Raw genomic sequence first — 57,671 nt, 5'->3', positions numbered from 1 at the left:
TTCGGATCAAAATGAAATTCATTCTTTTTATTCAATTGCATGAAAAGCTCCGGATATCCCGGATACATACAGGTTTTTATACCATTCTCCACCAATTGATACTCACGACTTGCCTGTGCATTTTCGTGTGTATACTCCCTTACACTTCTGAAAGCCAAAAAAGGACGGAAACGTAAAGTAGTTGCCGAGTGGGCATCCAATAAAGTATAACGAATCAATATCCTGTTTTCGTGATGTACAAAAATTTTCTCCTTTCGAAGGATAACTCCTCCAACACGGTAAGTTGTAGCCGGAATATGTTCACAATCAAACTCGCGGATATATTTATGCCCGTTAGGACTATAATTATTACCCTGATATTTGTGCAATCCCAAGTTAAACTCCGCGCCGTGTTGAATTACCGTTTCATCAAGAGAAGATAGCAGCACATGGTTCTCATCGTCCAGGTTGGGGACAGGGATCACCAGCAAACCGTGGTATTTGCGTGTGTTACAATCCACAATCGTTGTACAATGATAAGCTCCCGAACGGTTTGTCCGAAGAATCTCTCTCGGCAAAGATTCCTCAAGATTGACCATAAGAGTCTTGTCAAAATGTAAATAACTCATAGTTGTGCATTATTTAAAGGTTAATTATATTTCTGTTATCATAACATATATAATAGTATGATTTCCAAAAATACGAATTATAGGTAAAAACAAAAATAAAAACGGTTTTTATTTTCCATTTTCCTTAAAATATTCGTAGCATTGCGAAGAATTAACGAAAAAGAAGAGATATGAAACAGGATTTACGAAAAATCATTCTGTCCATGATGCTCCCCTTGTTCCTAATTTTTATCCTCTACATAATAAAAATATTAGAGGTTGGCATGGACTGGGACTTCACACGCCTGGGAGTATATCCTATGGAGAAGAGAGGATTGTTTGGCATTTTCGCACATCCACTGATACACAGCAACTTCCCTCATCTATTAGCCAACACACTTCCACTTTTTTTTCTATCCTGGTGCTTGTTTTACTTTTATCGTGGCATTGCTCCATATATATTCTTTATAATCTGGGTGGGTTGCGGGGCCATCACATACCTCATCGGGAAACCCGGATGGCATATCGGGGCAAGTGGTATTATCTATGGACTGGCATTTTTCCTTTTTTTTAGTGGGTTACTGAGAAAGTATACCCCCCTAATTGCAATTTCACTGTTGGTGACTTTTCTATATGGTGGCCTGGTATGGCAAATGATTCCCTACTTCACACCTGCCAACACTTCATGGGAAGGGCATCTGAGTGGAGCGATAATGGGAACACTTTGCGCATTTGCTTTCGTAGGTTATGGGCCACAACGCCCGGAACCACTTGAAGAAGAAGAAGAGAATGACGATGATGAAGAAGAGATGAAAGTTGAAAATTGAAAGCTTATTTAGTTGAAAATTGAAAGTTACTATGCAGCGTGATAGCGCAGCTAACTTTCAATTTTCAACTTTCAATTTTCAACTAAATTAAGACTTTCCGCCTCTTATATTCATTCGGAGTACACTGCATCTGTTCTTTGAATACGCGACTAAAATACTGAGGTGAAGAGAATCCACTTTGATAAGCGACCTCTGATAAACTGTATGAACTGGTATCTAGTAATTCCAAAGCACGCTTTAAACGCATTTCTTTAACCAAATCAATGGGAGAAGCTCCTGTAAAGGTTTTAATCTTCCTATAAAATACAGCACGACTCATATTCATTGTTTCTGCCAGATCATCAATTTTAAAATCGGGATTTTGCAAATTATCATCAACCAGCCGGAGGACTTCCTGAATAAATGAATTATTGAAAGCAGGCAATGTCTTTAATATTTGTTCAAGTTGTGTATCAGGTTGTTTATCGACTGTTTTCCCTAATCTTTTCAAGGGCTTCCGGAGATAATAAGCAGCCAGAGAATTACGTTGTTGTATCAATGATTCAATTCGTGCCTTCAGATAAGCAGAATTAAAAGGCTTAGCAATATAATCATCCGCACCATATTGTAATCCTTTGACACGATCGTCAACAGAAGCCTTTGCAGAAAGTAAAATTACAGGGATATGGCTAGTATCACGATTCGCCTTTACTGCCTCCAACAGTTCAATGCCATCCATTTCGGGCATCATCACATCACTAACAATCAGATCCGGCAGTTCTTTTGATATAATTTCCAGCCCTTGTTTTCCGTTAGCAGCCTCCAACACACTGTAACGATCTCTCAAAATAGTAATCAGAAAACGACGAAGCTCATCATTGTCCTCTATTATTAATATACTTCTCTCCTTCTCTCCCTCATTAGACGAATGTACTTCCGGGTGATAGTCAAACTGTATTTCATCATTCAGAATAAACTCAGCCTTCGGATCATTGGCATAGGTTTCATATGTACAAGGCAAAGTTATAGTAAAAGCTGTACCTTGTTCTGGTATACTTTCAACTTGTACTGTACCATGTAGTAAATCTGCATATTCTTTCACCAGTGAAAGTCCTATACCGGAGGAACGATTCGGATCGGCCTTACCAAAGGTAGCAAAACGTTCGAACAAGTTATCAATCTTCCGAAGATCCATCCCCTTACCTTCATCACGAACACAAATAGAGAAACTACCGGACCTCATACAGATTGTCATAGTAATGGCCTTACCATTAGCTGTATACTTAAAAGCGTTGGATAATAAATTAAAAAGTATCTTTTCCAATTTATCCATATCCGTATAACAACGTATTTCCTGCATTTCATGAATTAGGTTGAAATGAATAGAACGTTCGTGAGACAACTGTGCAAAATTCTCACAGACCTGCCGGCATAAAGCAATCACATCGCCTTGCACTATACTTAGTTTCATCTTTCTCCCTTGTATCTTTCTGAAGTCCAGAATTTGATTAACAAGCCTTAGCATACGGTTCACATTCCTCCTGACCACCTGAATGTTCTCCGTTCCACTTTCCTGTATTTGTCTCCGTTCTACAATCTCCTCAACTGAACCAGAAATCAAAGTTAACGGAGTACGAAGTTCGTGCGAAATATCTGTAAAGAATCGTAGCTTCAAGTCACTCAGTTGTTCTTCAAAGCCTACTTTCCGTTTCAGATTAGTAATATAGATTATAATACCGGACACCGTCAGAATAAGTATTATAACTATAAACACATAAAGTACCCACGCCCAGATTGTCTCTGTAAAATGAGGCTGGATATGTATATGAAGAGGAGCGATATTATCATGCCACACTCCATCTCCATTGGTAGACTTTACTTCCAATACAAAATCACCAGCGGGCAGATTAGCAAAACCTATGGAATGATTCTCTCCGATATATCCCCACTGATCATTGATACCCTTCAAACGATAAGCATACTGAAGCGCCTCCGAGTTTGTATAATCCAGTGCCGAAAAAGTAATCGTCACATTACGCTCCTTCTTACTCAATACCAGAGAATCTGCCACAAGAATAGAAGTATAGGCAGTACCGTCGCTATTTTGAATATTTACTCCGGTATAGACTATTCGGGGAATAAAATTACTCTTTTTCAAATCATACAATCGAAGACGTAAAACACCTTGGTTCGTACCGATATACATCGCTCCCTGCTCGTCAATAGCCGGATGTGCCTCACTTACCTGCAAATCTGTATGCAGATTTGTACTATCATACGTTTCGAACTCTCCCCGCTCCGGACAGTATTTACCAATATAATTCTCAAAACATATCCAGATATTCCCATCTTTGTCTTCCAGTATGGCTTGTGGCAAGTCGGATGGAAGCCCGTTCTTTTTATTGAGATAGCTGAAATGAATTCGTGTATTCAACAATGAATCTGTATTTGCCAAACAAATCCCTCCACTGTAGGCTGCAATATATAATTTACCATCCCTACTTTCCAACACGTCCATAATATCATTATTACTGAGTCCGTCAGTACAGTCATTGTGATAAAATACAATATCCTCCGGTTTCTGAAAATCATCCGAAAAACTCAATAAACCTTCTGTTGTACCGGCAAGCATAACACCTTCCCGTGTACAATGCAAACTACGTACTTTATGACATAATCCATCGGGATATCCTTTCAACAGATTCCCCGGATGAATAAAACGGGAATTATCCGGAAATCCGGTGAATAGATTAATTCCTCCTCCCAATGTCCCGATCCATATACGGTTTCGAGTATCCTGGCAAATCGTATAAATTGCATCATTACTGAGGCTATAAGAATTTCGCGCATCATGCCGGAAATTCTGAAGAGTAAAAGATCCCTCTTTTTCTGTCGCTACTACAATTCCGTGATTACGGGTTCCCAACCAGATACGTTGTTCGTTATCCTCAAAAAAAGTATAAACCTTTTTACCGAACGATACATTCTGATCTTTCAGCAATCTACCTCCGGAATCCATATTACCTATATAGTTACCCTGTGCATCATACACCTCTACCCGATTCTCTTTGGAAGCAATCCACAGACGTTTTTTTGAATCGATAAATACGCCCCGCACTTCCTGTCCACCGGTAGTAGCAAGATAATCATAATTACGATTTGTAAAATAAATCTTATCAAAGCCATACTTACGGCTTACCCACAGATTCTTATGAGAGTCCCGCAAAAAAGCTCTGCCTTCCGTCCGGTAAGGTTCCTTTTGTCCTGTTGTATAACAGTAGGCCGGTTCTAATCGGTTACTTCCGGAATTATAAGTATAAAAACTCCCGTCACGGGTCATCAACCAGATTCCTCCGAATTCATCTTCATGTATATGGCGAAATGTATCTTCACCTGATAGGTTCTCCCGAAAAACAGTCATTTTTCTATCAGTAAATGAATAACATAACACTCTTTGTCCATCCAACATCCAAATCTGATCCTGTTTTGAATGAAAGGCTCCCGTTATATGCAAAGGTACGGTAGTTGCCTGCTTGTATAATTGTTCAAAGCTCTTTTTCCGGGTATCGTAAACAATAATTTTTTCCTGGTCCGGAATCAGCAACCTGCCTGTTTTTATAGTAACAAGTCCACTGACTTCCTTCATGAGGAAAGGGTTAGAGACACTCTGAATACCGATCTGCGGTGTAAATGCGTATAATTCTCCTTTCTGAGTGATAAAAAAAGTATTCTTATCAACTTCCTTTATATACCTCAATTCTACCTTTGTACGTATTTCCGGATGACCGTAAACGAAAGTTCCCCGGTCGGTCAATATCCACTCATATCCTTTCTTATCCTTGTGAACAGAATATATTTTCTTTCCGTGTTCCGCGCAAGAATGACAAGGCAAGTGTACAATTCCATCCGTTTCTCCTAATCGGTCTTCATCAAGCCTGAATAAATCTCCGGCCTGATTACTGAACCAAAGTAAGCCACCCTCCTGCTTATATAATCGCGCTACCCGTCCATAATCAGCAAGATGCGAATATCCGGAAAAGATATTCTGGAAAGTTTCAGTCTGGGTATTAAACAAATAAAGTAAATTATTATAAGTAACACACCATATATTCCCTTTTTTGCCCTCTGCAATCTGTTGAATACGATTGTATTCCAGGCGGGTATTATCTGTAGGATAAGATTTATAATTCTGAAATGTATAACCGTCAAACTTTTCTAACCCGTTCCAGGTAGATATCCAGATGTATCCTTTATCATCTTGCAAAAAATCCGTCACAGTATTCTGAGATAATCCATCTTTAGCCGAATAGTAACGTATATGCATCAAGCTCTGAGCAGAAAGCATAAACGGATAAATAAAAGATATAAGTATAAGAGGCAATCTAAACATAACGAATCTTTGAGATAGACAAAGATAACGTATTTCCTGTAATAATGATAAAATTATTGTTGGATAAGCACTTATAATTCGTGATAGAGTTATACTATATGAAGAAAAACAAAAAGGGTAAAACTGTTTGTTTTGCCACCTTGTTGGCAATACTTTGCCATCCCATTGGCAACACCTTGCCATTCTGTTGGCAACACCTTGCCAATAGGATGGCAGTACAGAGAAATACAGGGCTTAATCTAAAAAGTATGGCTACAGTATAAAGAGAGAGGAAACATCTTTTTCAATGCCCCCTCTCTCCCTCAAGATGACCTATACTATTCATCAGTAAACCAACACCTTGAATACCGAATTATTTGTCTTCAAGATATATTGTCCGGCCGGAACAGAGAGTGATACATTACGATAAACCTCCAGACTTCGTACCAAAGTACCGTTTATACCGTATATATTGATATCTGTTGCTGTTTCAATACCACGTACAGAGATGATTCCCTTACCCCCTATGACACTAATATTGTTTTCCAAAGTAGTATTTTCAACACCAGTACCAATGCTTCCTACTATAAATTCATCAGAAGCCTCACTCAATGCACCGTATTCATTAACGGACTGCACAGTGACTACATCATTCAAATTAGCCTCATAGTGGGTTTCAGTAGTAAATCCGGCTACTTTACCATTAATGTTTACTACATAGCAGATAGCATATTCATCAGCAATCCAACCGAATGTAGCAGTTCCTTCTATCCCACTAATAACAGGTTTGGCAGTTTGTTCTACCATTGGTAACGGATTCCAGATACCGGTAGCAGCACCACTTCCGTCACCGCTCAATACATTTTCTATTGTATACGAAGCAGCTTCTTCATCTGTAAGGAAGTTTTTGGCTTTACCACGAATCGTCTCACCATTGCTTTCGTACCAATAGTCTTCGATAGATGTTTCGCTCATTTTATATCCGTTCTTGTCCCATATATTGTACACAGCCCAAAGAGCAGGCACAGCACCCATTGTAGGATACCAATAACCATCATACGGTTTCACACGGCATTCCGTATCAATAAATACAGTTTTTGGCTCATTGTGCCAGGGACGTCCAAAATATACCTGTGTTTTATCTTCCTTACCATCGGGAGCAGTAATCTTTGTATTTTTGAATACATATCCCCAACGCGTACTTACTTGTGTAATATTACCCTGATTGTCTTTAAGATCAGTATAATGCGACGGAGCAACAATGTAACCTCCCGATTCACGTACAATATTCAGCGTACAATTATCAAAGTAAACATCACCTCCTCCATAAATAAAATCGACTGCACCTTCAATCATCGTATTACGGAAATAGTTACGGTCATAATAGTGAGGTCGATTATTACCCGTATTCGTATTTCCTGTTTTCGGACTCAGATATGTATCCTGATAAGAACGGATACGGCAGTTGTTGAAAGCTACACGATCTGCTTCTACATACAGAGACAATGCTTGCGGACCACGTGTTTCATTCCCTTCATATTTAGTCCACCACTCATTATCAATCGTCAGATTCTCTGCATAGAAGTCATTTGACTTAATTACCAGTGTGGCACCTTCTGCCACATTATACCAAGGTTGACTCTTATCAGTAGCATTACTTCCTGCAATACGGTCTTGTGCGATCGTTACTTTATTTACATCTTCACCAATGAGATGCACAAACGGACGATCTACCACTATAATACGGCTGTCTTCCGAAGCAGATAGTTTGCCACTCTGATCTTCCCAGGTATATTTCCCGGTAGAGAATGTACGGTTATTCAAATCATTATAATATCCGGCTTTTATAAAAATAAGCCAGGGTTTGTTATTAGTCACCGGCACAGCATCAATAGCTTCCTGAATCGTTTTGTATTGACCTATTGCAGTTGAGGTCGGCATAACACTAACTTCCAGACTTTGATCTACTATCGCATTAAAAAGACGGGCTTCCGGTTTAATACGCTCCATCACAGTGAAACTACTGCTGACAGCTGGTGCATTATTGCCGGAACGATCAGTCACGTACCCTTCCGGAAGCTCCAAAGTATATGTGCTCGTATAAGCCAAATTTACATAGCGGAAAGAGACAGAAAAACTTCCATATTCCGGTTCGAGTGTAATCGTTTTACCGTTTCCAGTCAATGTAGCCTCTCCTGTACCAGCCTGGATACGTTCATTATAAGAAATCATAATCTTACCACTGGCTGATACACCAGTAGCTTTATCTGCCGGAGCAATAGCTTTGATAGCAGGTGCCTCATGATCTTCCTCAACAACCGGAGTGCCAAATACATAAATATTACCCAAACCGGTTTCACTATGGTCGGTATAATTCAAACCACTTTCCGAATCGACTTTATCGAAGTTATATTCACCATTGTTATCATTAAGAACCTCATCACCTGTACCGGTAAAGCGAATGTATACCATTTCTTTATCAGCAAACTCCTCACCCGACAATTCAAAATCAACACTTGTAGCCAGTCCGTTGACCAATTTATAAATCAACTCTTCGTTATTATTCGTAACAGGTTTATAAATAGTACCATCTGTGGAATAAAGCACCTTCCAGTTTACAGCTGCGGCATTCTTTGCAACCAAAGCTGCAGTGAAACGAACGGTTGTAAAGTTCCTGGTTGAAAACTGAATCTGCATTGCCACATCCGTACTGCGATATCCGTTCATATACAAACCATTGACCGAACTTATGACAGCTCCCTTGCGCATACGTACTACCGGAGTACCACTCGAATTACCGTTCAATGCACTTCCGTCATTCACTTTCACAACAGAAGCAGTAGCATTACGTTCTGAATCCCAGGTATAATCGGCAGCAAACGGATAATTCCCTTTGTTTGCCCAAATCTCTGCTTTATCGGAATTATAAGCGGCAATGAAATCCTGAATCTCATAATTTGCAATAAGTTCCGTATTTTGTTTTACCGTCACACTGCGCTCGGCAGTTGTAACACTGGAATTTTCAAAATCATCTTCCCAATTCAAAAATCGTGCAATTGGAAGTTCGTTTGCTGTAGCAGTTACTATCACACCTTCTTCATACTTCCCTTCAGTTGGTTCCGGATTCAATGTAACAGAACCAATCTGCATTTCCAGATCATTGATGCAACGGGTAGAAAATGTATAAGTATTCACTTCCCGGAAAACAGCTTTCAATGAAGTATTACTTCTTACTGCAAATGAATATGGATTTTCCGCCGACACTTCTTTACCACTATTATCCACCCAATTAACAAAATGAAAACCAAACTTTGGAAAAGCTGTAACAGTTACTTTCGTATCTTCATCCATCAAACTGCCTGCCGGCATCTGATTAACAGTACCTGCACTTTCCGGTTCCATACTTGTTGCTACATTATATTGCGGAACTTCTACGGCTGTACCATTTACTGTACCTGTAACCATCACATTACTAAAACCTATTTCTTTATTATTTGCCAGACTATATACACTGATAATCAATGATAGTTCTTCATCAGTTGCCGACATACTACCCAAATCATATGTACATTCAGTGGCATTTACAGAGGCTCCGGAACGATTGGGTTTGATAGTACCTGCCACCGTTTTTTTAGTCCCATCGGCGTACTTCAAATAAATATCGACCATACCACCTCCTGTGCCAAATACACCCATTTTGAAAGAAATCTGTCCCGGCTGAAAGGTCAATCCTTTAGCTGGTTTTATAGAGTAAATCAGATCATGTCCATCTGTTGCCCCACTCATTTGAGCGCTTGGCTTATAAGTATTCATACTCAGATTTTCGTCAAGCCCTTTATACTCTTGTTGTTTGGAGAAGGTCATCTCTCCACCCAAGACAAAAGCAGTTATACTAAAAGCCTGTTCATTACTGACAATAGCCTGCGATGGTTCATTCGCTCCACCGGACATTCCCCATGTCGCTGTCACTTTTTCGTTATCAAAAGTTTGAGCTATAACCATTTGTGTAGCAAGCCCCAATATTCCAGCCAGACAGCCTTTTAATAAAAAATTCCTATTCATGATATATTATTTTATTATTCATAAAACTCATTTCATTTTTTGACGATACGTATTGTTTGCATCTGAGTTCCCGTAACTAACTTACAAAGATAAACTCCATCAGAAAATCCTCTCAGATCAATTTCGTGTGTGTGAATTCCGGTTTCCTGATTCTTACTATAATTCAGCATAGTACGTCCTTCTATACTGTATAAAGTAATATCTACCAAGCCTGGCTCGGAAAGTTCGTAATACAAAGTAGTCCGGTCAGCAGTTATCGCCGGAGTACAATAAGCTTTCTTCATACTGTCTACAGTTCTTATAGAAGTAATCTCTCCTTCTGTTACAACTCCTTTCACTGTGACGCCATAAAGACAAATTGATTTCCGATTGGATTTACTGCTATACCAGGGATATACACGTAAATAAAGTGTTTCTTCTCCTTGAAGTTCTATAATCTCTTTCAGAGAAATGGGATACATAGTATTGGATACATTAGAGGGACGGTTACTTATCAGTGTATACTCACCAAATCCCGGATCTTTAGAACACATTACCCGGAAACACATACCATTACCACCAGAACCACCGGCATACAACCCGATAGAGTCGATATTGAAAGTAGTTCCTGCATTGGCAGTTACAGAAAATTCAATATAACGACTATAGTTTACATCGATTTCATTCTCCGGCCAGTCATCACCTTCAATAATGTTTCGTTGTGTTTTTGTCTCCGGATCTACCAATCCATCCATCCAGATAGTCGGATTACCCGGTTTAGCATAACGATCAGCGTACATCTGGCTAAAAACCTCTTCTGCAGCCAATATCGGACCGGTAACAACCGCCTTGGTATCCTGATTTAACTGCCAATAAGCCTGAGCTTCTACTCCGCCCTCAAAAGAGACTCCCTCACCAGTCAGAGTTGCAGTTTTAGTACTTGTACCGTTACTCACAGTTAGCGTCCCGCTTTTTACACCTTTCTCTGTTGGCAGGAATTTTACATAAACAGAAGTCATGGGCAGGTTTCCATTTTCATACCCAATCTCTGCTACAGAAGCAAAACCTCTGATAGCATTCAAAGAGATTTCAAATCCCTCTGAAGCAGAGACTGTTACTTTACCGCTACCCGGTGTTAAATCAATGCCACTGATTGAAAAGGCATACACAGAACCTGCATTCAGATAACTCTTTCCAAAATGATGAGTCGTCGGATTAATCAATACATCCGGATTGGCATTAAAATACTCTGTCAATAATCCTTTTGCCACCAGTCCTTGTACAGCCAGACGAGCGTAAAGAGTGGCTCCGTATTCTCCGATATGGGTACCATCTCCTACATTATATATAAGTTCTTTTGCTTTCTCCTCTCCGTATTCATCGCAGATTTCACGTGTCAGAGCAGTATGATCCACCAATGGACAATTCAGTTCCCGGGCAACCTCTTTCATGGCAGCTACATAATCCAGATCTTTGCCGGAAGACATTATTACATCGGCTCCTAAGTTATGAGCTCCTTTATCCGTTATTTTATTTCCACTGAAATAACCACGTACAATAGGAGTAAACAAAATTGGATTAGCCCCCAATTCTCTAACTTCATTTACATACTTTCTCAAATACTCCTGATAGGTAGTCCATGGGTAAGTTCCGACTTCTCCATCCGCTCCTGCATGCTTTTCATCGTTGTGCCCGAATTGGATAATAACATAATCTCCCTCTTTAATCTGTGGTTTTACAGTTGTCCAGAAGCGGCTCTCTTCATAAAATGTTTTAGAACTTGTTCCACTCTTAGCACGGTTATTCAGTGTAGCACCGTTAACCATAAACTGTGGGAGCACCTGAGGCCATCCCCGTTGGCCGTTAGTATTAACAGAAGGGTCAGTTGATTTCTCTTCCATCGTAGAATCGCCGATGGTATGAACTGTCGGGGCTTGCGCAAAAGCAGAAGCAAGCCCAAGGCTGCAAACAGCAGCCAGAAGAAAAGATTTGAATTCGTTTTTCATGATTGATATGAATTGTTTTTCGAAAGACAAAGCTAATGCAAGCCTTTTCTTTTTTATTGCACATTCTATTCAATCTCCCGATTGAACAAATTGTGCAATAAAATCGAATAACAATCGATATCCAACCAATCAATTTTTCCACATTACGATCAAAAAGCACCACACAAAATACTTATATACAATATTTTGTATTGCTTTCAGACAAACTCAAACAGTTTTTATTCTATCACTGAATCATGTTCTTTCAGATAAATACGTAACAGTTCGAAAAACGCAGGAGCATCCAACAATATAATATTCTCATCCTGTGCTTTCACCTCATCCATCACTTCACAATACCAGGTAGGTTGCTTCAGAATATTACGAAACCAATGAAAAGGTAATGCCGAACGCTCTTTCACACGTTCTACGATTCTTTTGGCTGCAACTTTCGGATCATCGTCATTGATGTCCCAATCGGCACGAATCACCGGCATATCTCCATGCATCAATGCCATAGGAGCTTTTTGCGGAACGATACCATTCGGACTGAAAGAAGCATAACAGTCCAACCCTTGCCGGTTCAAACCAGGCGCCTCTCCGTCTATTACAAATCCGGTAATGGTCAATCCCCATTTATCATAATACCGCCTGCAATGTTTTGCCCACACCGATAATCCCGAAGGAAGTCCAGACAATTCACGAGGTTCTTGCAACATGCCCGGCATTATATATCCCGCACCATTATCGGCCGAAGCAAAATAATCATTTGAGGTAGCCGTTGTACGGAAGTTATGCATAATATGCGGTACACGTTCGGCCAATACAGGACTGATACACCACATCAATGGTAATTTTCCCCGGTTAGGATCATCCCAGATAGAAGGTGTGCGTTGTGATATCCATGCGGAAGCATCATAATCGCCGACATAAAAAATAATAAAATTCCTGCCGTCCACATTTACTTTACCATCTGCTGTTAGTAATCCTCTTTTTTGTAGTTCTTTATGAGAAATCCATGGTTGGGAATACTTCTTCTCCGTAGGGAAGTGCTGCCAAAAAGAAGCATTTGCCAAAGCTCCATACCCAATGGCATCTGCATCCTTAAAGGCATTGTAAGCACTGATAACACGGCTGAATTCCCATTCAGTGGGAACATCGTCATGAATACCCGAAGCATGCATTGTATATTTATAAGCCCAGGAAGGGAAACCTCCGATATAACACATCCTTTCATTTTTATTCTGTTGGTAAGCTAACAACAGCATTTCTTTTAATGTATTCAAATCTGCACCTATCGGTTGAGCCGGTTCGTCAGTAGCAGGTTCATCTCCCCAGGGAGATAAATCGAAGAAAAAAGCCTTCTTACTGACAAAAAAATCATGATTACTCAAAGTATGATGATTTCTTACGGTGGCAAAAGGTTTTTGTTTCCAATATTGATCAATATAATAAGCCGCAAATTCCGTATTGCATTTACCGGTTTTCATATATTTTTCTATAAACCATACATAAGGATCATTTTTCAAGGATCCGGTAGACATACGTTCTGTATCTGGAATTTTAGTTCCTTTTTTACCGGTAAACATAGAGGTTCCATCCGGATTCAGTAACCAGATTTTCACTGGAAGTTTAGGACCGTTTAATATTAAACGGCTATATAAACTTCCCGGAGTGACATCATAACGAATAGCTACCAAATTTTCGATACCTGCTACAGATGAAGCAACATTACTGGTAGACGGTACATGTCCATCATATACCACCACTCCATTAATATAAGATGCATATGCAGTGAACAACTCTTCCATCGTTTGGAACTTTTGTGTGTCACGCCCATATAACCACTCTCCTTTCCGAGCATATTTATTCCACCAATAAGCATCAATATCATTTGTACCTTCCATCACAAAATAAACATATAAACGAGGAGTTTCTCTATTTACTATTCCTTGCAGAGTAGATACAGCATGAACATCATCCCAAGCCACGTTAAGTCCTTCCAAAGTTTTCAAATCAGTTTGAAGTGTATAACGCAAATCATAAACACCAATTTTATCTTTGGCAAAACCTGTGTTTACAACTAATAAAAATGCAACTAATATTTTAAAATATTTATTCATTACTATTTGATTTATTATTTATTTTCACACGGTATTCTCAATATAGTTAGCGAATTGGCCTGACAATTCACATTAAATGTACTACCAACTCCTAACAGTTCGGAAACTTTAGGAACAACCTTCAACGGATCACTAAAACTATTCTCTTCAAATCTGTCGTCTGCTCCTAATACGATTTTAGTTCCTTTCGAAGCTATATCCCTCGCATTATCCAGTTGCAATCTAACTTTCCAGTTCTCGGTCTCTGCATTTACCAATTTAACAATAACTTCATTCCGCTCTCTGTCATAACCCGATACAACATAATGTTTCTTCTTAGGAGCATAAGTATATTCATATTGTAGTTCATCATTAAGAAAACATTTCCAATGAGCACCTTCGATTTCGATTCTTACCGTATACCACTGATGCGCCTTGATAGACGTAGTATTACGATAATCAAATAAAGAGATAGAGCCTTCATCATTCACCTCACGAAAAATAACCGACTCATTGGTATGACTTCCCATATCTGCCATAAAATAATTATTAGGATCTGTTCCACCAAACACAATTCTGAATCCTTCCGTTCCGGATATTTTTTTAGCTTTTAATTCAATTGTACAATCTTCAAACTCCCTGTTTTTAAGAATTGCAAAAGCATCTATTCCCTTCTGACTCTGAAGCAAAAGATCTCCCTGTGTTTTCCAATCTCCACGAATAATATTCCATTTATTCACAAAATCGTCCCATCCGGAAGTATACATTTCTTCACCGTTTACAATAATTTTCAGGTCTTTAAATTGAACTTCTGTATTATTTGTTCCCAAACCAATGAATCCTTTCGTCCGGAATGACGATTCAGGAAAAGCAAGTTTCAAATCCGTATGCAGATTCACATCCGGACGATTCTCGGAAAACATTTTCAATACATAATAATTAGTACGGCCATAAACAGAATCATTTTTCAACACCAGCAAATGATCTCTTCCGTGGGCTGCATTCTCAATCAGTGGGGCATAAGACACCATTTGAACTTTATCCGCATTCCTTTCCACTCCTGTCAGATAAGCTGCTTCTGCCAAAGATGAATAGAGAGAAGGCCTACCGATAGCTGCATATTCTCCTACATAGATTTTATACGGAGTATCATCGGGTAATTTATCATAAACATCTGCATTATTATAGAACCAACCGGCCGTTTCATAATAATGTGGATCTAATATCTCTATTTTCTCTGCATCCTGAATATAAGGGCTGAACATGAGTGCGCATATGACCTCTATCTGAGGATATTTTTCTTTGATTGCTTTATAAAAGCGATTATAGTTTTCCACATAACGAAGGCCCATATTTTCGTTTCCTACCTCTACATACTTTAATGGAAAAGGTTTCGCATGTCCATTCTCTGCTCTCTTTTTTCCGTAAACAGTGGTAGTGTCACCTAACGCATACTCAATAGCATCCAAAGCTTCCTGAATCAAATCATTTATCTGCTTCTCTCCCTCCCAGTAATCTCCATTCCGAAACAGACAAGACATACCGGCATTACAGACAAACATACCTTTGGCATTAATATCTTCACAGAACTGCAAAAACTCATGATACCCGAACCCATACGTACTGCGATAGCCCCACAAGTTATATTCTCCCGGGCGCTTGATGATATCTCCTATCGTTTCTTTCCATTTGACGCGGTTGTCCATTGTTAAACCTTCGACTATACATCCACCCGGCCAACGAACAAAATCGGGATGCAATGCTTCAAGCATTTGGGCAACATCTTCTCTCAACCCATTCTTATGCCCACGAAAAGTATTCTCAGGAAACATAGATACAAAATCAATGTATACTTTCCCTCTATGAGGCAACAATAAGGCAAAACGAAGATCGTTTGCTGTTGTATCGACAACAAAAGTTCCTTCATAACGATTCCAGGAACCAACTTTTCCCACCTGAAAATCCTTAGAAGCTACAATTTGTTCCTCACTATCCAGAAGGACAGCTTTCACAACAGCATTTTCCAATTCTTTCGTAAACAAATGAAACTGAAAATTATACTTTTGTCCTTTAGTAACAGCTATCCCCCAATAACCGGTATTAATAACCAGTACATCAGATCCCGATTCATCCAAATTTATAAATAAGGAGTGGGGAGTGGCACTATTCAAAGGTCTATCCTCCGTTATTTTATAAGAAGGAGTAGTTGTACCGGAAACGCACTTCACTTCCCATCCTTCCATAAAAAGTGAATCACCCCATACAATACTAAAATGATTGATGGAATCATTGGAATAACAATGCAAGGGTTTTGCAACGGCTCTCCCCTCTTTCAATATTGTACCAGAAGGTAAAGTACCATCTTCAAAGCCACGATTCCTTATCATTTCCGCATATAAGCCTCCATCGCCAGAATGAGTGATTTCTTCAAAGAAGATGCCATATAATGAAGAAGGGATCGCTGCCTCTTCACGTGACAAATCAATTGTTACTACATCGACAGGCTGATTGCAGGACAGCAAAGTAATCAAGCCTCCAAGCTGTAGTATTTTATTTATCCATGCTTTCATACTTTATTTCCTTTTATTCTTTAGATAATAATCCAGTGATTTCATAAAAACACCTCCGACAACCGAGCGTGCACGAAAATTAATATAATCAGCATTCAACGTTTCATACCAATCGCCTAAAGGGACTCTTGAGGAAGTTTCATTCACATATTTCCAAAGCGGGCGTATCAATTCCTGAAAATCACTTTCCGAATCAGCCATAGTAGCACTCCATACCGTATCGTCTGTTTTTCCCCACGTGAAACGATAATCTAAAGGTAATCCGTATTTATTCTGATTTTTTAAATAGAAAGCAACTTCTTTCTTCATTATCTCATCCGGCAATATATTTAACCCCAAAGTTTTGTCCCACACAAAATTATACTTCTGACTCCAAGTATCCGGTTTATCAAATGACAACCGATAATGATCTCCATCGTTAGCTTTCTGCTCCCATTCAACGGCCATTTTTTTAGCCATTTCGGTATATTTTTTAGCCTCCGGTTTATTCAACATTTCAGCCAGGCGACCATAACCTGCAATAGCCATAATAGCCTTAGCCGACAAATTTGCATTATGTGCCAGATGACCCGCAAAATCTTCGGTACACAACTGATTCTCCGGATCCAATCCCTCTTCTGCCAGATAGTTACTCCAGATGGTCAATGTTTCCCAATGTTTTGCTGCATAGTCTGCGTTCCCATCGGCAATGGCAATTGCGGTTGTCATTATCAACATATTCCCTGTCTCTTCCACAGGCATGTCCTCCTGATAAGTTTGTCCGTTTGCTAATGGATATGTGCCAATATCATGTGCAGCAAAAGGTTTTGTCCAACGACCGGACTCACTATAATCGAAAATAAAATTCAGCATAGCTTTCATTATTTCCGTATTATATCGGATAAAAACAGGACAAGAAGGATATGTCACATCCACTGTACCGATAGACCCATTGCTGTTATTCTCTTTGGAAAAGAAAAATAATTCATCATCAGGGCCCGAAACTAATTTATGGGCAGCTACTGCCTGGCGATAAGAGACAGCACATAGTTCAGCATACTGTTGTCCGCCAGCTTCAACAGCGTCTTCCATTACTTTACGATCCCATGCATCACATTTCTGTATTGTTTTTGCATAATTCTTCCGGGCATCAGCCAATGCAGCCTCCATCATTGGATATTTTTTCTTCCAATATGCTTTCAGATTTTTACCAAAGTATTGTATGGAAGCAATATCATCATAGCCAATCATCAGATATCCTTCTGCTTTTTGATTCTTTACACTACCCAAATTCTCGCTATATGCCAAAAGTATTTCTTCCCTGTCTAAGCGTACAGATGTTCGAGTAGTTTTAATATCTGGTAGTATTCCTTTTTCAACAAAACTCCCTTGAATAAAATCTGGAGCTCCCATAGATATTTCAGAAAATTCCGATTGTTTACCTGCCAGATAGAAGTATCCCCAGTCTATACAAATAATATCCCCGCTTTTACCTAAAACATTCTGCTCTAAAGTGCCCGTTTTTAAAATACGAATACCAGAAGATTGATAACTCTCCACACTTACCTCCTGTTCCAGACTGTTAACAGTCCATTGGGGAGTTGCAGAGAAATAAATCTGTACATCATGTGTATGTTTATCTAACGACTGTACTTCATAACTAATATAATTCACCGGACTACTCAATAAATCCAAATCATTCAGAACCAGTGGACTCGTAAATTTCAGATTTAATTGTACCGGACCACAATAAAAAGAATAATAAGTTTGGGTAGGTAATACATTCACCTTTATTTGTTCGGCCTCCATACTGAAAAAAGACCCTATTTCATCCTCGGTAAAAAGACCAAAATCAACATAAGCTCCTCCCTTTGTATTGTGGCAATGAGCTGCAATAAGATTATCTTCTGGCATCAGAGATTTCACTTGTTCTGCATCCAAAGGTTGTATCACATAATTTTTCCAACTATACCCTGTACTCACCAACATTTGTCCATTCAGATACAGCTCAAAAATATCATCATGTGAATAAACCAGATATAACTTTTTCTTTGTGACATTCTTATTATCAATCGAAAACCTCCGACGTATCCAAATGTCGCCCTGATTCCATCCGGTTTTAACATTAGGCATATCAGCACTTCCAAATGCTCCTATACCTTCCTGCCATTCTGCATCATTATATTCTTTTTTATACCAATCGGCATAAGGTAATATATTCGTATATTTGGCTTGCCATTCTTCGTCACGGGCATCTTTCAATATTGCTCTTAAAGTCTGTTTATCTTTTCCCATAAAACGATAGCATTTACCATCTACCCTTAAAACACCTACCAAAGGATGTTCTGTTCCTGTCCAATGCCTGACATCATCTTCATATAATTCATCAGTATGTGACCAAGCTGAGATATAAGGATCGATTGTAATCAAAGGATAGGCAGAAGCTCTTAAATTAGAAGTTGGTATTTCCTTTTTATTCCCGGCTTCCACAAAAAAAGATAAAAAACTTAATAGCAAAAGCAAAATATTTTGTTTCATGGTAATGTTTTTCGTTTGGTCATTCTGTCACTAATATTTTCTTCACAATTATTTCTCCATTATCTCTTGTTATCCGAACAATGTAAAATCCGGGAGTAACAGATACGAACTCTGAATAATCAGTAGACAGCAATTCTTCCACTTTTAATCCTTCTGATGAATAAACCTCAACTTTACCTATCGGTGTTGCAGCATTTATTCTAAAACCGAATTTATCACTAAAAACAGATAGATTTTCCTCCTCTACGTTCACAACAGAAGTTATATTACTTTTATCCAAATAAACATTAGCTACAATTGCATTATTTCCACGCCAAACCATTTTCAGACGGTGTTTACCAGACAGTACTCCAAAAGTTCCTTTACTAAATTTATATTTCATCAAAGATCCTGTACGAACCAGCTCTACACTTGTAAAAGGAAGCAATTCATTTGCACCAAACGTTTTTAGACAAGCTGAATGGTTTCTCCACCGGACATACACAGCATGAGAACCGGTAATATTCACATTTAATGAAGCAGATACTTCTTTATATTCTCCTTCTTTGGTTTGTTCCACAGGTATAGATGCTACAGGAACTGCAGTATCTTCTATATAAATATCAAAGAAACCATCTTCACAATATTCAGGATTGGTATATTCAATCATAAACTGATTATACAAACCATATCTTGCATTACCAAAATCAATATCTCTGATACGTATTCGCGTTCCCGAACTAGTGTTAATTATAGATTCGGTCTTTCCATCATACTTAGCTCCTTCTGCCCCCTTATCTACGATAACGACCTGATAAAGTCCTCCCCCCTTGGCCGGAATACGAATATTACCGGCATACGTAGACGTTACAATAATGAATAAAGGCAGAACTAAAAACAGAAAGAATTTATTCATGTTTGCCTCCTCCATTTTTTTCAATATATTCTTTTAATGTAGCACAAAGATCCATTGGTAATAAAAATTCATAAGTATTCGGCAAATAACTTTCAACACGCTGTAATTCACGAATTAACCGTTCATACCCTTCTGCTCCACCATAATTGGCCGCAATCAGATAAACATTCCGGAAGACAGGCTTTTGCCCATTGGGCTTTACACTTATCAAATCTTTATATACATCGCCCTCTTCCCAGCAATGTGCTCCTTGCAGAATACAAACAATGCCTTCGTCGTCTTTACCAACCTCATAACGTTCTTTGTTGTTTTCAAAACCATCAAAAACACCCTGCAAGCCACAGGTCTTCATATATCTACCAAAACGTTCTTTATTGGTTGTATTCCACAAACAAGCTGTATGAAAACCGGCCGTGTCCATCCATTTTTGATTTATATCCAACCATTTTTCATAATTATTTTCATTATATTTATCACCATAAATAAACTGAAATCCGGAAGGTCCTGCCACTAATTCATCATTCGGAGTCAGATTCTTATAAAAATACTCCAATAAAACAGGATTCAACTCCTGCAAAGATGCAGCCATTGTCATACCTACCGGGACCTTTCCCCTACATCTGGCATTCTTAAACATATTGTACATCTGATTAGAGTCAAACTGCACATTATCTCCGTCACTCCATATAAGGCTTACATAGATTTTACCGGGTAATGCTTCTACAGCCTGCCCCTTGCGCTGTTGAAATGCTTTTCGTGGGAACGAACACCAAAAGCTCCCGTTTGCGTAATAATCACTGACCATAAATCCCACATTATGGGGATTGGTGGCATTATTCAGAGCATCTCCATCTTTCCCGGCACCATACCCCATTGTAGAAGAACCCGGTTGATAATTCATTTTCTTACAAATCTTTTGGATCATGGCAAATTCATCAGGTTCCGAATCTTTCAAAAAGAATACAAACCCTTTAGAGGCTACTGCATAATCATAGATTTTCCAGGGGTTGGTTATATAATCACTACGTAAACCGGCAGAAAAACTTAGAGTCTTATGACATCCTTCAGCCAAATTATCAATAGCCCATTGATAAGCCTCCAATTTAGTAGCCCATTTACCGGTAATATCTTCACATTCTATGTTCCAATTCAGTTCATTATTAAAAAAGTCCTTTATCTCCTTAGTCACCGGAATCCCTTTTTGCTGAGCACAGATCATTTGTGCTAAACACCAAGTCCATTCCTTATCCGGATCCCAAAGAACCATTTTTTTAAAACGATCTTTGTACTTATCAACAAGTGTAGCCAATCCTGCATATTTTTCTTTTGAATAATCTCCACGCAAGAGATTCCATGTTTCTCCTTGTTTCCCATAAACATCTTCGAACTGTGTCTGATGATGACCTTCATATACCAAGTAAACTTCGGCATTACTCTGATTCAACACACCTTGAGCAACTGCCGCGGTTATTTTACCATAACTATCATCTCCGCTAACATTAAACACCGAAATCTGATTTAAAGGTACATTCTTATTTTTGAAAAAAAGACCTGTCTGAGGTTGTTTATCGGATTCATAAGAATCGAGATGAGGAAGTTCCTGAGCAATTTTGAAATCTGTTTTAGGTTCTAAAAGCATATCATCCAAATAAAAATCGAATCCGGTCTGTCCAGTTGGTTTCATAATATTGGCCATCTCAACCCAAATACTACTATAGTCTCCCGAGCCGAAATCTATCTCCCCCAAATCTAATGTCAAACCATCACTTGTACCTTTTACACCTTCATCCGTGAAAGATACCGAGTTCTTGGGATCATAAATTACTGATACTTTTGCCTCTTCCATTGGCAGAACTATTGCATTCTCCGAAGGAGAATCAATATCCTCTTCTGTTAGAGGAGCAGACTGTGACATTACTGCCACAGTGCTACTCAAACCAAATGCCAATATTATAGCATACTTTATATTCATATTTTATAATTTTTAATTTTCAGCACTTTCTGCCGGAACAACAATTTCCTTTATCGGACTAAAATTATATCGTTTTTGAGGATTAGCAGTACGTACTCCAATACGTACCCAATATTTCCCCGGATTCAATTTCTTTACATTCTTTTCTACCACTTGGAAAGGTATTCCAGGTTCATAATCGCCACGTTCAAACTCTTTTTTAGCCTTTATAGTATATTTGGTTTCCGAATTATTCATTCCCACATTCGGAGATTTGCTAGAAATAAAAACTTGGGCTTCACTCAAAGTATATAAACCTTCGTCCAATCCTTCCGTATTGATTTCCTTTTCTGTATCTTCAATCGTATACTTAATTTCCAAGTTATTCTGTTTACTACCAACCAGAGTTATTTCATCTATATTCACACGTGCATAAGGTATCACAGAATAATCTAACCGGGTCAGGCGCTTCTTTTCCAAATACACAATCTCCGGTTCGGGAGCATAAAATGCTCCTTCTTTCAAAGTAACCCGATATTTTCCGGCAAAAATCTTCGTATTCAAAAAAGTACCATCATCTTTTCCCCAAAAAAACTGAGATTGAGTATTGGCATGCCCCGCCTCTTCCCAACTTAATTCATAATATTCAACTTTATAGCTATTAGCAGCTTCTGCCTGCAAAGGTTCGTTTGTTTTACGGTCAACAACGGTTCCTTCCAAACCGGAATTCGGAGCTTCATAATTATCATATTCAAAGTATCCACAGGAAGAAAAGAGCAATGCAGACAAACCAAATATATAATATAACTTTTTCATATTCTATTACGTTTTTAATTATAATACGGATTTTGTATCAATTTCTCATTCTTAGCAATTTCCCCGTCAGGAATTCTCTCATAATACATTTTTGTGTGGAATGTATAGTAGTATTTATTGGCATTGGCTTCTTCATATACATATTTCTGTTTGTTAATATCGAAATATGGATACAAAGCTGTATACTGCTTAGCTTCAATCTCTTTATCAGCAATTCTCCAGCGTCTTAAATCCCAGTAAGTATGATTCTCGAAAGCTAACTCAATTCTACGCTCGTGTCTAACCCTGTCAACTGTCAAATCATCCTGAGCAAGTAATTTGATATCAGCACGTTTACGGATATCATTTATCCAGAGCAGGGCATCATCCAAATGTTGTCCCATTTCTACTGCCGCCTCAACACCATTCAAAAGAGCTTCTGCATATCTGAATTCAATCCAATGTTGTTCAGAGTAATTTTCAACTACTTCAGGTTGCGGCATACTTTCATTCAGGTACTTACGCATAAAGAAACCGGTCATATTACCAGAATAATTTCCGCATCCACTTTTCCCTACAATATGATAAACCTTTCCGTCCTTAGCTGTATAAACAGCATTCTCATAATTTGTAGCATTCTCTTTTTTGGTCCCATCTTCTATTATCAATCCCTTCTGAATAGAACAAAGTTCACCTTTGAAATATGCATTCGGATAAATGATAGAACCACCAAAACGAGCATCCATATCTTTAAACAAATCAGAAGGATCATCAAAATAGGAATCTCTCGCCCTTTCTGCAAAATTTGCAGAAGTACCATCTTTGCGCTCAAACATTTCAACAAATTCCAGTGTAGGATTCATATTAGAAGAATACCCATCACCACGGTATTGATAAGGAACAAAATAAACATCCCAACCATGTGCATTTGTATTACGTTGGAAATATTTACAGAAAATATTTTCAGGACTATCTTCGGCAAGGAATAACTCTGCAAAATTCTTCTCTTTGTCCGAATTCTTTTGATACAATGAAAATTTCTTTGATTTTTCAAGTTCTTTTACAGCATTATAAGCCAATTCAAAATAATTATTTGCCAATGCTTTATCAATACCGACCAAACCATTCAAATCAATGTTTCCATACCGTGCAATACTACCGGCATACAGCATAGCGCGAGATTTTAATGCCAAAGCAGCATATTTAGTGACACGTCCTTTTCCCAAAAGTTCTTCATTATCAGGTAGCAAACGAATAGCTTCGTCTAAATCTTCTGCAATAAAATCATAACAATCTTTTTCCGTGTTTCTCGGAACCTTTAACGATTCAATATCACCGATATACTCTTGTGGTTCTTTCAGTATAGGTACTCCACCATATCTTTTTACCATCGCAAAATAGTAGTAAGCCCTGATAAAATAAGCCTCTCCCAACCATGCATCAGCAAGAATCGTATTCTGAAAATTAGATTTATATGCCGGAAATTTCTGCAAGAAGTAATTCACTCGACGAACTTTCCCATAATCCCAACAGCCCCACCAGGTTCCATCACCAATAGTAGCAATATCATCACTGGAACTACACATGGCCTCCCCCGAAACATTCGGTAGACGCCCTTGCCCTTTACCTACTACGTTGAATCCTTGTTGTGTATAACGAAAATCCTCTATCGGCAAATCATAGTAAAGAGTAGTCATATAAGACTTTATTCCCGATTCTGATTTAAAAATCGCATCATCTTGTATAATATTAATTGGTGGTACATCCAGATAATCACAAGAACAAAATGATGTTGCCATCACCAATACTGATATTAATATTTTATTTATTTTCATAGTATTTCAAATTAGAATGCTAAATTCAATCCAAAGTTAAAGTTTCTCATAATTGGATACAGATATCCATAAGTCCCTTCCGGATGCTCGGGATCGACAAAATCCAGATTAGATAATGTAAATAAATTATATCCGCTTGCAAATATCCTCAAACGATCTACCCTAAATTTACGTGTAAAATTCTGTGGTATTGTATAGCCAATTTCCACACTCTTCAATCGTAAATAAGAAGCATCATACGTAGTCTGTTTACATCTTGCATAATTTGTTCCATAAGATCCGGCATCACGGGTTGTCGGCCATTTCCCGGAAATCCAGTTTCCGTTTTCGTCCTGATGATATCTGTCATAAAAATGTGCCAACCCATTTCCACTAAAGCACAACGGGTATTGCAATTGCTCAAAATAGATTACATTAAATCCACCGCCACCCTGAAATAATAAGTTCACATCAAACCCTTTCCAGGCAGCAGTAATAGTAGCTCCAAATGTCATTTTGGGATTTCCGTTATCATTGGAGTGCTCGTATGTATTCGGATAAACATCGTTACCATCGATAATTCCATCTCCATTCCAGTCTTCATATTTCCAGTCACCCGGCAATTGGGTAGCACCACCCTGACCATCCTGAATAGGAGAATGCCAAATGTCGTCCATCGAAGTAAACTGTCCATTAGAACCATAAGTCCATCCCATATCAGCATAACGGTTTGAATACTTATTTCTCCATCGATCATAAGAATTCACAGCATCTCCTTCCTGCAAACGTCTGTTCAGACGACGAGTCAATGCAAAATTTAAATTTACAGAATAATTAAAATCATTAATTCTATTGCGATGCCCCAATACTATTTCAAAACCTTTATATAAATCCTGATTCATGTTTTCTTCAGGTAATTCGGCTCCTAAAGTTCCGGGGATTTCACCACTTCTTTTTGCAAGCAAACCATCTCTGTATCTCCAGAAAAAATCTACCTGTGCTGAAAGTAATCCATCCCAAAGTTCAAGGTCGGTACCAACATTCAATGTTTTTGATTTATACCAAGTTATCAATTCATTTGGAATTCCTCTGAATCCTAAGCCTTTATTGACAACATTACCAAACACATAACTCGCTCCCGGATAATCATATCCAGACAAATATTGATAGGATGAGGAACCATCATCACCCATAACACCATAAGATGCTCTTAACTTCCAATTCGTGATAAAGGATAGTTCATCAAGTTCTTTAATAAATTTTTCCTCAGAAATTCGATATCCAACAGATGCCGACGGGAAAAATCCCCAACGATGCCCCTTAGCAAACTTGGAAGAACCGTCATAACGAAAGCTAACTTCTGCCAAGTATTTAGATTGATAATCATAATTGATACGTCCAACTATACCCATATTTGTTACACGATAAATCTGACCGGCATCTGCATTACCGATTTGCTTTTCCTCAGAACCTGCAAAAAGTTCATCTACAGCATCCATCTCGAAGTTTCTTTTTGCCCACAGATTATCCTCTTCCTTTGCACTTTGTTCGTATAAAAATAGTACTTTAAGATTGTGTTTCTCTGCAAAAAGACGCTCATAATTCAGAGATGCCTGTAATTGATTTTGTGTACCTTCCCATGACTTTCTATAAATAGAAGAAGGAGATGAGTAAATTTGAGAATTATAAACATCCTTTTCTTTATCATATTTATATAAAGTATATTGTTTCTGGAATTCTTTCTGTTGAGAGTTCTTATAATCAAAACCATACAAGAACTTAGCACTTAATCCTTTCAAAAAAGGAGCATTGTAAGTCAATGAAAATGTAGTATTTAGGGTCCGGTTCACCTTACGTTTATAACCAGATTGATCGGCATCTGTGATCATAAGCGGATTCAGGCCATACATCACGTCATTTGGAAAATTCTCATTATTATTAGCATATGGAGTTTCCGTAGGCTTAAGCATCCAAATAGCTTTAAATTGTTCCCAGGTATCCTTATAAGGTTGATTTTTTTCATCGGACATTACACTTACCAACATTTCCGCTTTCAGATTTTTTGTAACATCAAACCCCAGATTAGAACGAATATTATAACGATGATAATTCAAATCGCCTGTTTTCCAAATGCCGTCTTCTCCATAGTAACCAAAAGAAAGAAAATACTGTGCACGCTCTCCGCTTCCACTTGCTGTTATATTGTGATGTGTTTGTGGAACCAAATTTTTCATAGCCAAATCATACCAATCTGTAGCTCCTTCCCGGCGAAAACGTTCTACATCTTCCTCTGTGAAAGTAGTATTAATACCTCTGCCCATATTTTTATCTGCTTCACGAACAAGTTCAGCATATTGAGAAGCATTTAAAACATCCGGCAGACCGGAAGGATTCTGAAAGCCAAAACTCCCGGTATAATCAATTCTGGTTTTACCGTTTTCTCCTTTACGGGTTGTCACTAATAATACACCATTTGATGCCCGCATACCATAAATAGCAGCAGATGCATCTTTCAATACAGACACACTCTCAATATCATTAGCTTCCAACCGTTGAAAATCAGAGACTTCTCTCACTATCCCATCAATGACTATCAAAGGAGTACCCAAACCACGAATATCCATTTTAGCATCATAACTGCCTGGCTCTCCTGTACGTTGCTGAATACGTACGCCCGGCAATTTACCAGTCAGCATATTCTGAACATTCGAAGTTGGAGTAGCTGTCAGTTCATCTGTACCTACCGTACTGATAGCGCCTGTTAAAGTTGCTTTTTTCTGTGTACCATAACCTACTACTACCACTTCATCTATCATCTGAGTATCTTCACTTAAAGTTACATTTACCACAGTTTTCCCCTTCAGAGCAACATCTTTTGAAGCGAAACCAATCAATGAGAATTTTAATACTGCTTTGTCACTGGATACATTCAAGCTAAAAGTACCATCTATATCAGTTATCGTACCTGTATCTGTTCCTACCAATACGATATTAACCCCTGGTAAAGGATCACCCGCCTGATCTCTCACAACCCCGGAAATCTTCTGCTGCTGATCATTTCCCGCTAAAGCTGTAGCACAACTCACCACAACAAAGAACAAAAGCAGAAAAGAATGAGAGTAGTGAGAAAGCATTGAAACAGCTTTTTCATGTAAAGAAATTGTCTTTTTTTTCATACGTCCTATTAGATTATTGTTATTCAGCCATCACTTTAACAAGCAATTCTAAATTAAAAAAATTAAAAGAGATAGAAAAGAAGGGACCGACTGAGCGTATCCCCTCCTACTTTGATTTATTTCACAACTTTAAATGCCTGAGAAGCTTCGTTTGAAATAACATTGACTACATAAATACCTTTTTCTGTCAAAGAAATATCTTCTGTTGTATTTTCAGCTATCTGTTTAGCCACCAATACACCATTCGTTGTATAAACATAAATCATTTCATTTCCATTCAGACCTTCTGCCCGAATACCTTCCGTAGTCACATAAACGTTATAAGTAGCCTTTTTAATATATTCAATTCCAGTTGTTTTTGTCTGCCATTTAAATATCGGATAAGGAGAAATATTCGAATCTATTTTCCATACCTCATCAAAATCCCAACCCAAATCATCTACATAAAATTCTTCTGTCAATTCCTCTACTGTTTCTCCATTATCAGTATCAGCTCCGGTTCCTTCTGTCACAGATTGACCATTCAACAAAACTGAAGAGTGTGCATAATTGTCAGAAACATCTCCACCATTTCTCTTACCCACAATCCGGTGAGTCACTTCAACCTCCCCTTTAATATCTTTGTTTAAAGACAAACAAGAAGTAACCGTAGCTCCATCATTAGCACCGACAATACCTCCGACGTTTGTTTTACCTTCAATAGTAGAAGTCGAATAACAATACATTACTGTAGCATTCCCAGAACTTACTATTCCACCAACGGCATCTCCGGTCTCACCATCTGTAGATTTAGCCATTACATTGCAATCAATTGTATAACAGTTAGTGATTACAGTAGTACCTGCACATGGTCCAGCGAGTCCACCGGAATTAGAACCGGTTCCAATATTCGAGCAAGAACTGTTGATAATTCCTATTTGCTCAAACGTAGCATTACGAGTAAATCCCGACACAATGCCTAAACGTCCGCCACCAACAACCGTCACATTTTCAAGCAATAGATTTTTAATTGTACCACCGTCGACAACACCAAAAACACTCATATCATGTGCACCGGTATCATCACCATGTTTGGCCATCAAATTAGATATCTTATATCCGTTACCATCAAATGTACCACCAAAACGAGCATCCGAACCATCACCGCTTCCCCATTCGGCTAATGGCCACCAGCCCCCTTCCTTTTCATAAGAGGCAAAATCCAAATCAGCCATCAATTTAAAATAAGCACTACGATTCTCGCGTATGGCATCAAATTGAGCAGGTGTTTCTATTAAATAAGGGTCTGCTTTTTTCCCACTACCTCCAGCATATAAGTTTTCACTTTCCTGTGCCAAAACACCTGAAACCAGCATCATACTGCAAAAACAGGATACAACAATCTTTTTGTAATCATTCTTTTTCATAATACTAAAAATTTAATTATTAATAATACACTTATTTTATAGTGGATTTCGGACGGCAATCCATATCCGCCCCAAATCCCTTATTCGGTTCATTTCCCATTGTAATAACTAATGTTCCACCATTCATTATATCGGCATGAGAGATATAAGATTTATTATACGGTAGATCGTTCAACTTAATAGACTGGATATATTTATTCTCCCTTGAATTGTTTATCGTACTTATTTCAAATATCTTATTTTCTGGTAATTTCAAAGTAACCTTGTCAAAAATCGGCCTACCGAAAACATAGATTCCATTAGAAGGATTGACCGGATAAAAACCTAATGCAGAAAATACATACCAGGAAGACATCTGCCCACAATCCTCATTCCCCTGTAAACCATCCGGTAAATCACTATACATTCGTGACAAGATATAATCTACCTTCTCTGCTGTTTTCCATTGCAGACCGGCATATGCATAAAGATATACTGTATGGTGCCCAGGTTCATTACCATGTGCATATTGCCCGATCAGACCGGAAATATCAGGAGAAGCCTCATCACCCAAATCGGCATTAACTAAAAACAAACTATCCAATTTTGAAACAAATGCATCCTCACCGCCAAACAAAGAAATCAAGCCTTCCACATCATGAGGTACCAGCCAGGTATATTGCCAGCCGTTTCCTTCACAATAAGCATCATTCCGGTGAGTTGAATGAACTGGGTTAAACGGGGTAAGCCAAGAGCCATCCTGATTTTTACCTCTGAAAAAATGTGTCTCCCCATCCCAATATTTTCGATAAGCCAAGGCACGTTTTGAAAAATATTCATAATCTTCCACCTTACCCAGCTTTTGAGCTACCTGTGCTACTCCCCAATCAGCAATAGCATATTCCAACCCCTTGGCCACTGATTCTTTCTCTTTATCTGCAGGAATGTATTCAAGCTTTGTCACATACGATAATCCCTTATAATCAGACATCATTGAAGCCTTCATGGCCTGATAAGCTCGTTCGTAATTGAACCCTTTCACATTCTTCAATATAGCATCTGCTATAACAGGAACTGACTGAATACCAATCATTTCATTTGTATCTGAGCCATACAAATGCCACACCGGTAAACGTTCTTGCTGTTCATAAATAGCCAACATTGAATTAATAAAATCGGGGACACGTCCCGGTTGTATCAATGTATACAACGGATGAGCTGCACGATACGTATCCCACAGTGAGAATACAGTATAATTAGTAAAACCCGGGTCACCATACACATTCTTATCTGTACCTCTATATTCCTTATTATAATCGTTGAACATGGTAGGTTGTATAAAAGCATGATATAAGGCTGTATAAAAAATACGCTTTGCTACCGTATCTGTAGTCGTCACCTGCAACTTGGATAATTCAGCATTCCATTTGGCTGTTGTTTCACCGACAATCCGTTCAAAATTCCAATCCGCTATTTCTTGCTGGATATTAGCTGCTGCATTCTCCATGCTTACCGGAGATATTCCCACTTTCATGTCAAGCTTCTCTACATCAGATGCAACAATTATATTTCCCTTCACATCTACTCCCTGTAAAATGCTTCCTTGTACCGATATTGAATCATGATACAAAGCCAAATGTACCGGTTCGGAGAAAACAGCTGTAAAATAAACCTGCTGCTGTTTAGACCATCCTGTAGAACAACGATACCCTCTGACAGTAGTATCATTCACTTGTTCCAAATAAGTATCAGTAGGACGATCGTCTCCATTAGCATCTTTTAAATTAATCATCACATACTTTTCTGCAATCTTCGGAAAAGTGTATCTATGAAAGGCAACCCGATCTGATGCTGTCAATTCTACTTTTATATGGTGGGTCTCTAATAGTACTTCATAATATCCAGGTAAAGCCTTCTCATTACTTTTAGAATAATAAGAAGCATAACCGGATAATGGATCATCCTGGGTACCCGGCTGTGTACGCACTTTCCCTGTATATGGCATAAACAACAGATCACCAGTATCACTACAGCCAGTTCCATTGAGATGTAAATGTGAAAAACCAATTACAATCGAATCAGAGTAATGATACCCTGAACACCAATCCCACCCTTTATTTATATTATTAGGACCGATCTGTACTGCTCCGAACGGAGTAGCAACTCCTAAAAATGTGTGCCCATGTCCTCCGGTTCCAATATACGGATCCACATAAGCTACTGGTTCCATAACATCTGATTTATCCATGTTACTACAGCCCAAAGTAAACATGAAACAGCTTAATAGTAAAAACTTCTGTAATTTCATCTATGTTTATTTATTTTCGTTACTTAAAGAATAAGGGAAGTCTTTAACATTTTTCCCCCGTTGCATACTCGATGAAGCGTTCATGTCAAAATCAAGAACCACACCATTCAGTAGTCCGTCATGTTTCAGCCAATTATGATTATATTCTTTTCCATCTATTTTCAAAGAAGGTGGATTTCCCGTAGATAACGTAATTTTAGAGAGTGTTCCTACCAACGGATTCACATAGTCCACCGGAAAAAATATCATCGATTTGATAGTTTCCTTTTTTACTATAGATAAGAATACAATTAAAGGAGCTTTTTTCATTATAACATTTTTGTTTGATGCAAAAATAGGTTTCGAAGATTAACAGAAACATTAACAATACATTAATAATCGATGATACAAGCATATGTAAAGCATCTTTTTATTCCAAAAGCATTAACAAAACATTAATGTATTAGTCTTTCTATTTCAATTCACTTTTCCGGTCATTCCTCCAACATTTATAATTCCTTCTATCCGACAATTTGAGTAACAATCAATAATCTTACTATCTTTACTCATGGAGCTGGATATCCCTCCTACACAATCTTTCGCATAGACATTACCTCCCTGTATAGAGCAAGATTTTACCACCGACCTGTAAAGTGGTCCTGTCAGTCCTCCGGCATTCGACCCATGGTCCGATAATCTGTTTTCACATTGACTATTAAGTACACACACCTGTTCTATCTTTGTAGAAAATGTAGCTCCAGTTAGAACCCCTAAACGTCCTTCTCCAATGATCTTACAATTTTCAACCTTCAAGTTTACAATCTCCGCTCCTTCTGTCACTCCAAAAATACTCAGATCATGAGCTTTTCGTTCTACCGACAAATTCCTAATCGAATACCCGCTACCGTCAAAGAAGCCACTAAAACGCTCCAATGCTTTATCTCCACTCCCCCATTCTCCTAAAGGCCACCAACTTTGTCCATCCTCCCGGACATAATCAGAAAAATCAAGATCATTAACTAACTGAAAGCATTGGCTTCTATATCTCCGTATATTATCAAACTGTTGCGGAGTAGAAATAAGAAAAGGATCTTCTCTGCTCCCTGTCCCACCTGCAAAAGGAGCATTTTCCTTTAAATAAATCCGTAAAAGCTCAAAAAAAGACGGTGCATCCAACAAACAGATACTCTTATCCATTTTTTTCATCTCCTCCACCACCTGTACATACCATGTAGGAGATTTTATTATATTTCTAAACCAATGAAAAGGTAATTCTCCCCTTTCTTTTATTCTATTGACAATGGCTATCGCTGCTTCTTTAGGATTAACATCATTAATATCGTAATCCGATCTCAACACGGGCATATTTTTAAAAAGCATACTCAGAGAAGATAGTTTTTGAGGAACAATTCCATTAGGACTAAAAGATTTATAACATTCCATTCCCTCCCAATTTAAACCAGGAGCATAGCCATCGACAATAAAACCAGTAATACTCAATCCCCATTTTTCATAATAAGGTTTACAATGCTCTGCCCACGATTGTAATCCAGAAGGTAATCCTGAAATAGGTCTAGGTTCCTGTAACATTCCGGGACTCAAATATCCGGCTCCATTGTCTGAGGCAACAAAATAATCATTTTTAGTAGCAGTTTTTCTAAAATTATGCAACACATGAGGTACACGCTCCTGTAATACCGGGCTTATAGCCCACATCATCGGAACTTTACCTCTATTAGGATCATCCCAGGTAAGTGAAGTAAATTGGCTCACCCAGGATGAAGCATCATAATCCCCAACATAAAAAATAAGAAAGTTCCTTCCTTTCATGTCAACCTTACCATCTGAAGTCAACAGCCCTCTTTGTTTCAATTCATCATGAGTAACCCATGACTGCAAATACTGTTTGTCTAAAGGGAAATGCTGCCAGAAAGATGCATTTGCCAATGCACCGATTGCAATTGCATCGGCATCTTTAAAAGCATTGTAGGCACTGATAAGACGTAAAAACTCCCACTCAGTAGGAACATCATCATGAATACCTCCGGCATGTTTTGTATATTTAAATGCCCATGAAGGGAAACCACCTATATAACAATACTTTTTCCCTTTATTCTGCTGATAAGCCAACAATAGCATTTCCTTAAGGGTTGCCAGATCAGTTCCGACCTTTTGGAACGGTTCGTCCGTTGCTGGTTCGTCTCCCCATGGTGATAAATCGAAAAAGAAAGCTCGTTTACTAATGAAGAAATCATGATTAGAAAGGGTATGATGATTCCGTACTGTGACACCAGGGTTTTGCTTCCAATATTGATCCAGATAATAAGCGGCATATTCCGTATTACATTTCCCTGTTTTCATATAATTCTCTATATACCAAATGTACGGATCATTTTTTATAGATCCCGTACTATTTCTATTCGTGCCCGGAATCACCCCTAATCCCGTAAACATAACACTTCCATCTTCATTAACTAATCTGTGTTTTATTTTTAATTGGGGACCACCCAGAACCAAGCGACTATACAAACTCTCAGGAGCAGGATCATAACGTATCGGCAAAAGGTCTTCAACACCTGAAACAGCAGAAGCTACGTTACTTGTAGACGGAACTCTTTCATCATAAAGTACCACCCCTTTTACATATCCGGCATAAGCCGATACTAAATCTTCAATAGTATTATAAGTTATTGTTTCTTTTCGATACAACCACTGTCCCTTCTTACGATATTTATTCAGCCAATATTTATCAATATCCAAATGATCACGATCTACAAAAAAAACATACAGTTGTGGAACATCTCGATTGACAATTCCTTGCAAAGCTGAAACGACGTGTACATCGTCCCAAGCTATATCACGTCCTTCAGAAGTTGATAAATCGGTTTCTAAAGTATAATGCAGATCATAAAGCCCGATCACCTCTTGCCCAGCTACCTTATAGCAACCAAACAACAAAAACAGCATTCCATAAACAAAAATATTTTTCATAATATTATTCCCCTATTAAATTTTCCAGCTTTTTGTGCTAACGCCATCAAAGGTTATCTCTACATATTTTAGTTCTCATTTCCCATCAAAAACCATAAACACTGAAAAAGTGAAGGGCTGTTTTTATAAGCCCACCGGATTTATAATTTCCAGTTTGTCTGCACCAGTACACCCGAAAGCGCACATGAGAGAGCTTAACAATAAAAATTTCTGTAATTTCATTTATGCTCTTATTTATTTTCGTTAGTTAAAGAATAAGGGAAATCTTCATCATTCACTCCCCGTTGCGTATTTGGTGTATGACTCATATCGAAATCAAAAACAGCACCATTCATTAATTCCTCATGTTTCAACCAATTATGGTTGTATTCCTTGCCATTTATTTTTAAGGAATGTATATATCTATTTCCATTTGTGTTGTCGGGAGCATTCAAAATAACCTGTTTTCCATTTTCCAACGTAAGAATCGCTTTTTTAAAGAGAGGGGCTCCCATTACATACTCTCCAGAACCCGGGCATACCGGATAAAAACCTAAAGCAGAAAATATATACCAGGCAGAAGTCTGGCCGTTGTCTTCATCTCCACAATATCCGTCCGGATAAGGGGTATACAGTTTATCCATTACTTCCCTTAACCAATATTGTGCTTTCCAGGGTTGTCCGGCGTAATTATAGAGATAAATCATATGCTGAATCGGTTGGTTGCCATGTGCATAATTGCCCATATTCATAATCTGCATTTCCTTTATTTCATGGATACACTGTCCATAGTAGCTGTCGTCATAGACAGGAGGGACCACAAAAACTGAATCCAACATAGATACAAAACCCTCTTTTCCTCCCATCAGATCGATAAGTCCCTGTACATCATGGAATACACTCCAGGTATAATGCCAACTGTTGCCTTCGGTAAAAGCGTCTCCCCATTTATACGGACTGAAAGGAGACTGGAACGTGCCGTCTTCATTCTTTCCACGCATCAGTTTGCTATCTTTATCAAAAACGAACCGGTAGTTTTTACTTTTTTCCCGATAAAGGTCTATTTCTTCCTGTGGACGATTTAGTTTCTGCGCCAGTTTCATGATACACCAGTCATCATAAGCATATTCCAAAGTACGGGCAACATTTTCATTAATACCTACATTATAAGGCACATAACCCAATCGGTTGTAATATTCATATCCTAATCTTCCAGTTGAGGGAACCTGGGGATGTACATTATTCGCTCCATGCAGAACGGCTTCGTACAACAGGCTGATCTCTTCTGCCTGACATCCTTTCAAATAAGCATCTGCCACAACAGAAGCTGAATTATTACCCACCATACAGTGACGGTGTCCCGGGCTGGCCCATTCGGGTAAAAATCCACTTTCTTTATAAGTATTCGCCAACCCTTCCTGAATTTCTTTGTTGACGGAAGGATACATCAGGTTCAAGAATGGAAACAAAGCACGGAACGTATCCCAAAAGCCGGTATCAGTATACATATATCCACTCTTCACTTCACCGTTGTAAGGACTGTAATGGACAATATTTCCAGATTTATCTATTTCATAAAACTTACGTGGAAACAACAAGGAACGATATAAGCAAGAGTAGAAAGTACGAAGTTGTTCATCCGTACCACCTTCCACTCTCACTTTGTTCATTACATCATTCCAAGCATCCCGGGCTGCACCTTTTACCTCATTAAAATCTTTATTACCTATTTCTTCTAAATTCAACCAGGCCTGCTCTTCATTAATAAAAGAAGAACTCACCTTCACACCAATCTTTTCACCTTTGCTTGTCTTGAATCCTAATACAGCTCCGACATGGTTATCCTTTACCTCTTTTTTACCTTCTATAATTTTATCTCCACTCCACACTTCTGCCGTGACGAAAGGTTTATCAAATTTCATCACGAAATAATTTCTGAAATTATCCGGCACTCCTCCGCTATTTTTCGTTGTATAGCCGGTTATCGTATTGTGTTCTTCATCTATCTGAATGAAAGAGCCGTTATCAAATGCATCTACTACAATATATGAACCTTCGCTTTCCGGAAAAGTGAACATAAAGTAAGCCGAACGTTCTGTCGGGGTTATCTCTGTTTTCACATCGTGATCGGCCAGATAGACACTATAATAATAAGGTCTTGCCGTTTCAGCCTTATGAGAGAACCAACTTCCCCGCTCGTTTTGAAGAAACTTTTTAGCCCCGGTCACCGGCATCAAAGAAAACTGACCGTAATCATTAATCCACGGACTGGGCTGATGCGTTTGCTTAAATCCTTTTATCTTATCATCAGTATAGCAATAGGTCCATCCGTATCCCATATCTCCCGTTTGTGGTGTCCAGAAGTTCATTCCCCAAGGCAGTGCAATGGCCGGGTAGGTATTACCTGTAGATAATGTAAATTTGGATAATGTGCCAACCAACGGATTCACATAATCAACCGGAGAAAAAGAAGCAGAATCGGTAACCACCTCTTTACTTCTACATGATATAAGTAAAACAGATAAGAACACAATTAAAGGAACTTTTTTCATGGTATCGTTTTTATTTTTTGTTTGATGCAAAAATAGGTTGATGCAATTAACGAAACCATTAACAGAACATTAATAATCGGGGCTACAAATGCTTTCAGAGTACATTTCCGAATTGAAAACATTAACAAGACATTAACCGCTTTCCATAAGGAGGGATACAGCGAGAGATAGGGATATAAGTTCAAGTATGAACGGTTTCACCACAGAGTAACACAGAGTTCCACAGAGTTTTAAAGCTTTATTGAAATGCAGATAAATAGTGCTCCGTGAGACTCTGTGAAACTCTGTGGTGAGTTCAGCTCTTTTCGGATCAGGTTTGAACTAAATATCCAACCACCGATTCACATTATTATTTGAAAAAGCCTGTTATTGATATAGACTCTATCAATAACGGTTCTCTGTATATTTTTTCTTCAACGATTTAGTAATGAAGAATCAAAGTCATCCTCAGCTCAGACATATATGTAAGTAATTCAGCAATAAAAATCCCAAAAAAGAAACAGAATCGCAGGTTTAAGCAATTGAAAATTAAGGACAAATAACAACTTACATAAAGATCTGATTAACAAACAATTAAAAACCGCATATTTTTCTCTACGAGGAATGGGTCGTTTCTCTACGACAAACGCCCCGATCTCCGTAGAGAAACGAGGCGTTCATCGTAGAGTAACCAATCAAAGAATCATAAGATATGACAGCAGGTATAAATATCCCAAATAGAGAGTGTTTATTTTGTAAGGAAAATACACTCCTATCAAAATAAACACTCCCTAATAACAATGATATTCTATCGCTTCGCGCTTAATCCGGCAATCTATTCACACCAACACCTTTAAAAGTCATTTCCACCGGTTTTATAAACCCATTCTCATCAAAATACATACGGTCTATACAAACCTCTCTATGATTCGGAGCTGCATCCCCCAACGGATGGCGATGATAAACAATACACCATTCATCTTTTCCGGGAATTTGAATTACCGAATGATGCCCTGCTCCTGTACCCACTTTTTCATCTTGCTGCAATATTTTTCCGATACGCTTAAAAGGACCAAATGGAGAATCTGCAATAGCATAGGCTACACTGTAATCTGAGCCACCCCAACTGCCCTCCGACCACATAAAATAATATTTATTATTCCGTTTCAGCATAAAGGGTCCTTCCACATAATTCTCAGGAGTGACAGATTTATAATACGAACCATCATCAAAAGGAACAAGACTCAATAAATCCGGACTCAACTTTACCATATTGCAATGGTGCCAACCACCATAATACATATAATAACTACCATCGTCATCTTTAAAAACAAACTGATCGATAGGCTGGGCACCATTCACAATTTTATCAATCAAAGGTTTACCTAAAGCATCTTTAAAAGGACCGGCCGGATGATCGGCTATGGCTACACCAATCCCCCCATACTGTTCGTCATTCTGTATATCATTACCTCCGAAAAACAGATAATATTTACCATTCGCCTGAACAACAGAAGGTGCCCATAAAGCAAATTCCAACCATTTTATATTTTCAATAGACAATACTTTGGGATGTTTAGTCCAATGTACCATATCTTTGGATGAAAAAGCATCCATATAGGTCTGGACATTATAAACCTGATGGATGGCCCGCGTTTCCTTTTGCAAGCCGACAAAATCTACACTATCGGCTCCGGGAGGAAGATCGGACAAAGTAGGATATATCCAATACTCATTATCAAACACGACTCCTTCCGGATCAGCATACCATCCCTCAACAATAGGATTGCCGCTAAACTCTTCTTTATTACTACATGCCACTAATAATAGCATCAACCCCAATACTGTAACAACATTTTTCATATTTCCTTTTTTAATTAACAAGTAGCAAAAATAGCCCCTGACCGTTAACGATAGTATTAATAATTCATTAACAAATCCCTCCCAGACCCCAATAAGGAGAACCTGAGCATTAACATTTTATTAATTTTTATAATCCCGTGAAAGGTCATACAAAAATATAAATCTTTTTTTTGCAAATCTCATAAACCATATTACCTTTGCATAGAAACAACCGTGAGTATTATGCAAAAAACGATCCTTTTTCTGCTCTTAATATTAAACCCGATACTATTTAAATCACAAAATATTTCATCCGGATTATATTTTGCTGCCCATAGTGCCATTAAAGAAGAGAGAACATCACTTATCCTGTCTCCTGAGTTTGATGCATCAAAAGGCTTCACATTAGACTTCGACATTAAGTTCAGATCAGAAGAACATAATTACGGGTACGTCTTCAGAATCATAGTCGATAATGAAAAAAGTTTTGACTTAATAGCTAATATCACACCAGGGAAAAAAACACTGAATCTAATAGAAGGTGACAACATCTATCTGGCTTTCGATGAAGAACTACTTAAGCAATACACATGGAATAAATGGGTGCATATCCGGTGTTCAATCTATCCGGACAGTCTACGGCTTGTTTTCGATAATCAAACGTTGCAAGACCGGTATAAACCTATAAATATCCAAAATGTGAAATTCTATTTCGGGTATTCCGACCATGATAAATTTCACTCTTCGGATGTCCCTCCGATGTCTATACGTAATATAAAAATTACAGACGGTAAAAATAAAACAATTGCATACTGGCCGTTGAAAGAACATCAGCCATATTCCTGTTCAGACAGTCTGCATCATATTCCGGCAACAGTAACCAACCCCACATGGGAAATAAACAAACATACCAAATGGGTAAAAGAAAAGACGTTGGAATTACCGATATATACACAAATCTGTCATGCTCCTTCAAAAAGCAATATCTATTTTGCCAATAGTTCATCTGTTCTCGTTTATTCGACCATTGATAATACATTAGATACGATTTATTCTGCCCACGGAGCTCCATATACGGAAATAAACAACCAACTCATTTATCATCCAGATTATAATGAGTTATGGTCATATGATTTTGACACCCTAAAATGGATTTCTATTTTCAATTTCAAGGACAACACATGGACGAGGGATGACCGTGAAATAAAAAATCCGGAATATTCTCAACACAATACTTTTGTATCTCCCAATGACTCGTGCTTGTATATTTTTGGCGGATACGGTAATTATCAATATAAGAACCAGATACTTAAAAAGAGCCGGACGCAGGATAATTGGAAATCGGTATCGTACAGTGAAGAAATACCTCCACGTTATCTGAGTGGATCAGGTTACAAAAACAGAGACACGATACTGGTGTTCGGAGGATGTGGTAACCCACAAGGAAAACAAGAGTTAGGAATCATCAATTATTACGATCTTTATGCGATAGACATCAACACATTCAAAACAAAGAAATTGTGGACTATCCCCAACGATACAAAGAATTTCGTTATCGGTAATAATATCGTTGCAGATGAAAAAAATAATAGACTGTACGCTTTATGTTTTCCGAATGACTGCTCAAACAGTTATATCCTGCTAAAGTCTTTCGACCTGGATAGTGGAAACAACTGTACGAACTATGCAGATACTATCCCTTTCACCTTTAACGATGTAAATTCATTCTGTACACTCTACTACGACTCTTTGCAGTCACAACTTTATGCGGTAACCAATTATAACCACAACAATAAATCAAATATTAACGTATACTCGTTGGCTTACCCGCCTTTAAAAATAGCAGATACATTGCAAACGGCTACGGGACGTAAAGCACATTCTGCAACGATAGGATTCTTCATAAGTGTAGGAATCTGCATTATTGCAGGTATGGGCTGTATATACTTCTGTTATCGAAAAAGAAGAAGAAAAAGAAACTTTAATCCCAACTCTCCGGTCACTACAAATACGGACCGTCTCCACGAAACAACTTCGGAAGAAGAGAATTATAAACCTAAACCAACTGTCCACAGAAAGTCATCCATTCTTTTTCTGGATGGATTCCAGGTATGGGATAAGAATGGAATAGATATTACCAAATCATTCACTCCCATTTTGAAACAACTACTGATTCTTATCATATTATACAGCGTAAATAACAAGAAAGGAATTTCGAACGTCACTCTGCGAGAACTGCTTTGGTTTGACAAAATGGATGAAAGCGCCCAAAATAACCGACGGGTGAATATTCGGAAATTGAAACTCTTACTGGAAAAGCTGGATGGTGCCGAACTTGTGAAAGAAAGTACCTATTGGTCTGTTAAGTTTACCCAAACTTATTGCGACTATATAGAAGTATGCAATTGTATAGACAAAGTAAAAAACAACGAACCTATCACAGCAACAAATATCAATAATTTGCCTTTAAACCTACTATCGGGACAATTATTGCCATATGTTCAAACAGACTGGTTGGATTCTTTCAAGTCCAATTATGCCAATTCCGTACTGGATACAGCAATAAGCCTATCCAAACAGGAATATATAAAAGGAAACAACGAATTATTAATTCAGATAGCCAACAGCATGTTTGCACACGACAAAACAGATGAGTATGCATTAATTCTCAAATGCCAGGCACTGTATAAAAATGGCAGAACCAGCTTGGCTAAAACAATATTCGACACATTCTGCAATGAATATAAAGCAATGTTGAATACGGATTATACGAAGACATTCAATGAAGTAATCAATTGTCAATTGTAACCTCTCAACAAGATAAAAGTTAAAAAAATGTATGCTCCTGTTTCACGAAACAAAAGCATACATTCTACTAATAGGATATTCAGATACTTAGATAAAATTTCTGTTCCTTTAAAACAAGATTCTATCTTTAAAGATTCTTTTTATGGCAAATGTTTCTGTAATGCCTCTACCATCAATGTAATATTGCTCATAAACAATTTCACAGAAATAGCCAGCAGAATAATTCCAAAGAATTTGCGGATGATATAGATACCACCTTTACCCAAAAAACGTTCTACACGTCCCGTCATACTCACCACAAAATAAACCCAAATCATATTCAGTACCAACGCAATGATTATATTGATACTGGCATATTCGGCACGCAACGACAACAGGGTAGTGAAAGCTCCGGCACCTGCTAAAAGAGGAAAGACAAGCGGAACAAGAGTAGCCTCCTTAATAGGGCCCTGATTCTTGAAAATTTCTACATCGAGAATCATCTCGAGAGACATCAGAAAAATAACAAAAGCACCGGCTACGGCAAACGACTCAATATCTACATGAAAGAGCTTTAACATCATATCACCGGCATAGAAAAAACCTATCAACAAAACAAAAGAGATGACAGTAGCTTTCATCGCATTTACATCTTTTCCTTTTTCTTTCAGATTGATAATGATAGGAATAGAACCAATAATATCAATTACAGCAAACAGTACGATAAACGCACTTATCATCTGTTGAAAATTAAATTCTATAAACATCGCTCCTCCTTTTTTTTCTGCAAAGATAATCTATTTTTATGCATTTTACAATATTTTTTTTCTTCAATCAGTACGTTCAATTAAGAAATAATAAAAAAAACAAAAAGAGAAGCGAAATGATCACAGCAAGCTCTGATTATAACTACATTTGTTTCAAATTAGAAGATTATACTTGTATGGAAACGATGTTTAACACTTTGTTGCAATTGCCTTTATTTCAAGGACTTTGCCACGAGGATTTCACAAATATACTGGAGAAGGTAAAATTGCATTTCACCAGGCATAAAGCCGGAGAAGTGATTGTAAGAAGTGGAACTCCCTGCAATCAGTTGGTTTTCCTACTGAAAGGAGAACTCTCTTTGCAAACTACCTCAAAGGATGATTTATTCACTTTTATAGAGCACATGGAAGCACCTTATGTGATTGAACCTTATGCCCTGTTTGGTATGAACGTAAACTACGCTTCATCTTACATAGCTCATACGGAGTCACACACCATAAGCATCAGCAAAGCATTTGTTCTTTCCGGTCTGCTCAAATATGAAATATTCCGTCTCAACTACATGAATTTCATCAGCAACCGGGCTCAAAATCTCTATGGCCGTTTGTGGGATGAAGCATATACGGATATAGAAGATAAAATTATTCATTTCATACTGATTCATGCGGAAAGGATGCAGGGAGAGAAAATCATGAAGATTAAAATGGATGATTTTGCCCGCTGTGTAGATGATACACGATTAAATGTATCCAAAGTTCTGAATTCCTTGCAGGAACAGAAGCTATTGGAACTGCACAGAAAAGAAATAATCATTCCGGATGCTGCATTATTGGCGGAATGGAATGAAAAAAGAAAATAACGGCTAAAAAAATAGCCTCAACTTTTAAAGGTTGAGGCTATTAAAGATTTAACTAACTTCTCCAATTTTAAATAGGGACATTCGGGAAATACATAAAATCAGGGATATTATTAAAATCCTAAAGTTAAATCCAACTAATTCATAGCGAGTTAGTTGGATTTTTCTTATCTTTAGATATTTCCCCGAAAACCCAGTTTGACGACTAAATCGGTGGCAATCAATAAAAATCGTCAATGCTATCCGTCAGGAACTGACTTCAAGACTGGAGATTGAATCCTTACAGGAAATTTTAGCTGAATATTGGAAACCCTACCTGGAAATACATACGGCCAATACTGTTTGTATAAATCTATCCGGTCCAATGGAATATCAGAAAACAAGAAGAAGATAGTTAAATAATTATCTTTTTTTGAGTTTTGCATTTTATTATATGTTCCACAATTTTTGTTTTTTCTGAATAAAACGGTAATATTGTAGTATTATTCATTTTATGATGATTTTAGCTATGTATAATACACTCTTTTTGTCAATGATTTATACAGGATTCAAACGTGTCGGGACCTGGTGGAATTATAAAAATGTGATTAGTCCTTTTTATCGATTGTATTATGTAGAAAAAGGAAAAGGGAAAGTATATATCAACAATCTTTTGTATGAATTGACTCCTGGTACTCTTTTCTTAATCCCTAAATTTACATTTCATAGTTATGAGTGCGACGATTTTATGGATCATTATTATATCTGTTTTTTTGATGATATGGCAGGAAGTGTCGGGATACCGAGCCCTATGCAGATGAACTTTAAAATAGTAGCTCATACGACGGATATTAATTTAATTAAACGTTATTTGAATATAAATCCATCAAAGTCGCTTGTTGTTTCAGATCCCCAGTATTATGATAATGATAAGACAATATATGAGTTTCATGAAAAAGATTCTTCTTATATGGCTCAATCAATAGAAAGTAACGGCATTCTATTGCAATTGTTCTCCCGCTTTGTAACAGTAAATAGTGTAAAGCAACCCACAACCAATAATTCATATGAAAAACTTGATGTAGTGGTTCAATATATAAACAAGCATTTAACCAAACGCATTGCTGTAACTGAGTTAGCCCAATTAGTATATCTCACCCCTAATCATTTTTCTAAGATTTTTAAGAAAGTGATGGGTATGTCTCCCTGTGAATTTATTCAAATGAAACGCATAGAGCGAGCACAAGCATTATTGTTGACATCTCGTATGAGCATTATGCAGATAGCAGAAAGTGTAGGTATTTATAATCCTGCTCAATTTACCCGTCTGTTTACCAAAATATCTCAATGCCCTCCTAAAGAGTATCGGGCAAAGCAATTAAATATATAAAGACATTACTGTCCACTAAAAATGTGTACGTTAGATAGTAAGTTCGCCAATTACCTCAAAGTATATATTCTATTTATACAATCTTTAGACAATCAAATAGTTGAAACTATATATTTATTTTTCTTCTTCAAAAACAGGAAAAAATGAATTGCAGATATATGACAAATTAATTCATTTGCTTATTTCTTAAGGATCATTATAGGCTATATCGACAGGAATCTAGGTAATATTCGGTCAGTATCTTTAAAATAGTCAAAAAAAACTCGATTTATGACATTTTTTTTATCTCCTTCATTTCTACCTTTGCATCATCTTAAACAAATAAATATCCTAAAAAACATGAAAAGACTATTTTTTACTTACATTTTTTTAATTACATTAGTATTGCAAAGCGTCTATGGGCAAAGGCTTATTCTTCCTGTTCCTTCTAACACTCCCAATAAGGCACAGCAAAAACAAATAGCACGTAAATATGGTATGTTTATTCATTTTGGCATCAACACTTTTCATGATGAAGAATGGACGGATGGCTCCAAACCGGTTTCCAGTTATTGCCCTACTAATGTTGATGCAGATCAATGGATAAAAACTGCCAAAGAAAGTGGTATGAAGTATGTTATTTTAGTAACTAAGCACCATGACGGATTCTGTCTTTGGGATAGTAAATATACGGAATATGATGTTGCAAATTCAGGTAATATTACCAACGTCGTGGAAGCCGTTGCTAAAGCTTGTAAAAAATATGATATAGGTCTTGGGCTATATTATTCATTATGGGATCGCAAAGTAAATGGTAATGTGAAAGATCAAAGTCAAGATATGGCTTACAATGAATATATGATTAAACAACTGAAAGAACTAATCAAGATTGTGAAGAAATACACACATATTGTGGAATTCTGGTTTGATGGTAGTTGGGTGAAGCAAAGTTATCGTTGGCCAATAACAGATATTTACCAAACTATTAAATCGAAAGAACCGGAATGTCAAATCGGTATTAATAATACCATTGGCCTGCCGGAAGATATAAGTAAAGCTGTACTTCCAAAAGATCAAAAAGCAGGTTATCCCATTCGTTATTTCCCAAGTGACTTTAGATTGTTCGATCCTCATTTACCCATTGATGATGATCCTAAGATATTTACTCACGATGGTAAAAACTACTATATGCCGTGGGAATCGACAGTGTGCATCAGCGAACGTTGGTTTTATCATACTAAAGACACAAAGTTTAAATCAATAGATGAATTAGAAAAAATATATAAACAATGTACAAAAAATAACAATATCTTAATACTAAACTGCCCTCCTAACAGAAAGGGAGAAATAAGGACAGAAGATATTGCCATACTAAAAGAATTACGTAAACGGTTGAATTTATAAGATAATACGGAAGATACTATGCTAAGAACTCAGTCGTGTATGTTGCTGTTAAGATGTTCTACCAGTAGCCTGCCAGAGAATCCGGTGTAAGCCTTCAATACCATAAGGGCGATCTTTACTGGAGGACTGAAACTGTTCCCAGCCAGTGCTGTGACAGACCGACCTCTTTGGCTATACTGTCGAATGGAAACACGGAATGAAGATTTCCAAGTTCACTCTCACCAAAACTCTTACGATATTTTTCCAGAATATCGAATTCTGTAAAGCCCAAAGTAGGGTGGATTTCTGAAATATTTTGTATCTTAGCCATATCTTAATTGGGATATTTCCCCCGTTTTGCCCGTCAAACCTTATTTGCGGGGGAATATCTAAAGATACAAAAAGCCAACTAATTCGCAACACCACAAATATGAATCAGTTGACCAATTTTATATTATTTACTAAATGTCCCTAAATATATTGAATCCGTATCAAACGAAACAATCTATCATTCTTTTCCATAGTGTAACAAATAATAAATAGAATACTACCAATCATTATTTTCATTCCCTACCAGACCATTCTTTGCTGCTTCTTCTATTTTATCCATGATGACATTTGAATAAGCATGTGTCATAACAAGTGCCTTAGAAGAACTCTTTTTAGCCTTATATCCATCTTTCATTTGAAATGGAAAGCATTTTTCAATAGCCCACTTTTCTACAGATTTTGTAGCCTGGGTACCCCCAATTGCTCCCATTATACCGCCACCTACATATTTATTAACATCGTAGTTTTGAACAGTATAAGTAACACGAATTTTACCCTCTTTAATATCTACTCTGATAATAGGATATATGCTGATAACATAAGAATTCATACCTCCTGCATGAGACGCAATTCCTCCTATAAACCCTTTGGCAATTATCACACCAGCCTCTTTATCATTAAGTTGAATAACAGCATCAGCATCGTTGAATGTAGCAGTGAACCAATAATTAAGGGCAACATAAAGTTGTTCTTTTGTTTGTTCTCCACAATCTATAACTTGAACATAAGTCAATGAATTGTTTTTGTCTAATGAAACTTTTGTTCCTAAGTTTTCAGCGGCTTCAGTCCATTTATCTCCAAAATTCTCAACCGCATACTTCTCAAGTTCTTCAGCACGCATAATTTGAGCACTTATACATACTGTCATAACGCATGCCAGTGCACTAATAAAAAATCTTTTCATAATTGTTAAACATGCATCGCTGGCTCGTCAATGCTCTTAATTAATAAAGGAATATTATTAACACATAAAGAAAGCGTGAACCAATAGTTCAATATTCCAATAATAAAAGTTCTCAACTACCTTAAAACGGAAAAATAGAAAAAGTCAACTCACACTTATTATCGTATATGCTACAAATCATTATAACGCTAATAACGAGTTTTTTTCATCTCTACCACCTTAGATAATATATTAAGTTTATCATTTTAAAAAGAACTAAACGCATCCTATATATGTTCGTTGTTTTATACAACAATGCAAATATAAACATTTTTTAATAAAGACTCAAAATTTACAAATTATTTGTTTAAAAAGATGTATCCAACCACTACCAACTTTCCCTATTTAGAAACACATTTCCCATTCTATAACATTGATAATCAGAAAACAAGAAAGTACATACTTTCTTATAAAAAAATACGTATTTGACACACTGTTAATTAGAATTTTAAGTGTGTGTTAAAATACTAATCTTATAATCATAAAAACACATAAGGAACTTTCATTAAATTAAGTATATTCTTTTCTTATACAATAATGAGGGGGTCCGAAAAAGGGTACCCTCCTGTTTTTTTTTGTAAAAGTCCGAACTTTCTCAAGCTCGGACTTTTGCACAATAAAAAAGAGGGGATCCTTTCGGACACCCTCATTTGAATAAACTCTAAAAGGAACTACTAATCACTCCCACTCTATAGTTGCCGGTGGCTTGGAACTGATATCATAAGTTACGCGATTCACACCCTTCACCTTATTAATTATATCATTAGAAACTTTTCCTAAGAACTCATAAGGCAAATGTGCCCAATCAGCTGTCATTGCATCGGTAGATGTCACAGCACGCAGTGCAACAGCTCTTTCATAAGTACGTTCATCTCCCATTACACCTACAGACTGAACCGGAAGCAAGATAACACCTGCCTGCCATACCTGGTCATACAATCCCCAATCTCTCAATCCTTGAATAAAGATATCATCGGCATCCTGCAAAATAGATACTTTTTCCGGAGTTATATCACCTAAAATACGCACAGCTAATCCAGGTCCGGGAAATGGATGACGCGTAATCAAATGTTCAGGCATACCCAATTCGCGACCTACACGGCGAACTTCATCCTTAAACAAAAGACGAAGCGGTTCACAGAGTTTCAAGTGCATTTTTTCAGGCAATCCACCTACATTGTGATGACTCTTGATGACTGTGCCCGTGATAGACAATGATTCGATGCAGTCCGGATAGATTGTACCCTGTGCCAGCCATTTCACATCTTTAATCTTATGTGCTTCTTCATCAAATACATCGATAAAGCCTTTACCTATGATCTTCCGTTTACGCTCTGGTTCAGTTACGCCCTCCAGCTCTGCAAAGAACTTAGCACTGGCGTCCACACCAATCACATTGAGACCAAGGCATTCATAATCATGCATTACGTTTTTAAATTCATTCTTACGAAGCATACCGTGATCAACAAAGATACAAGTAAGATTCTTACCAATAGCTCTATTCAATAATACGGCAGCCACTGATGAATCAACGCCGCCACTTAAACCAAGCACTACCTTATCATCACCCAACTGAGCTTTCAGTTCGGCTACTGTACTTTCAATAAACGAAGCCGGAGACCAATCTTGCTTACAACCACAAACATCTACCACAAAGTTCTTCAACATCTGTGTTCCGTCTTCACTATGAAACACTTCCGGATGAAATTGTACACCCCATACCTGTTCTCCCTCAATCTGATAAGCAGCTATTTCTACTTTATCAGTAGAAGCTATTTTCCTGAAGTTGGAAGGAATAGCTGTAATGGTATCTCCGTGGCTCATCCACACCTGGGTACCTTCTTTCACCCCTTTGAACAACACGTTGTCCTTACAGAAAGAAGCTAAGTGGGCACGACCGTACTCACGCGTACCTGCCGGTTCCACTTTTCCGCCATTCGTATAAGCCATGAACTGTGCACCATAGCAAATGCCCAAAATAGGATATTTACCCCGTATCTCGCTCAAGTCTACCTTGAATGCGCTTTCATCATATACTGAGAAAGGGCTTCCGGAAAGGATAACACCTTTTACACTTTCATCTCCTTTGGGGAACTTGTTATAAGGAACAATTTCACAATACGTATCCAGCTCGCGTACACGACGTCCAATAAGCTGCGTAGTCTGCGATCCGAAATCAAGGATTATTATTTTTTCCTGCATATAAATGGTTGGATTTTGAATAAATGATCTGCAAAAGTATAAAAAACTATGCAATCTACTTGAACAATAGTCTATTTATTTTCCTTTTTGCTCCTTTAGCAAGTCACGTATTTCAGTCAGTAACACCTCTTCTTTAGTAGGAGCCGGTGGTGCGGGGGGCGTTGCAGGAGCAGCAGCTTCTTTCTTTGTGGTCAGTTTGGTCAACAATCGTATAAATAAGAATATAGAAAGGGCAATTATCAGAAAATCAAAAGTAGCCTGCAAGAAGTTTCCATAATTCAACGTCACAGCAGCAATTTCTTTTCCATCTATCACCTCAGCAGGCTTCATCACCCACTTCAAATCCGTAAAGTTCACTCCACCTACCAGCAATCCGAGAGGAGGCATTATGACATCAGCCACCACTGATGACACTATTTTACCAAACGCTCCACCGATGATAACACCGACGGCCATATCAATCACATTTCCCTTCATGGCGAAAGCCTTAAAGTCCTGTAAAAAAGTACTCTTTCCCATCTTTTTTTATATTTAATATTAATTTCATGTGCGAATATAAAAACATTTTCTTACTTTTGCACCGCATTTAGAAAAGAAATGCAAGTTCAGAAATATATTTGAACAAATATTATAAAACCCTTAAAAGTTTAAACAAAATGATTAAAGTAGGTATTAACGGTTTCGGCCGTATCGGACGTATGGTGTTCCGTGCTGCAGTTAAGAACTTTGGTAACGATATTCAAATCGTAGGTATCAATGACTTGTTGGATGCTGATTATTTGGCATACATGTTGAAGTATGACTCAGTACACGGTCGTTTTGATGGTACTGTAGCTGTAGAAAACGGTGCTTTGATTGTAAACGGTAACAAAATCCGTTTGACTGCAGAGATGGATCCTGCTAACTTGAAATGGAACGAAGTTGACGCTGACGTTGTTGTTGAATCAACAGGTTTCTTCCTGACTGACGAAACAGCTCGCAAACATATCCAGGCTGGTGCTAAGAAAGTAATCATGTCTGCTCCTTCTAAGGATGCTACTCCTATGTTCGTATATGGTGTTAACCACGATACTTACGCAGGTCAGGACATTATCTCTAACGCTTCTTGTACTACTAACTGCTTGGCTCCTATCGCTAAAGTATTGAACGACAAGTTCGGTATCGTTAAAGGTTTGATGACTACAGTTCACGCTGCTACTGCTACTCAGAAAACAGTAGACGGTCCTTCTAAGAAAGACTGGAGAGGTGGTCGTGGTATTCTTGAAAACATCATCCCTTCTTCAACAGGTGCTGCTAAAGCTGTAGGTAAAGTATTGCCGGTATTGAACGGTAAACTGACTGGTATGGCATTCCGCGTTCCGACTTCTGACGTTTCTGTAGTTGACCTGACAGTAGTTCTGGAAAAACCAGCTACAGTAGAAGATATCAACGCTGCTATGAAAGAAGCTTCTGAAGGCGAATTGAAGGGTATCCTTGGCTATACTGACGATGCAGTTGTTTCAACTGACTTCCGTGGTTGCGCTATGACTTCAATCTTCGATTCTAAAGCTGGTATCTCTTTGGATTCTAACTTCGCTAAAGTTGTATCTTGGTATGACAACGAGTGGGGTTATTCAAACAAAGTTTGTGAAATGGCTCGCGTTATCGCTAAGAAATAATCATTCACAATATGATTCAAGTAAAGCTGTTTCGGTTTCCGAAGCAGCTTTTTTCATATATTCATTTTTGATCCGAAATGAGCAAAACTCACCACAGAGTAGTATTTATCTGATGAAACGCAGATTAAAAGGCTGTAGTTCTTTATCATACATTTGTTTCCCTTTACGAAAATCTGCGTTAATCCGTGTTTCAATAAAGATTTAAACTCTGTGGAACTCCGTGTTACTCTGTGGTGAAATCATTCAGAAAAAACTAAAACGCCCTCTATTAATTAACAAAATTATATTAATCTGCGAAATAATCCTTATTCACTAATACTTTGTTAAAAAGCAGATCATTCCTACTGTAAGTATCCACTATTTTAGTAATTTTGTAACTCATAAGTATAAACCAAATCATTCATAATCCGGCTTATATGAAGAGACTAAACGTAATATTGATTTTACTTTGCATTATTATTAATATGATGAACGCCCAAAACCCTTTTTTTGAAAAGTATACTACACCGTATGGAACTGTCCCATTCGATAAAATAAAAACAGAACATTATGAACCTGCCATCCGTGAAGGAATCCGTCAGCAGGCAGCTGAGATAGATGCTATCGTTAATAACCCGGAAGCACCGACTTTTGCCAATACAATACTGGCATACGAAAAGTCAGGCGAACTATTGGATCGTGTAACGACTGTATTCGGTAATCTACGTAGTGCAGAGACGAATGATGATCTGCAGATACTGGCACAGGAAATGATGCCACTTCTTAGTGAACACAGCAACAATATCAGTCTGAATGAAGAGTTATTTAAACGTGTAAAAGCTGTCTATAACCAAAAAGAGCAATTAAACCTAACTCCGGAACAAACCAAGTTACTCGAAAACATATATGATGGTTTTATCCGCCGGGGAGCCAATCTGCAAGGAGAAGCCAAAAAGCAATACCGTCAATTAACGAAAGAATTGAGCAGCCTTACATTGCAGTTCAGCGAAAACAACCTGAAAGAGATAAATAATTATCAGCTTGTGCTTACAGACAAAGCACAACTTGCCGGACTCCCGGAAAGCGCCATAGAAGCAGCAGCTGAAACAGCCAAGGAAAAAGGTGTAGAAGGCTGGGTATTCACTCTACAGGCACCAAGTTACATCCCTTTCATGACTTACGCCGACAATCGTGATCTACGTCATGAGCTTTACATGGCTTATAATACCAAATGTACCCACAACAATGAGTACAACAATATCGATATTGTAAAGAAGCTCGTTAATACCCGAATGGCTATCGCACAATTGCTGGGATATGAAAACTTTGCCCAATACACTTTGAAAAAGCGGATGGCAGAAGACAGTGATGCGGTTTACAATCTGCTCAACCAACTTTTAGAAGCGTATACTCCTACTGCAAAGAAAGAATACCAGGAAGTACAGGAGCTGGCACGCCAGGAACAAGGTGCAGAGTTCACCGTTATGCCTTGGGATTGGAGTTACTATTCTAATAAACTAAAGGATAAGAAGTTCAATATCAATGAAGAAATGCTACGTCCTTATTTTGAACTGGAAAAAGTAAAAGAAGGAGTATTTGGCCTGGCAACCCGCTTGTATGGAATTACCTTCAAAAAAAATACCGATATTCCGGTCTATCACAAGGATGTGGATGCCTATGAGGTACTTGACAAAGATAATAAAACGCTCGCTATACTTTATACAGACTTCCACCCACGTACAGGAAAACGTGCAGGTGCGTGGATGACCGAATATAAAGGCCAATGGATAGACGAAAAGACAGGAGAAAACAGCCGGCCACATGTGTCTATCGTGATGAACTTTACAAAACCAACAGGAAACAAACCCGCCTTACTGACTTTTGACGAAGTGGAAACATTTCTCCATGAATTCGGGCACAGTCTGCATGGTATGTTTGCTAATTCTACTTACGAGAGCCTCAGCGGCACCAGCGTTTATTGGGATTTTGTAGAGTTACCTTCACAAATTATGGAAAACTTTGCTATCGAAAAAGAATTCCTCAATACGTTTGCCCAACACTATCAGACGGACGAAAAGTTACCCGAAGAACTGATAAAACGCATGGTAGATGCTTCCAATTTCAATGCTGCTTATGCCTGTCTGCGTCAAGTTAGTTTCGGTTTGTTGGATATGGCATGGTATACCCGTAATACCCCTTTTGAGGGAGATGTGAAAGAGTACGAACAACAATCATGGGCCAAAGCACAAATATTACCGGTTGTGAAAGATGCCTGTATGAGTACACAGTTCTCACACATCTTTGCCGGAGGATACTCTGCCGGATACTACAGTTATAAATGGGCGGAGGTATTGGATGCGGATGCTTTCTCGTTGTTTAAACAGAAAGGTATATTTAGCAGGGAAGTTGCCGAATCATTCCGCAACAATATTCTGTCAAAAGGTGGAACGGAACATCCAATGATACTTTATAAGCGCTTCCGTGGACAAGAGCCTACAATTGACGCATTGCTCATCAGAAATGGCATTAAAGAAAACACTGGAAATTAAAAACTGAAGATTAGAAATCAAGATGAAGAAACAAATATTGAAATATATCGGAATATTGTTTGCAATCATGCTGATTCCGGCTTTAAGCGGATGCAATGATACGGACGATGTGCAAAAGATATTCACAGGGAAAACATGGAAGATGACCTATATCACCAAAAAGGGTGAACATAGATGGTATACTTTTCCGGGAGTAGACGAAAAGAACTATTTGTCTTATGATCCAACCACCGGAACAAGAGCATTCCGGATAACTTTCACAGGCAGTACAAGTGAAAACAGAATCAATGGTGACTTCAACGGTTCCGGTTCTGTGGTTATGAACGGTACATGGGAAGCAAATGGCGAAAAACAAACTTTCCGAACAACTGTAAAAGATAAAAGGGTGACCGATTCGAATGACAAATTGGGGCAGTTCATCATCGAAGCAATAACCAAAGCAACCTCCTATGAAGGAGATGAATACAATTTGTATCTCTATTTTGAATATAATACAGAAACTCTGTGCATTACATTTGCACCCGAAAAATAAAACACATACGATAATGAATAAACAATCAGAATTAGATAAGCGTTATATACGTATGGCCAGCATCTGGGCTGAAAATTCGTATTGCCAACGGCGTAAAGTAGGAGCATTGATTGTCAAGGACAAAATGATCATTTCCGACGGATATAACGGAACGCCTTCCGGCTTCGAGAATGTCTGTGAAGATGAAAACAATGTCACAAAGCCCTATGTGCTTCATGCCGAAGCAAACGCCATAACCAAAATAGCACGTTCTAACAACAGCAGCGATGGTGCTACCATGTATGTCACGGCTTCTCCTTGTATTGAATGTGCCAAACTAATCATTCAGGCGGGTATCAAACGGGTAGTTTACTCCGAGCATTACCGTCTGGAAGATGGAATTGAATTACTCAAACGGGCCGGAATAGAAGTCATATTTGTGACAACAGACCACGAGTAACAATAACAAAAAAAGAAAAAACAGCAAACCGCAGTTATAGCATAGCTCCCCGCAGCTTGCAACTACTAACTAATAACTAATAAAAAAGCATGAGTACAAAAAACTCTTCCCGTTTTACCCCTGTCATCATTGCTATCAGCGTAGTAATTGGAATCCTTATCGGAACGTTCTACGCCAAACATTTTGCAGGCAATCGCTTAGGCATTATCAACGGATCATCCAATAAGTTGAATGCTTTACTCCGTATTGTTGATGACCAATATGTAGATACGGTGAACATGACAGACCTTGTAGAAAAAGCAATGCCTCAGATTCTGGCTGAACTTGATCCACATTCAACTTACATTCCGGCACAAAATCTGGAAGAAGTAAACTCTGAATTGGAAGGAAGTTTTAGTGGAATAGGTATCCAGTTTACAATACAATATGATACCATACATGTAAATGCCGTTATTCCCGGCGGACCTTCCGAGAAAGTAGGCTTAATGGCAGGTGACCGTATTGTAACCGTAGATGATAGCCTCTTCGTTGGGAAAGAGGTTACTAACGAACGGGCCATGCGTAAACTGAAAGGCCCGAAAGGCAGTCAGGTTAAACTGGGCATTAAGCGTGCAACCGAAAAAGACCTGATAAACTTCACGATTACCCGTGGTGATATACCGCAGAATACAATAGATGCCGCTTACATGCTGAACGATGATTTCGGATATATCCAAATCAGTAAATTCGGACGTACATCACACGTAGAATTATTAAATGCTCTTGCACAATTAAATCATAAGAATTGTAAAGGACTTATCATAGATCTTCGTGGAAATACCGGAGGATATATGGATGCTGCCACACGAATGGTAAATGAGTTTCTGCCGCAAGGGAAATTGATTGTTTATGCACAGGGACGTAAATACAAACGTCTGGATGAAGTTGCTAACGGAACAGGAAGTTGCCAGAATCTCCCATTGGTTGTTCTTGTAGATGAAGGATCGGCTTCTGCCAGCGAAATTTTCTCGGGTGCTATTCAGGATAATGACCGTGGAACTATCGTAGGACGTCGTTCATTCGGTAAAGGTCTGGTACAGCAACCCATCGATTTCAGCGACGGTTCTGCCATTCGTCTAACAATAGCCCGTTACTATACCCCCTCAGGACGTTGTATACAGCGCCCATACGAAAATGGAAAAGACCGCAATTATGAAATGGATTTGTACAACCGTTATACCCACGGAGAATTTTTCTCACGTGACAGTATAAAACTGGACGAATCACAGCGGTACTCAACCGGGTTAGGACGCCCCGTGTACGGTGGTGGCGGTATTATGCCCGACGTATTTGTACCACAAGATACTACTGGTGTGACCTCCTACTTGTCTACCGTACTAAACAAGGGGTTGACTATTCTCTTTACATTCCAGTATACGGACAACAACCGCGAAAAACTGAGCAAATACGATACGGAAGAGTCACTCGTAAACTACCTGCGTCAGCAAGGGCTCGTTGAACAATTCGTTCGTTATGCCGAAACCAAAGGTGTTAAGAGAAGAAATATCCTTATTCAGAAGTCATATAAACTACTGGAAAAGAATATCCTCGGAAACATCATTTACAATATGCTCGGAAAAGAAGCTTATATCAAATATTCCAACCTGACAGATCCGACTGTAAAGAAAGGATTGGATTTGTTGGAAAAAGGCGAAGCTTTCCCCAAAGCACCGGAAATAGTTGAAGAACCGGAAATCAAGAAAAACGATGAAGGAAAGAAAAAAAGAACTGCGCAAGCTGATAGCGCAAGAGAAAACCCGGTATTGCGACTCTACGCTGAAGGCACTCTCTGCTGACATTTTAGCTAACCTGGAAAGTCACCCGGCTTTCCAGGCAGCAAACACCATACTACTCTACCACTCCTTGAAGGATGAAGTCCAGACCCATTCCTTCATTGAGAAGTGGAGTGAAAGAAAAAGGATTATATTACCTGTCGTTGTTGGAGATTATCTGGAACTACGACTTTATACAAGCCCCCAGGACCTGATTATCGGTTCTTATGGTATTGCCGAACCTACCGGAAAATTGTTCACCGACTATGGCTCCATTGAACTGGCAGTAGTTCCGGGCGTTGCTTTTGACCAGACCGGACATCGGTTAGGAAGAGGTAAAGGTTATTACGATAAACTCCTTCCCCACATTACAGCCACAAAACTTGGAATATGTTTTCCCTTTCAATTGCTTGAAGAGGTACCTGCAGAATCATTTGATATCTGTATGGATGAAATTATAACAAAATGAAAACTAATTATCACACCCATACTACCCGCTGCCACCATGCGACAGGGAGTGACGAAGAATTTGTTTTAAGTGCCATCAAAGGAGGCTATCAGATAGTAGGGTTCTCAGACCATAGTCCGTGGAGATATCACACGGACTATGTATCAGATATCCGGATGACTCCTGAAGAATTCCCTGAATATGTAGAGAGCATCCGAAGCCTACAAGAAAAATACAAAAACCGGATAAAGATACATTTAGGATTGGAATGCGAATATTTTCCTGAATACATACATTGGCTGAAAGAGCTGATAAAGGAATATAAGCTCGATTATATCATCTTTGGCAATCATCACTTCCACACAGACGAAAAATTTCCCTACTTCGGACGTAACACCATCACACCAGATATGCTCGAACTCTACGAAGAGAGTGCAATCGAAGGAATGGCAAGTGGTCTGTTTGCCTACTTGGCCCACCCTGATCTTTTCATGCGTTCTTATCCGGAATTTGATTCCCACTGTAAATTAATTAGCCGGCACATTTGCCGCGCAGCTGCCCGGCTTAATATCCCTTTGGAATATAATATAGGAATGATGGACTACAACCAGGCTTTTGACACTCTGACCTATCCACACCCGGAGTTTTGGCATATTGCTGTTAATGAGGGTTGCACAGCCATTATTGGAGTAGATGCACACGACACCAAGTCATTGGAATATTCCGGGTACTATGATCAGGCTTGTGAAAACCTGAAACAATTGAAAATAAAAACAATTGATACACTTCCCTGCTTGAACGGATGAGTTATTCAGTGAAAAGATTACGCTCATAACTATCTAATAATCAAGGCTTATAAGAATGTACATTTTTGCATAACAAGAGTGTACATTCTTGTTATACTAAAGTGTACAATATTGTCATGCATAAGTGTACAATCTGACTATGCCTGTATTCACTTTACACATTTTGGTTAATATCTACTGTTTTCCTTCACAGTTTCTTGATTGTTTTA

General features: G+C 38.1%; 35 protein-coding genes and 2 pseudogenes (1 of these 37 running past the window's edge). 14 read left to right on the top strand and 23 right to left on the bottom strand.

Annotated elements, in window-relative coordinates; genetic code table 11:
• Positions 1–608, bottom strand: partial view of a glycogen debranching enzyme N-terminal domain-containing protein gene (locus tag HCG69_RS14345; protein WP_221650600.1) — the start only. 1,333 nt of this gene lie to the left of the window's left edge; the window shows 608 of its 1,941 coding nt (coding positions 1–608); its start codon is at positions 606–608; its stop codon lies beyond the left edge, outside the window.
• A 170-nt stretch (positions 609–778) separates the two neighbouring features.
• On the opposite strand from HCG69_RS14345, the gene HCG69_RS14340 reads away from it, so the two are divergent.
• Complete coding sequence (locus HCG69_RS14340) at positions 779–1,414, top strand: rhomboid family intramembrane serine protease (protein ID WP_221650599.1); 636 nt, start codon at positions 779–781, stop codon at positions 1,412–1,414.
• An 82-nt stretch (positions 1,415–1,496) separates the two neighbouring features.
• Here the strand turns inward: HCG69_RS14340 and HCG69_RS14335 are convergent, their stop codons facing one another.
• Entirely contained in the window at positions 1,497–5,783 is a 4,287-nt protein-coding gene (locus HCG69_RS14335; RefSeq protein WP_221650598.1) for a hybrid sensor histidine kinase/response regulator transcription factor, read from the bottom strand.
• A gap of 98 nt (positions 5,784–5,881) precedes the next feature.
• Between HCG69_RS14335 and HCG69_RS14330 the strand changes: the two genes are divergently transcribed.
• Positions 5,882–6,046, top strand: a complete 165-nt coding sequence (locus tag HCG69_RS14330; RefSeq protein WP_221650597.1) for a hypothetical protein — start codon at positions 5,882–5,884, stop codon at positions 6,044–6,046.
• A 61-nt stretch (positions 6,047–6,107) separates the two neighbouring features.
• Here HCG69_RS14330 and HCG69_RS14325 read toward each other — a convergent pair whose 3' ends face one another.
• The 16 genes from HCG69_RS14325 to HCG69_RS14250 all read right to left on the bottom strand — a co-directional run bounded on the left by HCG69_RS14325 (position 6,108) and on the right by HCG69_RS14250 (position 38,644).
• Positions 6,108–9,824, bottom strand: a complete 3,717-nt coding sequence (locus tag HCG69_RS14325) for a pectinesterase family protein (protein WP_221650596.1) — start codon at positions 9,822–9,824, stop codon at positions 6,108–6,110.
• A gap of 32 nt (positions 9,825–9,856) precedes the next feature.
• Complete coding sequence (locus HCG69_RS14320; protein ID WP_221650595.1) at positions 9,857–11,809, bottom strand: GDSL-type esterase/lipase family protein; 1,953 nt, start codon at positions 11,807–11,809, stop codon at positions 9,857–9,859.
• Positions 11,810–12,027: 218 nt separating this feature from the next.
• Positions 12,028–13,911, bottom strand: a complete 1,884-nt coding sequence (locus tag HCG69_RS14315; RefSeq protein ID WP_221650594.1) for a GxGYxYP domain-containing protein — start codon at positions 13,909–13,911, stop codon at positions 12,028–12,030.
• Between the two features lie 14 nt (positions 13,912–13,925).
• Complete coding sequence (locus tag HCG69_RS14310) at positions 13,926–16,460, bottom strand: alpha-L-arabinofuranosidase C-terminal domain-containing protein (RefSeq protein WP_221650593.1); 2,535 nt, start codon at positions 16,458–16,460, stop codon at positions 13,926–13,928.
• A 3-nt stretch (positions 16,461–16,463) separates the two neighbouring features.
• Positions 16,464–18,977, bottom strand: coding sequence for a glutaminase family protein (locus HCG69_RS14305; protein ID WP_221650592.1), 2,514 nt, complete (start codon positions 18,975–18,977; stop codon positions 16,464–16,466).
• Positions 18,978–18,996: 19 nt separating this feature from the next.
• Positions 18,997–19,872: a hypothetical protein gene (locus tag HCG69_RS14300; protein ID WP_221650591.1), complete on the bottom strand. Its 876-nt coding sequence runs from the start codon at positions 19,870–19,872 to the stop codon at positions 18,997–18,999.
• A complete protein-coding gene (locus tag HCG69_RS14295) occupies positions 19,865–21,844 on the bottom strand; it encodes a GxGYxYP domain-containing protein (protein ID WP_002559505.1) in 1,980 nt (659 codons plus the stop codon). The genes HCG69_RS14300 and HCG69_RS14295 overlap by 8 nt, the downstream gene beginning before the upstream one ends.
• Before the next feature lie 12 nt (positions 21,845–21,856).
• Complete coding sequence (locus HCG69_RS14290; RefSeq protein WP_221650590.1) at positions 21,857–22,639, bottom strand: DUF3823 domain-containing protein; 783 nt, start codon at positions 22,637–22,639, stop codon at positions 21,857–21,859.
• 14 nt (positions 22,640–22,653) lie between these two features.
• Positions 22,654–24,453 carry a RagB/SusD family nutrient uptake outer membrane protein gene (locus HCG69_RS14285; RefSeq protein WP_221650589.1) on the bottom strand — a complete coding sequence of 600 codons (1,800 nt, stop codon included), beginning with the start codon at positions 24,451–24,453 and terminating at the stop codon, positions 22,654–22,656.
• Between the two features lie 11 nt (positions 24,454–24,464).
• The gene (locus tag HCG69_RS14280; protein ID WP_221650588.1) at positions 24,465–27,608 is read right to left on the bottom strand and encodes a TonB-dependent receptor; all 3,144 of its coding nucleotides are present in this window, start codon (positions 27,606–27,608) and stop codon (positions 24,465–24,467) included.
• A 116-nt stretch (positions 27,609–27,724) separates the two neighbouring features.
• Complete coding sequence (locus HCG69_RS14275; RefSeq protein WP_122200916.1) at positions 27,725–29,014, bottom strand: T9SS type A sorting domain-containing protein; 1,290 nt, start codon at positions 29,012–29,014, stop codon at positions 27,725–27,727.
• A 31-nt stretch (positions 29,015–29,045) separates the two neighbouring features.
• Entirely contained in the window at positions 29,046–31,301 is a 2,256-nt protein-coding gene (locus tag HCG69_RS14270; RefSeq protein ID WP_002559499.1) for a GH92 family glycosyl hydrolase, read from the bottom strand.
• A 6-nt stretch (positions 31,302–31,307) separates the two neighbouring features.
• Positions 31,308–31,610, bottom strand: coding sequence for a hypothetical protein (locus HCG69_RS14265; RefSeq protein WP_221650587.1), 303 nt, complete (start codon positions 31,608–31,610; stop codon positions 31,308–31,310).
• Positions 31,611–31,757: 147 nt separating this feature from the next.
• A complete protein-coding gene (locus tag HCG69_RS14260; RefSeq protein ID WP_370634153.1) occupies positions 31,758–34,247 on the bottom strand; it encodes a GxGYxYP domain-containing protein in 2,490 nt (829 codons plus the stop codon).
• Between the two features lie 254 nt (positions 34,248–34,501).
• Complete coding sequence (locus HCG69_RS14255; RefSeq protein WP_221650586.1) at positions 34,502–36,802, bottom strand: GH92 family glycosyl hydrolase; 2,301 nt, start codon at positions 36,800–36,802, stop codon at positions 34,502–34,504.
• An 801-nt stretch (positions 36,803–37,603) separates the two neighbouring features.
• Positions 37,604–38,644, bottom strand: coding sequence for a glycoside hydrolase family 43 protein (locus tag HCG69_RS14250; protein WP_221650585.1), 1,041 nt, complete (start codon positions 38,642–38,644; stop codon positions 37,604–37,606).
• Between the two features lie 222 nt (positions 38,645–38,866).
• On the opposite strand from HCG69_RS14250, the gene HCG69_RS14245 reads away from it, so the two are divergent.
• Positions 38,867–41,431: a hypothetical protein gene (locus tag HCG69_RS14245; protein ID WP_221650584.1), complete on the top strand. Its 2,565-nt coding sequence runs from the start codon at positions 38,867–38,869 to the stop codon at positions 41,429–41,431.
• 140 nt (positions 41,432–41,571) lie between these two features.
• On the opposite strand, the gene HCG69_RS14240 is transcribed toward HCG69_RS14245, so the two are convergent.
• Complete coding sequence (locus HCG69_RS14240) at positions 41,572–42,177, bottom strand: MarC family protein (protein ID WP_221650583.1); 606 nt, start codon at positions 42,175–42,177, stop codon at positions 41,572–41,574.
• A 176-nt stretch (positions 42,178–42,353) separates the two neighbouring features.
• On the opposite strand from HCG69_RS14240, the gene HCG69_RS14235 reads away from it, so the two are divergent.
• From HCG69_RS14235 to HCG69_RS14225, 4 genes and pseudogenes are all read left to right on the top strand, one after another.
• The gene (locus HCG69_RS14235) at positions 42,354–43,037 is read left to right on the top strand and encodes a Crp/Fnr family transcriptional regulator (protein WP_221650617.1); all 684 of its coding nucleotides are present in this window, start codon (positions 42,354–42,356) and stop codon (positions 43,035–43,037) included.
• 223 nt (positions 43,038–43,260) lie between these two features.
• Positions 43,261–43,374, top strand: a pseudogene (locus HCG69_RS20875) (transposase); the annotation flags it as partial.
• A 153-nt stretch (positions 43,375–43,527) separates the two neighbouring features.
• Positions 43,528–44,403, top strand: coding sequence for an AraC family transcriptional regulator (locus HCG69_RS14230; RefSeq protein ID WP_255586027.1), 876 nt, complete (start codon positions 43,528–43,530; stop codon positions 44,401–44,403).
• Between the two features lie 339 nt (positions 44,404–44,742).
• Complete coding sequence (locus HCG69_RS14225; protein WP_221650582.1) at positions 44,743–45,786, top strand: alpha-L-fucosidase; 1,044 nt, start codon at positions 44,743–44,745, stop codon at positions 45,784–45,786.
• Between the two features lie 35 nt (positions 45,787–45,821).
• Here the strand turns inward: HCG69_RS14225 and HCG69_RS14220 are convergent.
• From HCG69_RS14220 to mscL, 4 genes and pseudogenes are all read right to left on the bottom strand, one after another.
• Positions 45,822–46,096: pseudogene (locus HCG69_RS14220) on the bottom strand (DDE transposase); the annotation flags it as partial.
• A 216-nt stretch (positions 46,097–46,312) separates the two neighbouring features.
• On the bottom strand, positions 46,313–46,999 hold the full coding sequence (locus HCG69_RS14215) for a DUF4468 domain-containing protein (protein ID WP_221650581.1): 687 nt from the start codon (positions 46,997–46,999) through the stop codon (positions 46,313–46,315).
• A gap of 717 nt (positions 47,000–47,716) precedes the next feature.
• Complete coding sequence (gene guaA / locus HCG69_RS14210) at positions 47,717–49,240, bottom strand: glutamine-hydrolyzing GMP synthase (RefSeq protein WP_221650580.1); 1,524 nt, start codon at positions 49,238–49,240, stop codon at positions 47,717–47,719.
• 75 nt (positions 49,241–49,315) lie between these two features.
• A complete protein-coding gene (gene mscL / locus HCG69_RS14205; protein WP_221650579.1) occupies positions 49,316–49,759 on the bottom strand; it encodes a large-conductance mechanosensitive channel protein MscL in 444 nt (147 codons plus the stop codon).
• 137 nt (positions 49,760–49,896) lie between these two features.
• Between mscL and gap the strand changes: the two genes are divergently transcribed.
• The 7 genes from gap (at position 49,897) to HCG69_RS14170 (ending at position 57,462) form a co-directional block, all read left to right on the top strand.
• The gene (gene gap, locus HCG69_RS14200; protein WP_002559487.1) at positions 49,897–50,898 is read left to right on the top strand and encodes a type I glyceraldehyde-3-phosphate dehydrogenase; all 1,002 of its coding nucleotides are present in this window, start codon (positions 49,897–49,899) and stop codon (positions 50,896–50,898) included.
• 455 nt (positions 50,899–51,353) lie between these two features.
• Positions 51,354–53,426 (top strand): M3 family metallopeptidase, encoded by a 2,073-nt coding sequence (locus HCG69_RS14195; RefSeq protein WP_155896551.1) that lies wholly within the window; start codon positions 51,354–51,356, stop codon positions 53,424–53,426.
• A 22-nt stretch (positions 53,427–53,448) separates the two neighbouring features.
• Positions 53,449–53,958, top strand: a complete 510-nt coding sequence (locus tag HCG69_RS14190) for a DUF4847 family protein (protein WP_122200911.1) — start codon at positions 53,449–53,451, stop codon at positions 53,956–53,958.
• A gap of 13 nt (positions 53,959–53,971) precedes the next feature.
• Positions 53,972–54,397 carry a dCMP deaminase family protein gene (locus tag HCG69_RS14185; RefSeq protein ID WP_221650578.1) on the top strand — a complete coding sequence of 142 codons (426 nt, stop codon included), beginning with the start codon at positions 53,972–53,974 and terminating at the stop codon, positions 54,395–54,397.
• Between the two features lie 89 nt (positions 54,398–54,486).
• A complete protein-coding gene (locus HCG69_RS14180; protein WP_221650577.1) occupies positions 54,487–56,232 on the top strand; it encodes a S41 family peptidase in 1,746 nt (581 codons plus the stop codon).
• Positions 56,144–56,677, top strand: coding sequence for a 5-formyltetrahydrofolate cyclo-ligase (locus HCG69_RS14175; RefSeq protein ID WP_221650576.1), 534 nt, complete (start codon positions 56,144–56,146; stop codon positions 56,675–56,677). Before HCG69_RS14180 ends, HCG69_RS14175 begins: the two co-directional genes overlap by 89 nt.
• On the top strand, positions 56,674–57,462 hold the full coding sequence (locus tag HCG69_RS14170) for a histidinol-phosphatase (protein WP_221650575.1): 789 nt from the start codon (positions 56,674–56,676) through the stop codon (positions 57,460–57,462). Before HCG69_RS14175 ends, HCG69_RS14170 begins: the two co-directional genes overlap by 4 nt.
• Positions 57,463–57,671: the final 209 nt, after the last annotated feature.

The organism is Bacteroides sp. K03 (assembly GCF_019734355.1).
In the GTDB taxonomy this organism is placed as follows: Bacteria; Bacteroidota; Bacteroidia; order Bacteroidales; family Bacteroidaceae; genus Bacteroides; species Bacteroides nordii.
The sequence above is the reverse complement of the archived record's forward strand: the minus strand, read 5'-3'. Positions and strand labels throughout refer to the sequence as shown.

What these genes read in the sequence shown, in the direction of transcription:
- HCG69_RS14170 (WP_221650575.1), top strand. Translation starts at nt 56,674, where the DNA reads ATGAAAACTAATTATCACACCCATACTACCCGCTGCCACCATGCGACA.
- HCG69_RS14255 (WP_221650586.1), bottom strand. Translation starts at nt 36,802, where the DNA reads ATGAAAAAAGTTCCTTTAATTGTGTTCTTATCTGTTTTACTTATATCA.
- HCG69_RS14315 (WP_221650594.1), bottom strand. Translation starts at nt 13,911, where the DNA reads ATGAATAAATATTTTAAAATATTAGTTGCATTTTTATTAGTTGTAAAC.
- HCG69_RS14300 (WP_221650591.1), bottom strand. Translation starts at nt 19,872, where the DNA reads ATGAATAAATTCTTTCTGTTTTTAGTTCTGCCTTTATTCATTATTGTA.
- HCG69_RS14250 (WP_221650585.1), bottom strand. Translation starts at nt 38,644, where the DNA reads ATGAAAAATGTTGTTACAGTATTGGGGTTGATGCTATTATTAGTGGCA.
- HCG69_RS14320 (WP_221650595.1), bottom strand. Translation starts at nt 11,809, where the DNA reads ATGAAAAACGAATTCAAATCTTTTCTTCTGGCTGCTGTTTGCAGCCTT.
- HCG69_RS14270 (WP_002559499.1), bottom strand. Translation starts at nt 31,301, where the DNA reads ATGAAATTACAGAAGTTTTTACTATTAAGCTGTTTCATGTTTACTTTG.
- HCG69_RS14340 (WP_221650599.1), top strand. Translation starts at nt 779, where the DNA reads ATGAAACAGGATTTACGAAAAATCATTCTGTCCATGATGCTCCCCTTG.
- HCG69_RS14275 (WP_122200916.1), bottom strand. Translation starts at nt 29,014, where the DNA reads ATGAAAAAGAATGATTACAAAAAGATTGTTGTATCCTGTTTTTGCAGT.
- HCG69_RS14305 (WP_221650592.1), bottom strand. Translation starts at nt 18,977, where the DNA reads ATGAAACAAAATATTTTGCTTTTGCTATTAAGTTTTTTATCTTTTTTT.
- HCG69_RS14180 (WP_221650577.1), top strand. Translation starts at nt 54,487, where the DNA reads ATGAGTACAAAAAACTCTTCCCGTTTTACCCCTGTCATCATTGCTATC.
- HCG69_RS14290 (WP_221650590.1), bottom strand. Translation starts at nt 22,639, where the DNA reads ATGAAAAAGTTATATTATATATTTGGTTTGTCTGCATTGCTCTTTTCT.
- HCG69_RS14215 (WP_221650581.1), bottom strand. Translation starts at nt 46,999, where the DNA reads ATGAAAAGATTTTTTATTAGTGCACTGGCATGCGTTATGACAGTATGT.
- HCG69_RS14225 (WP_221650582.1), top strand. Translation starts at nt 44,743, where the DNA reads ATGAAAAGACTATTTTTTACTTACATTTTTTTAATTACATTAGTATTG.
- HCG69_RS14235 (WP_221650617.1), top strand. Translation starts at nt 42,354, where the DNA reads ATGGAAACGATGTTTAACACTTTGTTGCAATTGCCTTTATTTCAAGGA.
- HCG69_RS14240 (WP_221650583.1), bottom strand. Translation starts at nt 42,177, where the DNA reads ATGTTTATAGAATTTAATTTTCAACAGATGATAAGTGCGTTTATCGTA.
- mscL (WP_221650579.1), bottom strand. Translation starts at nt 49,759, where the DNA reads ATGGGAAAGAGTACTTTTTTACAGGACTTTAAGGCTTTCGCCATGAAG.
- HCG69_RS14295 (WP_002559505.1), bottom strand. Translation starts at nt 21,844, where the DNA reads ATGAATATAAAGTATGCTATAATATTGGCATTTGGTTTGAGTAGCACT.
- HCG69_RS14280 (WP_221650588.1), bottom strand. Translation starts at nt 27,608, where the DNA reads ATGAAAAAAAAGACAATTTCTTTACATGAAAAAGCTGTTTCAATGCTT.
- HCG69_RS14175 (WP_221650576.1), top strand. Translation starts at nt 56,144, where the DNA reads ATGAAGGAAAGAAAAAAAGAACTGCGCAAGCTGATAGCGCAAGAGAAA.
- HCG69_RS14285 (WP_221650589.1), bottom strand. Translation starts at nt 24,453, where the DNA reads ATGAAAATAAATAAAATATTAATATCAGTATTGGTGATGGCAACATCA.
- HCG69_RS14190 (WP_122200911.1), top strand. Translation starts at nt 53,449, where the DNA reads ATGAAGAAACAAATATTGAAATATATCGGAATATTGTTTGCAATCATG.
- HCG69_RS14245 (WP_221650584.1), top strand. Translation starts at nt 38,867, where the DNA reads ATGCAAAAAACGATCCTTTTTCTGCTCTTAATATTAAACCCGATACTA.
- HCG69_RS14310 (WP_221650593.1), bottom strand. Translation starts at nt 16,460, where the DNA reads ATGAAAGCATGGATAAATAAAATACTACAGCTTGGAGGCTTGATTACT.
- HCG69_RS14265 (WP_221650587.1), bottom strand. Translation starts at nt 31,610, where the DNA reads ATGAAAAAAGCTCCTTTAATTGTATTCTTATCTATAGTAAAAAAGGAA.
- HCG69_RS14330 (WP_221650597.1), top strand. Translation starts at nt 5,882, where the DNA reads ATGAAGAAAAACAAAAAGGGTAAAACTGTTTGTTTTGCCACCTTGTTG.
- HCG69_RS14260 (WP_370634153.1), bottom strand. Translation starts at nt 34,247, where the DNA reads ATGCTGTTTTTGTTGTTTGGTTGCTATAAGGTAGCTGGGCAAGAGGTG.
- guaA (WP_221650580.1), bottom strand. Translation starts at nt 49,240, where the DNA reads ATGCAGGAAAAAATAATAATCCTTGATTTCGGATCGCAGACTACGCAG.
- HCG69_RS14230 (WP_255586027.1), top strand. Translation starts at nt 43,528, where the DNA reads ATGATGATTTTAGCTATGTATAATACACTCTTTTTGTCAATGATTTAT.
- HCG69_RS14325 (WP_221650596.1), bottom strand. Translation starts at nt 9,824, where the DNA reads ATGAATAGGAATTTTTTATTAAAAGGCTGTCTGGCTGGAATATTGGGG.
- HCG69_RS14335 (WP_221650598.1), bottom strand. Translation starts at nt 5,783, where the DNA reads ATGTTTAGATTGCCTCTTATACTTATATCTTTTATTTATCCGTTTATG.
- HCG69_RS14185 (WP_221650578.1), top strand. Translation starts at nt 53,972, where the DNA reads ATGAATAAACAATCAGAATTAGATAAGCGTTATATACGTATGGCCAGC.
- gap (WP_002559487.1), top strand. Translation starts at nt 49,897, where the DNA reads ATGATTAAAGTAGGTATTAACGGTTTCGGCCGTATCGGACGTATGGTG.